54 protein-coding genes (1 of these 54 cut by a window edge) are annotated in these 56,494 nt (G+C 61.3%); 32 read left to right on the plus strand and 22 right to left on the minus strand.

Annotated features, from left to right (window positions below; genetic code table 11):
- Positions 1 to 456: 456 nt before the first annotated feature.
- A complete protein-coding gene (locus tag AC19YY_RS05720) occupies positions 457 to 1,677 on the minus strand; it encodes a CaiB/BaiF CoA transferase family protein (RefSeq protein ID WP_169954147.1) in 1,221 nt (406 codons plus the stop codon).
- Between the two features lie 13 nt (positions 1,678 to 1,690).
- Entirely contained in the window at positions 1,691 to 2,872 is a 1,182-nt protein-coding gene (locus AC19YY_RS05725; protein WP_029290432.1) for an acyl-CoA dehydrogenase, read from the minus strand.
- Between the two features lie 157 nt (positions 2,873 to 3,029).
- Between AC19YY_RS05725 and AC19YY_RS05730 the strand changes: the two genes are divergently transcribed.
- From AC19YY_RS05730 to AC19YY_RS05820, 19 genes are all read left to right on the plus strand, one after another.
- The gene (locus AC19YY_RS05730) at positions 3,030 to 3,929 is read left to right on the plus strand and encodes a LysR family transcriptional regulator (RefSeq protein ID WP_170041963.1); all 900 of its coding nucleotides are present in this window, start codon (positions 3,030 to 3,032) and stop codon (positions 3,927 to 3,929) included.
- Between the two features lie 449 nt (positions 3,930 to 4,378).
- The gene (locus tag AC19YY_RS05735; protein WP_065942441.1) at positions 4,379 to 5,500 is read left to right on the plus strand and encodes a Re/Si-specific NAD(P)(+) transhydrogenase subunit alpha; all 1,122 of its coding nucleotides are present in this window, start codon (positions 4,379 to 4,381) and stop codon (positions 5,498 to 5,500) included.
- A gap of 15 nt (positions 5,501 to 5,515) precedes the next feature.
- On the plus strand, positions 5,516 to 5,836 hold the full coding sequence (locus AC19YY_RS05740) for an NAD(P) transhydrogenase subunit alpha part 2 (protein WP_003233786.1): 321 nt from the start codon (positions 5,516 to 5,518) through the stop codon (positions 5,834 to 5,836).
- Positions 5,836 to 7,272, plus strand: a complete 1,437-nt coding sequence (locus AC19YY_RS05745; protein ID WP_038444899.1) for an NAD(P)(+) transhydrogenase (Re/Si-specific) subunit beta — start codon at positions 5,836 to 5,838, stop codon at positions 7,270 to 7,272. The genes AC19YY_RS05740 and AC19YY_RS05745 overlap by 1 nt, the downstream gene beginning before the upstream one ends.
- Positions 7,273 to 7,452: 180 nt before the next feature.
- Positions 7,453 to 8,946 (plus strand): succinyl-CoA:acetate CoA-transferase ScpC, encoded by a 1,494-nt coding sequence (scpC, locus tag AC19YY_RS05750; protein ID WP_169954143.1) that lies wholly within the window; start codon positions 7,453 to 7,455, stop codon positions 8,944 to 8,946.
- A 318-nt stretch (positions 8,947 to 9,264) separates the two neighbouring features.
- Positions 9,265 to 9,480: a DUF1127 domain-containing protein gene (locus AC19YY_RS05755; RefSeq protein WP_007911656.1), complete on the plus strand. Its 216-nt coding sequence runs from the start codon at positions 9,265 to 9,267 to the stop codon at positions 9,478 to 9,480.
- A 315-nt stretch (positions 9,481 to 9,795) separates the two neighbouring features.
- Positions 9,796 to 10,116 (plus strand): DUF2388 domain-containing protein, encoded by a 321-nt coding sequence (locus tag AC19YY_RS05760; protein ID WP_169954142.1) that lies wholly within the window; start codon positions 9,796 to 9,798, stop codon positions 10,114 to 10,116.
- Between the two features lie 113 nt (positions 10,117 to 10,229).
- Positions 10,230 to 10,538, plus strand: a complete 309-nt coding sequence (locus AC19YY_RS05765) for a DUF2388 domain-containing protein (protein WP_169954141.1) — start codon at positions 10,230 to 10,232, stop codon at positions 10,536 to 10,538.
- A 26-nt stretch (positions 10,539 to 10,564) separates the two neighbouring features.
- Positions 10,565 to 10,885 (plus strand): DUF2388 domain-containing protein, encoded by a 321-nt coding sequence (locus tag AC19YY_RS05770; protein ID WP_029290409.1) that lies wholly within the window; start codon positions 10,565 to 10,567, stop codon positions 10,883 to 10,885.
- Positions 10,882 to 12,843 (plus strand): DUF7844 domain-containing protein, encoded by a 1,962-nt coding sequence (locus AC19YY_RS05775; RefSeq protein WP_169954140.1) that lies wholly within the window; start codon positions 10,882 to 10,884, stop codon positions 12,841 to 12,843. The genes AC19YY_RS05770 and AC19YY_RS05775 overlap by 4 nt, the downstream gene beginning before the upstream one ends.
- Positions 12,844 to 13,302: 459 nt before the next feature.
- Positions 13,303 to 14,610 (plus strand): CitMHS family transporter, encoded by a 1,308-nt coding sequence (locus AC19YY_RS05780; protein ID WP_169954139.1) that lies wholly within the window; start codon positions 13,303 to 13,305, stop codon positions 14,608 to 14,610.
- Between the two features lie 64 nt (positions 14,611 to 14,674).
- On the plus strand, positions 14,675 to 15,442 hold the full coding sequence (locus AC19YY_RS05785; RefSeq protein WP_169954138.1) for a TerC family protein: 768 nt from the start codon (positions 14,675 to 14,677) through the stop codon (positions 15,440 to 15,442).
- A gap of 209 nt (positions 15,443 to 15,651) precedes the next feature.
- Positions 15,652 to 17,310 (plus strand): Na/Pi cotransporter family protein, encoded by a 1,659-nt coding sequence (locus AC19YY_RS05790; protein WP_169954137.1) that lies wholly within the window; start codon positions 15,652 to 15,654, stop codon positions 17,308 to 17,310.
- Between the two features lie 146 nt (positions 17,311 to 17,456).
- Positions 17,457 to 18,839: a M16 family metallopeptidase gene (locus tag AC19YY_RS05795; protein WP_500603950.1), complete on the plus strand. Its 1,383-nt coding sequence runs from the start codon at positions 17,457 to 17,459 to the stop codon at positions 18,837 to 18,839.
- A gap of 72 nt (positions 18,840 to 18,911) precedes the next feature.
- The gene (locus AC19YY_RS05800; RefSeq protein WP_169954135.1) at positions 18,912 to 19,943 is read left to right on the plus strand and encodes a DUF5924 family protein; all 1,032 of its coding nucleotides are present in this window, start codon (positions 18,912 to 18,914) and stop codon (positions 19,941 to 19,943) included.
- A gap of 55 nt (positions 19,944 to 19,998) precedes the next feature.
- Positions 19,999 to 21,147: an ABC transporter permease gene (locus tag AC19YY_RS05805; RefSeq protein WP_169954134.1), complete on the plus strand. Its 1,149-nt coding sequence runs from the start codon at positions 19,999 to 20,001 to the stop codon at positions 21,145 to 21,147.
- The gene (locus AC19YY_RS05810; RefSeq protein ID WP_169954133.1) at positions 21,144 to 21,947 is read left to right on the plus strand and encodes an ATP-binding cassette domain-containing protein; all 804 of its coding nucleotides are present in this window, start codon (positions 21,144 to 21,146) and stop codon (positions 21,945 to 21,947) included. The genes AC19YY_RS05805 and AC19YY_RS05810 overlap by 4 nt, the downstream gene beginning before the upstream one ends.
- A gap of 1 nt (position 21,948) precedes the next feature.
- Positions 21,949 to 22,887: an MlaD family protein gene (locus AC19YY_RS05815; RefSeq protein ID WP_170041969.1), complete on the plus strand. Its 939-nt coding sequence runs from the start codon at positions 21,949 to 21,951 to the stop codon at positions 22,885 to 22,887.
- Positions 22,884 to 23,501 (plus strand): ABC-type transport auxiliary lipoprotein family protein, encoded by a 618-nt coding sequence (locus AC19YY_RS05820; RefSeq protein WP_170041970.1) that lies wholly within the window; start codon positions 22,884 to 22,886, stop codon positions 23,499 to 23,501. The genes AC19YY_RS05815 and AC19YY_RS05820 overlap by 4 nt, the downstream gene beginning before the upstream one ends.
- Before the next feature lie 91 nt (positions 23,502 to 23,592).
- Here AC19YY_RS05820 and AC19YY_RS05825 read toward each other — a convergent pair whose 3' ends face one another.
- From AC19YY_RS05825 to AC19YY_RS05845, 5 genes are all read right to left on the minus strand, one after another.
- Positions 23,593 to 24,822: a nucleoside recognition domain-containing protein gene (locus AC19YY_RS05825; RefSeq protein WP_169954130.1), complete on the minus strand. Its 1,230-nt coding sequence runs from the start codon at positions 24,820 to 24,822 to the stop codon at positions 23,593 to 23,595.
- Between the two features lie 101 nt (positions 24,823 to 24,923).
- Entirely contained in the window at positions 24,924 to 26,249 is a 1,326-nt protein-coding gene (gene gltP, locus AC19YY_RS05830; protein ID WP_500603951.1) for a glutamate/aspartate:proton symporter GltP, read from the minus strand.
- Positions 26,250 to 26,955: 706 nt separating this feature from the next.
- Complete coding sequence (locus AC19YY_RS05835) at positions 26,956 to 27,423, minus strand: inhibitor of vertebrate lysozyme family protein (RefSeq protein WP_169954129.1); 468 nt, start codon at positions 27,421 to 27,423, stop codon at positions 26,956 to 26,958.
- 2 nt (positions 27,424 to 27,425) lie between these two features.
- Entirely contained in the window at positions 27,426 to 27,590 is a 165-nt protein-coding gene (locus AC19YY_RS05840) for a DUF1328 domain-containing protein (RefSeq protein WP_003170804.1), read from the minus strand.
- Positions 27,591 to 27,669: 79 nt separating this feature from the next.
- Entirely contained in the window at positions 27,670 to 27,954 is a 285-nt protein-coding gene (locus AC19YY_RS05845) for a hypothetical protein (protein ID WP_169954128.1), read from the minus strand.
- A gap of 396 nt (positions 27,955 to 28,350) precedes the next feature.
- Between AC19YY_RS05845 and algB the strand changes: the two genes are divergently transcribed.
- A complete protein-coding gene (algB, locus tag AC19YY_RS05850) occupies positions 28,351 to 29,697 on the plus strand; it encodes a sigma-54-dependent response regulator transcription factor AlgB (protein WP_169954127.1) in 1,347 nt (448 codons plus the stop codon).
- Between the two features lie 10 nt (positions 29,698 to 29,707).
- Positions 29,708 to 31,495 (plus strand): KinB sensor domain-containing domain, encoded by a 1,788-nt coding sequence (locus AC19YY_RS05855; protein ID WP_170041972.1) that lies wholly within the window; start codon positions 29,708 to 29,710, stop codon positions 31,493 to 31,495.
- A gap of 101 nt (positions 31,496 to 31,596) precedes the next feature.
- Here the strand turns inward: AC19YY_RS05855 and AC19YY_RS05860 are convergent, their stop codons facing one another.
- The 6 genes from AC19YY_RS05860 to AC19YY_RS05885 all read right to left on the minus strand — a co-directional run bounded on the left by AC19YY_RS05860 (position 31,597) and on the right by AC19YY_RS05885 (position 37,198).
- Positions 31,597 to 32,373 (minus strand): N-acetylmuramoyl-L-alanine amidase, encoded by a 777-nt coding sequence (locus AC19YY_RS05860; RefSeq protein ID WP_500603952.1) that lies wholly within the window; start codon positions 32,371 to 32,373, stop codon positions 31,597 to 31,599.
- Between the two features lie 90 nt (positions 32,374 to 32,463).
- Positions 32,464 to 34,536, minus strand: a complete 2,073-nt coding sequence (locus tag AC19YY_RS05865; RefSeq protein ID WP_500603953.1) for a GGDEF domain-containing protein — start codon at positions 34,534 to 34,536, stop codon at positions 32,464 to 32,466.
- Positions 34,533 to 35,411: an endonuclease/exonuclease/phosphatase family protein gene (locus tag AC19YY_RS05870; RefSeq protein ID WP_169954123.1), complete on the minus strand. Its 879-nt coding sequence runs from the start codon at positions 35,409 to 35,411 to the stop codon at positions 34,533 to 34,535. The genes AC19YY_RS05865 and AC19YY_RS05870 overlap by 4 nt, the downstream gene beginning before the upstream one ends.
- A gap of 10 nt (positions 35,412 to 35,421) precedes the next feature.
- The gene (gene dsbA / locus AC19YY_RS05875) at positions 35,422 to 36,057 is read right to left on the minus strand and encodes a thiol:disulfide interchange protein DsbA (RefSeq protein WP_170041976.1); all 636 of its coding nucleotides are present in this window, start codon (positions 36,055 to 36,057) and stop codon (positions 35,422 to 35,424) included.
- A 189-nt stretch (positions 36,058 to 36,246) separates the two neighbouring features.
- Complete coding sequence (locus tag AC19YY_RS05880) at positions 36,247 to 36,861, minus strand: c-type cytochrome (RefSeq protein ID WP_169954121.1); 615 nt, start codon at positions 36,859 to 36,861, stop codon at positions 36,247 to 36,249.
- Positions 36,862 to 36,907: 46 nt separating this feature from the next.
- Entirely contained in the window at positions 36,908 to 37,198 is a 291-nt protein-coding gene (locus tag AC19YY_RS05885) for a c-type cytochrome (protein ID WP_169954120.1), read from the minus strand.
- Positions 37,199 to 37,390: 192 nt separating this feature from the next.
- Here AC19YY_RS05885 and yihA point away from each other — a divergent pair, with 192 nt between their 5' ends.
- Positions 37,391 to 38,032 (plus strand): ribosome biogenesis GTP-binding protein YihA/YsxC, encoded by a 642-nt coding sequence (gene yihA, locus AC19YY_RS05890; RefSeq protein ID WP_500603954.1) that lies wholly within the window; start codon positions 37,391 to 37,393, stop codon positions 38,030 to 38,032.
- 268 nt (positions 38,033 to 38,300) lie between these two features.
- Here yihA and polA read toward each other — a convergent pair whose 3' ends face one another.
- Entirely contained in the window at positions 38,301 to 41,096 is a 2,796-nt protein-coding gene (polA, locus tag AC19YY_RS05895; RefSeq protein ID WP_500603955.1) for a DNA polymerase I, read from the minus strand.
- A gap of 74 nt (positions 41,097 to 41,170) precedes the next feature.
- Here polA and AC19YY_RS05900 point away from each other — a divergent pair, with 74 nt between their 5' ends.
- Positions 41,171 to 41,461, plus strand: a complete 291-nt coding sequence (locus tag AC19YY_RS05900) for a DUF2782 domain-containing protein (RefSeq protein WP_104911281.1) — start codon at positions 41,171 to 41,173, stop codon at positions 41,459 to 41,461.
- A 56-nt stretch (positions 41,462 to 41,517) separates the two neighbouring features.
- Positions 41,518 to 42,471, plus strand: coding sequence for a homoserine kinase (locus AC19YY_RS05905; RefSeq protein ID WP_169954118.1), 954 nt, complete (start codon positions 41,518 to 41,520; stop codon positions 42,469 to 42,471).
- A gap of 108 nt (positions 42,472 to 42,579) precedes the next feature.
- Here the strand turns inward: AC19YY_RS05905 and AC19YY_RS05910 are convergent, their stop codons facing one another.
- Positions 42,580 to 43,509 (minus strand): zinc ABC transporter substrate-binding protein, encoded by a 930-nt coding sequence (locus AC19YY_RS05910; protein WP_500603956.1) that lies wholly within the window; start codon positions 43,507 to 43,509, stop codon positions 42,580 to 42,582.
- Positions 43,510 to 43,567: 58 nt separating this feature from the next.
- On the opposite strand from AC19YY_RS05910, the gene zur reads away from it, so the two are divergent.
- From zur to AC19YY_RS05930, 4 genes are read left to right on the plus strand one after another with little or no spacing between them, the layout of a single operon-like run.
- The gene (zur, locus tag AC19YY_RS05915) at positions 43,568 to 44,050 is read left to right on the plus strand and encodes a zinc uptake transcriptional repressor Zur (protein ID WP_029290345.1); all 483 of its coding nucleotides are present in this window, start codon (positions 43,568 to 43,570) and stop codon (positions 44,048 to 44,050) included.
- The gene (gene znuC, locus AC19YY_RS05920; RefSeq protein ID WP_500603957.1) at positions 44,050 to 44,835 is read left to right on the plus strand and encodes a zinc ABC transporter ATP-binding protein ZnuC; all 786 of its coding nucleotides are present in this window, start codon (positions 44,050 to 44,052) and stop codon (positions 44,833 to 44,835) included. Before zur ends, znuC begins: the two co-directional genes overlap by 1 nt.
- Positions 44,828 to 45,616, plus strand: a complete 789-nt coding sequence (gene znuB, locus AC19YY_RS05925) for a zinc ABC transporter permease subunit ZnuB (protein WP_029290341.1) — start codon at positions 44,828 to 44,830, stop codon at positions 45,614 to 45,616. The genes znuC and znuB overlap by 8 nt, the downstream gene beginning before the upstream one ends.
- A 37-nt stretch (positions 45,617 to 45,653) precedes the next feature.
- Positions 45,654 to 46,373, plus strand: a complete 720-nt coding sequence (locus AC19YY_RS05930; RefSeq protein WP_169954115.1) for a PA5502 family lipoprotein — start codon at positions 45,654 to 45,656, stop codon at positions 46,371 to 46,373.
- A 94-nt stretch (positions 46,374 to 46,467) separates the two neighbouring features.
- Here AC19YY_RS05930 and katE read toward each other — a convergent pair whose 3' ends face one another.
- Positions 46,468 to 48,639, minus strand: coding sequence for a catalase HPII (gene katE / locus AC19YY_RS05935; RefSeq protein WP_262376969.1), 2,172 nt, complete (start codon positions 48,637 to 48,639; stop codon positions 46,468 to 46,470).
- A gap of 235 nt (positions 48,640 to 48,874) precedes the next feature.
- Here katE and AC19YY_RS05940 point away from each other — a divergent pair, with 235 nt between their 5' ends.
- From AC19YY_RS05940 to AC19YY_RS05950, 3 genes are read left to right on the plus strand one after another with little or no spacing between them, the layout of a single operon-like run.
- The gene (locus tag AC19YY_RS05940; RefSeq protein WP_170041980.1) at positions 48,875 to 49,882 is read left to right on the plus strand and encodes an ATP-binding cassette domain-containing protein; all 1,008 of its coding nucleotides are present in this window, start codon (positions 48,875 to 48,877) and stop codon (positions 49,880 to 49,882) included.
- Complete coding sequence (locus AC19YY_RS05945) at positions 49,882 to 50,556, plus strand: methionine ABC transporter permease (RefSeq protein WP_169954113.1); 675 nt, start codon at positions 49,882 to 49,884, stop codon at positions 50,554 to 50,556. Before AC19YY_RS05940 ends, AC19YY_RS05945 begins: the two co-directional genes overlap by 1 nt.
- Positions 50,557 to 50,604: 48 nt before the next feature.
- Entirely contained in the window at positions 50,605 to 51,396 is a 792-nt protein-coding gene (locus AC19YY_RS05950; protein ID WP_169954112.1) for a MetQ/NlpA family ABC transporter substrate-binding protein, read from the plus strand.
- A 125-nt stretch (positions 51,397 to 51,521) separates the two neighbouring features.
- Here the strand turns inward: AC19YY_RS05950 and AC19YY_RS05955 are convergent, their stop codons facing one another.
- The 5 genes from AC19YY_RS05955 to AC19YY_RS05975 are packed head-to-tail and all read right to left on the minus strand — an operon-like array spanning position 51,522 to position 55,430.
- Complete coding sequence (locus AC19YY_RS05955; protein ID WP_169954111.1) at positions 51,522 to 52,157, minus strand: SCO family protein; 636 nt, start codon at positions 52,155 to 52,157, stop codon at positions 51,522 to 51,524.
- A complete protein-coding gene (cyoE, locus tag AC19YY_RS05960; RefSeq protein WP_169954110.1) occupies positions 52,154 to 53,053 on the minus strand; it encodes a heme o synthase in 900 nt (299 codons plus the stop codon). Before cyoE ends, AC19YY_RS05955 begins: the two co-directional genes overlap by 4 nt.
- Positions 53,041 to 54,120 carry a COX15/CtaA family protein gene (locus tag AC19YY_RS05965; RefSeq protein WP_169954109.1) on the minus strand — a complete coding sequence of 360 codons (1,080 nt, stop codon included), beginning with the start codon at positions 54,118 to 54,120 and terminating at the stop codon, positions 53,041 to 53,043. Before AC19YY_RS05965 ends, cyoE begins: the two co-directional genes overlap by 13 nt.
- Before the next feature lie 10 nt (positions 54,121 to 54,130).
- Positions 54,131 to 54,724, minus strand: a complete 594-nt coding sequence (locus AC19YY_RS05970; RefSeq protein WP_500603958.1) for a PA_0111/PP_0108 family redox-active disulfide protein — start codon at positions 54,722 to 54,724, stop codon at positions 54,131 to 54,133.
- Positions 54,690 to 55,430 (minus strand): SURF1 family protein, encoded by a 741-nt coding sequence (locus tag AC19YY_RS05975; RefSeq protein WP_500603959.1) that lies wholly within the window; start codon positions 55,428 to 55,430, stop codon positions 54,690 to 54,692. Before AC19YY_RS05975 ends, AC19YY_RS05970 begins: the two co-directional genes overlap by 35 nt.
- Before the next feature lie 84 nt (positions 55,431 to 55,514).
- Here AC19YY_RS05975 and AC19YY_RS05980 point away from each other — a divergent pair, with 84 nt between their 5' ends.
- The gene (locus AC19YY_RS05980; RefSeq protein WP_017528731.1) at positions 55,515 to 55,718 is read left to right on the plus strand and encodes a twin transmembrane helix small protein; all 204 of its coding nucleotides are present in this window, start codon (positions 55,515 to 55,517) and stop codon (positions 55,716 to 55,718) included.
- A 4-nt stretch (positions 55,719 to 55,722) separates the two neighbouring features.
- Here AC19YY_RS05980 and AC19YY_RS05985 read toward each other — a convergent pair whose 3' ends face one another.
- On the minus strand, positions 55,723 to 56,494 hold the 3' portion of the coding sequence (locus tag AC19YY_RS05985; RefSeq protein ID WP_169954106.1) for a cytochrome c oxidase subunit 3. It continues 116 nt past the right edge of the window; 772 of the gene's 888 nt are visible here — the last part of the coding sequence; its start codon lies off the right edge, out of view; it ends in the stop codon at positions 55,723 to 55,725.

Here is a 56,494-nt window from a genome sequence, read left to right on the forward strand (position 1 = left end):
CACAAGCACCCACACGAATTGCTTGATTCAGTTGTTAAAGAGCGGTTGGTTAAGATCTTTCGTCTCAACCGAGGCGCGCATTCTACAGCAGCCTCATTTGCTGTCAAGTGATTATTTTCAGAAGCTTTCGAGGTTTTCCTCAACAACTTCAACCACTTGCGCTTTCGATCTCTCGTCAGCGGGAGGCGAATTCTACAGCGTTACACGCTGCTGTCAACACCTCTTTTTCAACTTCCTTTTGGCTTCGATTAACTGAAGCAACCTACTGTCGAAAACTACATAACTCTTTGTTTACCAAGGAATTTTCCGTTTCGACTGCGCCGGAAGTGGGGCGAATTATAGACTTCCAGGATCTGCCGTCAACCCTTGATTTTGCTTTTCTATCAATTAGTTACGATCGATTAAAAAACAACCAACTCCTGCCATGCAGAACCCCTTCTATATAGAAGACACACCTCATATAACTCCCGCCGCCTTTAAAGCCGCCACATGAGCCGCTCCCAACCCCAGCACCTGGCTGAGTACTTGAGCCGTATGCTCGCCCAGGAGCGGTGGCGCACTGCGATACTCCACGGGCGTCTTGGACAGCCTAATAGGGCTCCCCACCTGCGGCACCTTGCCCGCCAACGGGTGCGGCAACTCTATAGCCAACCCACGCGCCTGCACCTGCGGATCGGCAAACACCTGCGCCAGGTCATTGATCGGCCCACACGGCACACCCACCTGCTCCAGCTGGGCCACCCACTCGGCCGTGGTCTTGAACACCGTTGCCTGGCGAATCAATGGAATGAGCACCGCCCGATTGGCCACCCGCAGCTTATTAGTAGCAAACCGTGGATCATCAGCCCACTGCGGCTGCCCGGCGACCTGGGCAAACTTGCGGAACTGGCCGTCATTACCCACGGTCAGGATGAAATCGCCATCTGCCGTGGGAAAGTCCTGATACGGCACGATATTCGGATGCGCATTACCCAGCCGCTTAGGCGCTACCCCCGTCGTCAGGTAATTCATCGCCTGGTTGGCCAGGCAGGCAACCTGGACATCCAGCAACGCCATATCAATATGCTGGCCGCCGCCATCATGGTCGCGGTGCGCCATGGCCGCCAGAATCGCCACGGCTGAGTAAAGTCCGGTCAAAATATCGGTCAGGGCCACACCTACCTTGACCGGGCCTTCGCCCTCATCACCCTCGGGACGCCCCGTCAGACTCATCAGACCGCCCAGGCCCTGAATCATGAAGTCATAGCCAGCGCGCGCCGCATACGGCCCAGTCTGGCCAAACCCCGTGATAGAGCAATAGATCAGCTGCGGATTGAGTTCCTTGAGCGACTCATAGTCCAGGCCATACGCCGCCAAGCCGCCCACCTTGAAGTTCTCGATCAAGATATCCGACTTCGCCGCCAGGTCCCGGACCAGCTTCTGCCCCTCCGGCCGCGTGAAGTCGATAGTCACCGACTCCTTATTACGATTGGCCGATAAGTAGTAGGACGCCTCACTGGTGTTTTCACCATAGGCATCCTTTAGGAAGGGCGGGCCCCAGGCGCGGGTATCGTCACCACTGCCAGGTCGTTCGACCTTGATCACCTCAGCGCCGAGATCAGCAAGAATCTGCCCGGCCCAAGGCCCCGCCAGCACCCGTGACAAATCCAGCACCCGCAGATGCGATAGCGCGCCCATGGTCACACTCCTATTAATAGAACGCCTGGATACCGGTCTGGGCGCGCCCGAGGATGAGCGCATGGACGTCATGCGTGCCTTCGTAGGTATTCACCACTTCCAGGTTGACCAGGTGCCGGGCAATCCCGAACTCATCGGAGATGCCATTGCCACCGAGCATGTCGCGAGCCATCCGGGCGATATCCAGGGACTTGCCGCAGGAGTTGCGCTTCATTATCGAAGTGATCTCCACCGCGGCCGTTCCCTCATCCTTCATCCGCCCCAGGCGCAGACAGCCTTGCAAGGCGAGAGTGATTTCGGTCTGCATATCAGCGAGCTTTTTCTGGATCAACTGCGTGGCGGCCAGTGGGCGCCCGAACTGTTGACGATCCAGGGTGTATTGGCGCGCCGTGTGCCAGCAGAACTCCGCAGCCCCCAAGGCCCCCCATGAAATGCCGTAGCGGGCCGAGTTCAAGCAGGTGAAAGGGCCTTTCAAGCCACGCACATCGGGAAAGATGTTTTCTTCAGGAACGAAGACGTTGTCCATGACGATTTCACCGGTGATAGACGCACGCAGGCCGACCTTGCCGTGAATCGCCGGCGCACTCAGGCCTTTCCAGCCCTTCTCCAGGACAAAACCACGGATGTCGCCGGCGTCGTCCTTGCCCCAGACCACAAACACATCGGCAATCGGGCTGTTGGTGATCCACATCTTGCTGCCGGTAAGGCTGTAGCCGCCATCCACCTTGCGTGCGCGGGTAATCATCGCGCCCGGGTCCGAACCATGGTTGGGCTCGGTCAGGCCAAAGCAACCAATCCACTCACCCGAGGCCAGCTTGGGCAGGTACTTCTGCTTTTGCGCTTCAGTGCCGAACTCATTGATCGGCACCATCACCAGTGAAGACTGCACGCTCATCATCGAGCGATAGCCGGAATCGACACGCTCCACTTCCCGGGCAATCAAGCCGTAGCTGACATAGTTCAAGCCACTGCCACCGTACTGCTCAGGAATCATGGCGCCGAGCAGGCCGGTCTCGCCCATTTCACGGAAAATCGCAGGGTCGGTCTTTTCATGACGGAAGGCTTCAAGCACACGCGGCGCCAGCTTGTCCTGGGCAAATTGCTCGGCGCTGTCGCGCACCATGCGCTCTTCTTCAGTGAGCTGTTGATCCAGCAGCAGTGGATCGATCCAGTTGAAGCTTGCCTTACCGCCCATGAGTGAGTCCTCGCGAAGTAAATCAAAAGTCGTGCATGCAGCCTAGGCCGGGTAGGCGAGGAGGGCAAACGAGGTTTTTGCATAGCCTTGTGCTAATTTCTCACTCCGTAACGATTGAGAAAGGCGCAACAGCCTTTTATTAGTGAGAGTACGGTACATGCGCAGAAAGATCCCCAGCACCACGGCCCTGGTCAGCTTTGAAGCAGCAGCCCGCCACGAAAGCTTCACCAAGGCCGCGCAAGAACTTTCCATCACCCAGGGCGCGATCTGCCGACAGATCGCCAGCCTTGAGGAGTTTTTGAGTGTCGAGCTGTTTCGGCGCTCGCGACGCGGGGTAAAGCTCACCGAAGCCGGGCTTTCCTATAGCCGGCGGGTCGCGACGCAATTGGATGCCGTGGAGCGTGACACCCTGTCAGTGATGGGACAGCAGGGCACCAATGTGATTGAGCTGGCGGTAGTGCCCACGTTCGGCACGCAGTGGCTGATCCCGCGCCTGAAGGATTTCCAGCAGCAACACCCCGAAGTCACAGTGAACCTGACCAACCGCACCCGCCCGTTCCTGTTTGCCGATACCGAGTTCGATGCCGCTGTGTATTTCGGCGATGCCGACTGGTCGGGCACCGAATTTCATCGGCTGATGGGCGAAAATCCAGTCCCCGTCTGCAGCCCGCGCTTGCTGCAAAACCGCACGCACTTTCGCGCAGAGGAAATCGCCGAACTGCCACTGCTGCAACAAACCACGCGACCCTACGCCTGGCGCCAGTGGTTCAACGCCCAACAACTGAATATCCCCCGGGACATGACAGGCCCGCGCTACGAGCTATTCTCCATGCTGTCCCAGGCGGCCATGCATGACATGGGGATTGCCTTGATCCCACCGTTCCTTATTCAGCGGGAACTGAGCGAGAAACAACTGGTGATTGCCAACCCGCAGGCGCTGACCAGCAGCAAAGCCTATTACCTGATGATTCCCGAAAGAAAGGTCGAATCTGCATCACTGCACGCCTTTCGAGACTGGCTAATTGATCAGGCACAGCGCTACAGCCATCAATTCTAGAGGCCCGGGCAAGTTATTGACCTTGTAGTCAGGTAATTTAGAGACCTACAGATATACGTATATGTCGCCTTTTGACAGACTGTACCGTTCGACCGTAAAACCCTCTGCAAGCCAATAGCTGCAAGCCCTACAGCGGGTATTCGGGGGCAATGATCGGTTATTCATGTCGACAATTGGGTAAATCGACTTTTCCCGCGATAACCCTTTAAACACCTGTATTCCAAGAGGTTATTCCGGCACATTGCGACAATCAGTCACAGGGTGACTTGTAGTTAATTTTTCGTCACCCGTCATAATCCCTTGAAGGCCGTAAAGTTCGCCTGCAAAATGCCGCGCCCTGCTGTCATTTCAGCGGGGTCGTGCTGATCGGCCGCCCCAGTTGCGCCACTCGCGGTGCACTGGCCTTTTTACAAAAATCAAAAGCAAAAAGATCATGCAGGAGATTTGACGTGCACATTGGTGTTCCTCTCGAAACCCAGACCGGTGAAACGCGGGTTGCTGCAACCCCGGAAACCATCAAGAAGCTGATCGGCCAGGGCCATAAGGTCACTGTACAAAGCGGTGCAGGTATCAAAGCCAGCGTCGTCGACAGTGCCTATGAAACGGCAGGCGCAACCATTGGCAGTGCCAGCGATGCGTTTGGCGCCGAGCTGATTCTCAAGGTGGTCGCCCCCAGCGACAGCGAACTGACGCTGATTAAAAGCGGCACCGTGTTGGTGGGCATGCTCAATCCGTTCAGCAACGAAACCATCACCCAACTGGCCGAACATGGCATCACTGCCTTCGCCCTGGAGGCCGCGCCGCGTACCTCCCGTGCGCAGAGCCTGGATGTGCTGTCGTCCCAGGCCAACATTGCCGGCTACAAGGCAGTGTTGCTGGCGGCCCATCACTACCCGCGCTTCATGCCAATGCTGATGACCGCCGCCGGTACGGTGAAAGCCGCTCGCGTGCTGATCCTCGGCGCCGGTGTTGCCGGCCTGCAAGCCATCGCTACGGCGAAACGCCTGGGTGCCGTCATCGAAGCGTCCGACGTACGCCCGGCCGTGAAGGAGCAGATCGAGTCCCTCGGTGCCAAGTTCGTCGACGTGCCCTACGAGACCGATGAAGAGCGCGAATGCGCCGTCGGTGTCGGCGGCTACGCCCGCCCAATGCCCACCAGCTGGATGCAGCGCCAGGCCCTGGCCGTGCATGAGCGCGCCAAGCAAGCCGATATCGTCATCACCACCGCCCTGATTCCGGGTCGCAAGGCCCCGACGCTGCTGAGCGCCGAAACCGTCGCCCAGATGAAGCCAGGCTCCGTGGTGATCGACCTGGCCGCCGCCCAGGGTGGCAACTGCCCACTGACCGTCGCCGACCAGGTGGTGGTGGAAAACGGCGTGACCATCTGTGGCCCGACCAACCTTGCCGGCGCGGTCGCTGCCGATGCTTCGGCCCTGTATGCGCGCAACCTGCTGGACTTCCTGAAGCTGGTCTTCACCAAGGAAGGGCAGTTTGAAATCAACCTCGAAGACGACATCGTCGCCGCGTGCCTGATGTGCCGCGACGGCCAAGTCATCCGCAAAAACGCCTAAGCAGGGATTCAGACGATGGAAGAGCTTATCTCCCCCGGTATCTACAACCTGATCATCTTCGTGCTGGCGATTTATGTCGGTTACCACGTGGTCTGGAACGTCACCCCCGCGCTGCACACGCCGCTGATGGCCGTGACCAACGCAATTTCGGCGATTGTGATCGTTGGCGCCATGCTCGCCGCCGCACTCACCGTGACCCCGCTGGGCAAGACCATGGGCACCCTGGCCGTAGCCCTGGCTGCCGTCAACGTGTTCGGCGGTTTCCTGGTTACCCGTAGGATGCTTGAGATGTTCAAGAAGAAAGCGCCCAAGGCTAAAGAAGAGGTGCAGAAGTAATGAGCATGAACCTCGTGACGACGCTCTACCTGATCGCGTCGATCTGCTTCATCCAGGCCCTCAAGGGCCTGTCGCACCCAACCACGTCCCGACGCGGCAACCTGTTCGGCATGCTCGGCATGGCGTTGGCGGTACTCACCACCGTGGGCCTCATCTATAAGCTCGGCGCAGAACTTGCAACTGCCGGTATCGGCTACGTGATTGTCGGCCTGCTGATCGGCGGCACCGCCGGTTCGATCATGGCCAAGCGCGTAGAAATGACCAAGATGCCCGAACTGGTAGCCTTCATGCACAGCATGATCGGCCTGGCGGCGGTGTTTATCGCCATCGCGGCGGTGGTCGAGCCGCAATCCCTGGGGATCGTCAAGCAACTGGGTGACGCGATTCCTGCGGGCAACCGCCTGGAGCTGTTCCTCGGCGCAGCCATTGGTGCCATTACCTTCTCCGGTTCGGTCATTGCCTTCGGCAAGCTGTCGGGCAAGTACAAGTTCCGCCTGTTCCAGGGCGCACCGGTACAGTTTGGCGGCCAGCACAAGTTGAACCTCGTGCTGGGCCTGGCCACCCTGGGCCTGGGCCTGGTGTTTATGTTCACCGGTAACCTCAGTGCCTTCGCCCTGATGCTGGCCCTGGCCTTCGTGCTGGGCGTGCTGATCATCATCCCGATTGGCGGCGCCGACATGCCGGTGGTTGTCTCGATGCTCAACAGCTACTCCGGCTGGGCCGCGGCGGGCATCGGCTTCTCGCTGAACAACTCGATGCTGATCATTGCCGGCTCCCTGGTGGGTTCGAGCGGTGCGATCCTCTCGTACATCATGTGCAAGGCGATGAACCGCTCGTTCTTCAACGTGCTGCTCGGCGGTTTCGGCAATACGCCGGATGCGGCAGGGCCGGCCGGTTCGAAAGAAGCGCGCCCGGTGAAGTCCGGTTCGGCCGACGACGCCACTTTCCTGCTGACCAACGCCGACACCGTGATCATCGTCCCAGGCTATGGCCTGGCGGTCGCGCGGGCGCAACACGCCCTTAAAGAGCTGACCGAGAAGCTGACCCATCGCGGCGTCACCGTGAAATACGCGATCCACCCGGTCGCCGGCCGCATGCCTGGCCACATGAACGTGCTGCTGGCCGAGGCCGAGGTGCCTTACGACCAGGTGTTCGAGATGGAAGACATCAACTCCGAGTTCGGCCAGGCCGACGTGGTGCTGGTGCTGGGAGCCAACGACGTGGTCAACCCGGCCGCCAAGAACGATCCGAAATCGCCGATCGCCGGCATGCCGATTCTCGAAGCCTTCAAGGCCAAGACGATCATCGTCAACAAGCGCTCGATGGCCAGCGGTTACGCCGGCCTGGATAACGAATTGTTCTACCTGGACAAGACCATGATGGTCTTCGGCGACGCGAAGAAGGTCATCGAAGACATGGTCAAGGCCGTCGAATAAACACTGCTCCAGCGCAATACCCAAAACCCCGGCCTCCCGTAGGCTGGGGTTTTTTATTAACGGGAAAAACCCGACCAAAGGCTCTAAATCGCCACCTGGCATTCGACCATGGTAGCGGGACGAACGCCTTTGAAATCACTAGACTGCCCACCTTGCCTCCGTTGCCCGAGATAACAATCCATGTACCGTGATCGTATCCGCTTGCCTTCGCTGTTGAACAAGGTCATGAGCGCCGCCGATGCTGCCGCCCTGATCGAGGACGGCATGACCGTCGGCATGAGCGGCTTTACCCGCGCCGGTGAAGCCAAGGCCGTGCCCCACGCCCTGGCCGAACGTGCCAAGACCTCGCCCCTGAAAATCACCCTGATGACCGGCGCCAGCCTGGGCAACGACCTGGACAAGCAACTGACCGAAGCCGGCGTGTTGTCGCGCCGCATGCCATTTCAGGTCGACAGCACCCTGCGCAAGGCGATCAATGCCGGCGAAGTGATGTTTATCGACCAGCATCTGTCGGAAACCGTCGAACAGCTGCGCAACAACCAGCTCAAGCTGCCGGACATCGCGGTGATTGAAGCTGTGGCCATCACCGAGCAAGGCCACATCGTGCCCACCACCTCCGTGGGCAACTCGGCCAGCTTCGCGATTTTTGCCAAGCAGGTGATCATCGAGATCAACCTGGCGCACAACCCGAATCTGGAAGGCCTGCACGACATCTATATCCCGACCTACCGCCCGACCCGCACCCCGATCCCACTGGTCAAGGTGGATGATCGCATCGGCAGCACCGCGATCCCGATCCCGCCCGAGAAGATCGTCGCCATCGTCATCACCAACCAGGCCGACTCCGCCTCCACCGTGACCCCGCCCGACAGCGACACCCAGGGGATCGCCAATCACCTGATCAACTTCCTCAAGCAGGAAGTGGATGCCGGACGCATGACCAACAAGCTCGGCCCGTTGCAGGCCGGCATCGGCAATATCGCCAACGCGGTGATGTGCGGGTTGATCGAGTCGCCGTTCGAAGACCTGACCATGTACTCCGAAGTCCTCCAGGACTCGACCTTCGACCTCATCGACGCCGGCAAGCTGAGCTTTGCCTCCGGCAGTTCGATCACCTTGTCAGAGCGGCGCAATGCCGACGTGTTCGGCAACCTGGAGCGCTACAAAGACAAGCTGGTGCTGCGCCCGCAGGAAATCTCCAACCACCCGGAAGTGGTGCGCCGCCTGGGCATCATCGGCATCAACACCGCGCTGGAGTTCGATATCTACGGCAACGTCAACTCCACCCACGTGTGTGGTACGCGGATGATGAACGGCATTGGCGGCTCGGGAGATTTCGCCCGCAACGCGCACCTGGCGATCTTTGTCACCAAGTCCATTGCCAAGGGCGGGGCGATTTCCAGCGTGGTGCCGATGGTCAGCCATGTCGACCATACCGAGCATGACGTCGACATCCTCGTGACCGAGATCGGCCTGGCCGACCTGCGCGGCCTGGCGCCACGGGAGCGGGCACGGGTGATCATCGATAACTGCGTGCACCCGGACTACCGTGACGCCCTCAACAACTACTACACCGCCGCCTGTGCCATCGGCGGGCACACCCCGCACATCCTGCGCGAAGCCTTGAGCTGGCACATCAACCTGGAAGAAACCGGGCACATGCTCAAAGACTGATCAATACAGATCCGGGTGGGTGCAAGCACAGTTGCATTCACCCGGAACTGAGCGCGGTACTTTTGAAAAAAACTGTACTGCTGTACCGGTCATTTCCTACCGCAAAACCCTACAAATCCTTTCCAAAACGCCTAAAACGCACCAAATAAGTGCTGACAGGTACAGTTGCCCCATTTCCGTACAGTACAGCCGCTATAAACAGTTAACTGGCCCCTCACAATACAGGTGAACTGTATCTAGAGAGTCTTGCGCCGGAGGAGGATCATTGGCATCAGTTAAACCACTACCTAATCCCGCCACAAGCGGAAGGATGTCATCATGGAACGTACACTCAGTTCCGAACTGTTCTTCGAAGATAAAGCTGTCAACACCCAGGCTTCCCTGCCTCTGCGCGTTATCGCCAACCTGATGTTGTGGCAGCGCCGCATCTCCAGCCGCCATCAACTGGCTCGTCTGGATTCGCGTCTGCTGGCCGATGCCGGGATCAGCGAAGCTCAACGCTACGAAGAGCTGAGCAAGCCGTTCTGGCGCTGATTTAGCGCCCGCTGGCCCTGACCTACCGGGTCCACCGCCAGCACCCCGAATTGTTGTAGCAAAGCCCGCCCCGGGTAACCGGCGGCGGGTTTTGTTGTTTCTGGGAGGACGAAAAAATAGCGTGGAAGCCATCCTCGATGCCTGGACAGGTACAGTTTAAAAAACATAACAATTAACCAGTACAATTACGCATTGGCTGATTTGTACCGGTCAAATAACCTCCGTGAGCCACCACTTCCAACTGCGCACTACCCGAACAGATAGGCGCCAGCTACTATCGCGTCATTAGTTCGTCTCATACACAGGAGTCACCCCATGTCCCGTCTTCGTTTGCTGAGCGCTGCAGCCCTGCTTGCCGTCGCCGCCAATGCCAGCGCCACCAGCCTGATCGTGACCACCGACTCGATTGTGGGCGCTCTCAAAGCCACTTCCGACGCCAGCTCCGATGCCACCTCCTCGCTGCGCGACAACAAAGTCGTGCGCGCTGCCCGTGACGATGCTGCCAGCTTCGTCGCCAGCGAAGGCGTGATCCGTGGCGTGAAGCTGGAAAGCGCCCTGGCGCAGATCCGCCAACAGGCGCCACAACTCAATGCCGCTACTGATGTGCAACTGGCCCAGGCAATCCTGGCCATCTGAGCCAGGCCTGTTTTGCAGGAGCCGACTTGCCGGCTCCTGCATAGAAGTACCCGCGCTGGCTCTCGCCCGGGCATTACGCTAGCCTTGGCGCTCGTTTTCAGTTGTCGAGTCCCATGGCTTTTTCATACCGTTTGTTGATTGTTCCCACAGTGCTTGCAGTGTGCGGGGCCGGGCCGGTCCAGGCCTTTGATCTGTCCACACAAGGCCTCGTCGCCAGCGCCTATGCCACCAGCAAAGTGACCTCGGCGCCGTTCGATCGTAAATTGATACTGGCAGCCCAGGATGACGCTGCTGCGTTTATTGCCACTGACGGCCAATGGCGGGGCGCCCGGCTGGAAAGTGCACTGGATTACCTGCGTCGCACCCAGCCAAAACTTAAGTCCAGTGACCTTGAACTGGCCCAGGCAATTCTCGTCCAATAATCATCTTTACCCTTTGGAGTCATTCCATGCGTCGCCCGTTGATCGCAGCTGCTCTCGGCCTGTTCTTGCTGGCAGATATCGCCCAGGCACAAACCCTCGTGGCCACCAGTAACATCATTGTTCGTGCCTTTGGCCGCACCATTGATTTCACCTCGGACACCACCACCTCTATCCGTGACTCCAAAGTCGTGCGTGCAGCCCACGATGACGCCGCCAGCTTTGTCGCCAGCAATGGCGATATCCGTGGCGCGCAACTGGAAGCCGCCTTCGACACCCTGCGAACTCGCGTGCCCGAAGCCCGCGACGCCAGCGACCAGGTCCTCGCCGAAGCCATCCTCGCATTGTGAGGCGTCTCACCGCCTGGCTATTGGCTGCGACGGTGCTGCTGGCCGGCAACGCCGCCCAGGCCAGCCTGCAACTACGGCTCAAGACCGACGGCTTGAGCCCAGCCCAGCAGCAGGCCAGCCAGGCATTGCTTGATGAAGCGATGCAGGCGCTGCCGCCGCGCTTCATCGAGCAACTGGACCGGCGCATCGACGTTGGCTGGACCGACGACATGCCCGCCAACGCTTATGGCCAGGCGTCGCTGGTGTCCGAACTGGACCTCAACCGCAGGCTACTGGCCAGCCTCACCGACGGTACCGCCGCCACCCAGCAGACCCAGCGACCCCACGGCACCGTGCGCCGGGAGCTGCTCGCCACCGTCTTGCATGAACTGACCCACATCTACGACCGCGCGCGCCTGTGGCCCAAGGACCAGCGCTCGTTGATCCAACGCTGCAGCCGCCAGAACAACATCACCGGCCTGATCGGCCTGCCCGATCAATGCCGTGGCCAGAATGACCGGCGCTTCACCCTCAGCGACGACCCGCGCTTGCTCGACCTGGCCGGCTGGCCGCAATACGTCGGCCGCCGTGGCGAGCGCGAGCAACACAACCGGCAAGTGGCGCGCAGTCCGGACCTGTACGAAATCACCAACCCCAAGGAGTTCGTCGCGGTCAACATGGAGTACTTCCTCCTCGACCCGAGCTACGCCTGCCGCCGGCCCGCGCTGTACCGTTACTACCAGCAACACTTCGGCTGGGCCCCGCCCGCCAAGGACGCGTGCGCCAACACCTTCGCCTTCCTCAACGCCGGCAACGACTTTGCCAAGACGCCCCTGGGCCAGGTCGATCCCGAGCGCGTGTACGCCATCGACTATCTGCTGGCCGAAGCCAACCAGAACCTGGTGAGCCGCTGGGGCCACAGCATGCTGCGCCTGGTGATCTGCGCGCCGGGCCGCCCCCGTGGCCCGGATTGCCGCCTGGACCTGGACCAGCACCTGGTGTTGTCCTACCGCGCATTCGTGGGCGACGTGCAGCTATCGAGCTGGGACGGGCTGGTGGGCAAGTACCCTTCACGCCTGTTTGTCCTGCCCCTGGCCCAGGTCATCGACGAGTACACCAAGACCGAACTGCGTGGCCTGGCGTCCGTGCCCTTGATCCTCACGCGCCAAGAGATCAACGACACCGTCGAACACGCCGCCGAAATGCACTGGAGCTACGACGGCAATTACTACTTCCTCTCCAACAACTGCGCGGTCGAAGGCCTGAAACTGCTGCGCAGCGGCAGCGCCAACCCGCAACTGACCACCCTGGACAACATCACCCCCAACGGTTTGCTCGAAGTGCTCAAGGCCCGCGGGCTGGCCGACACCAGTGTGCTGGATGACCGCCGCGAAGCCTTGCGCCTGGGTTATCACTTCGACTCCTTCCGCGAGCGCTACCAGGCGATGTTCGAGGTGCTGAAAAAACACCTGCCGATCCCCCAGACCCAGGTCGAAGACTGGCTGGCCTTGAGCGCCGAGCAACGCAGGACCTGGTTCGACCAGGCTGACCTGCGCACCAGCGCCGCCTTGCTGCTGCTGGAACAGGCGAGCTTTCGCAAACAACTGATGCTCGCCCAGGACGAGGTCAAGCAACGCTACCTCGGTGCCCGCGAGCTGAAGAACGGCGGCATGGCCAAGGCCGATGCGACGTTGCAGCAGATCCTCGCCAACAGCGGCTTCCTCAGCCGCCCGGCGGAGCTGCTCGGCAGCAGCGGTTATGGATTGCCCCAGCCCAAGGAATGGCAGCGCCTGGAATCAGAAAGCGCATCGCGCCAGAAGCAGCTGCAATCGCTGACCGGCGACCTGGATAAAGAGGTGAGGGCGCTGCTGGAGCCTTCGCGGGCTGCGGAAATTGCCGCCTGCGAGGCCAATCTCAAGCAGGTGGGCGAGCATCTGCGGGCCTTGCACAAGGCGGCCGGCGGCCTGCAACTGCCTTAAGATCAAAAGCATCGCGGGCTTGTCGGATCGCCGCATCGCCGCGAAGACGTCGGCCCAGCAAACATTGAGGTTGACTGACCCACTGCTTTCGCGAGCAAGCCCGCTCCCACAGGGATCTGCGCTTAACTGACTGGCATTAGGGCTTGCCCGCGATAGCGCCCTTACAGACATCAAAACCAGACCAATCCTACGAAACATCTGTTCATCACCTGTTTACCCAGCGAAAGCTGGCTGAAAGCTTTCGCGATTAGGATCGCCCTCACTACCGGCAATAGACCGGTTGGCCAACCTGAGCGTTTTTATGCCCAGGGGCCCAATTAACAACAACAATGGTGATTCTGATGTCCGCTCGTACCCGCCTGTTTTTCCCCACTCCCCCCGTACGCCTCGCGCTTTTCGCTCTGCGCTGACCCCACCCGGTTCGCCATTCCCTAGCCGCGCTACGCCTGGAGTATTCCTATGCTGACTTTCCTTGGCTTTGCCATGGTCATCACGTTCATGTTCCTGATCATGACCAAGCGCCTGTCGGCGCTGATCGCCCTGATCATCGTGCCGATCCTGTTCGCGCTGTTCGGTGGCTTTGCACCGAAGATCGGCCCGATGATGCTCGAAGGCATCACCAAGCTGGCGCCCACCGGCGTGATGCTGATGTTTGCCATCCTCTACTTTGCCTTGATGATCGACTCCGGCCTGTTCGACCCGGCCGTGCGCAAAATCCTCAAGCTGGTCAAGGGCGACCCGCTGAAAGTCTCGGTCGGTACGGCCGTGCTGGCGCTGGTGGTGTCCCTGGACGGTGACGGCGCCACTACCTATATGATCTGCGTGGCCGCCATGCTGCCTTTGTACAATCGCATTGGCATGAGCCCACGGATCATGGCCGGCCTGATCATCCTCGCCGGCGGCGTGATGAACATGACGCCCTGGGGCGGCCCGACCGCCCGCGCCGCCAGTGCGCTGCACGTGGATCCCTCGGACATCTTCGTACCGATGATCCCGGCCATGGCCGCCGGCGTAGTGGCCATCCTGGTGATTGCCTATATGTACGGCCTGCGTGAACGCGCTCGCCTGGGCGTGTTGCACCTGCAAGGCGATGAAATCGACCATAGCGAAATCAGCGTCTCGCAGTTCCCGGATGCCCGTCGCCCGAAACTGATCTGGTTCAACGGCGCCCTGACCCTGGTCCTGATGTGCACCCTGATTGCAGGCCTGCTCCCGCTGCCGGTGCTGTTCATGGTGGCCTTCAGTATCGCGATGATCGTCAACTACCCGTGCCTGCAACAGCAGAAAGACCGCGTTGCCGCCCACTCGGGCAGCGTGCTGGCAGTGGTTGGCCTGATTTTCGCCGCCGGTATCTTCACCGGGATCCTGTCGGGCACCGGCATGGTCGATGCCATGTCCAAGAGCCTGCTGGCGGTCATCCCGGAAGCGCTGGGCCCGTACCTGGCGGTGATCACCGCGCTGGTGAGCATGCCGTTCACGTTCTTCATGTCCAACGATGCGTTCTACTACGGCGTGCTGCCAGTATTGGCCGAAGCCGCCAGCCACTACGGCATCACCGCCGCAGAAATGGGCCGCGCCTCGATTGTTGGCCAACCGGTACACTTGCTCAGCCCGCTGGTACCTTCGACTTACCTGCTGGTAGCCCTGGCCGGTATCGAATTTGGCGACCACCAGCGCTTCACCCTGAAGTGGGCAGTATTGGTATGCCTGTGCATAATGATCGCCGCATTGTTGTTGGGCACATTCCCGCTGTTCAGCACTCTATAATCGTAACAACCCACTGCGCCGGCCTTACCCCGGCGCGGTCTAACACTCGCACAAAGGAACACATATGGAATGGCTGACCAATCCGGAGATCTGGATTGCCTTCTTCACCTTGACGGCACTCGAGATCGTCCTGGGCATCGATAACATCATCATGATTTCGATCCTGGTCAGCCGCATGCCCAAGCATATGCAGGCGCGCACCCGGATCTTCGGCCTGGCCCTGGCCATGGTCACGCGGATCCTGCTGCTGCTGTCGATCACCTGGGTGATGCAACTGACCGCCGACCTGTTCGTGGTATTGGGCCAGGGTATTTCCGGTCGTGACCTGATCCTGTTCTTCGGTGGCCTGTTCCTGCTATGGAAAAGCTCCCAGGAGATGTACCACGCCCTGGAAGGTGAAGACGAAACCCACGAAGAGCCGAAAGGCAAGGGTGGCAAGTTCATCTACACCATCATCCAGATCGCGATCATCGATATCGTGTTCTCCCTGGACTCGGTGATTACCGCCGTGGGCATGGTTTCCCACGTACCGGTCATGGTCGCCGCGATCGTCGTTGCCGTACTGGTGATGATGCTGGCCGCCGGCACCATCAGCGAGTTCATCGACAAGCACCCGTCGCTGAAAATGCTCGCGCTGTCGTTCCTGTTGATCGTGGGTACCGTGTTGATCGCCGAATCCTTCGATGTGCATGTGCCAAAAGGCTACGTGTACTTCGCCATGGCGTTCTCCCTCGCGGTCGAGGCCATCAACATCAAGATGCGTACCGCCATCGCGAAGAAGAAAAAGCAGCAGGATCCAGTGAAACTGCGCAAGGACATTCCGGGTCAATAACCCGAGATGACCAAAACGGGGGCCCTTGCGGGCCCCTTTTTTTTCGCCCGCAAAAAGCTGATTTCATGACAGTTTTGTTTCAATGCCGACTTTAGCTATGCGATGCTGGCGCACAGGCCGTTCGCCAACTACAGCTTAAGTACACACTACAAAACGGCACGCGGCACTTTTTGCTCCATTGGAGCACGACTCAATACAGGGGGCCGAGCATGCTGACCCTGCTCAATCTTCTTTCTGCGGTGACCCTGTTGATCTGGGGCACGCATATCGTCCGTACCGGCATCCTGCGGGTCTACGGTTCCAACCTGCGCCAGGTCATCGGGCAGAACATGGCCAGGCGCTGGCTCGCGTTCATTGCCGGGATCCTGGTGACTGCCATGGTGCAGAGCAGCAACGCCACGGCGATGCTGGTGACCTCGTTTGTCGGCCAGGGCCTGATGGGCCTAACGCCCGCCCTGGCGACCATGCTCGGCGCCGACGTCGGTACGGCGCTGATGGCGCGGGTGCTGACCCTGGATCTGTCATGGCTGTCGCCGCTGTTGATCTTTCTCGGGGTGATCTTCTTCCTGTCGCGCAAACAGACGCGCGCCGGGCAGATGGGCCGGGTGGGGATCGGCCTGGGCCTGATCATTCTCGCCCTGCAACTGATCGTCGAAGCCGCCGGGCCGATTACCCATGCCCAGGGCGTCAAGGTGCTGTTCGCCTCGCTGACCGGCGACATCCTGCTCGATGCCCTGGTGGGCGCGTTGTTTGCGATGATTTCCTACTCCAGCCTGGCCGCCGTGCTGCTGACCGCAACCCTGGCCGGCGCTGGGGTGATTGGCCTGCATGTGGCCATTGGCCTGGTGATCGGCGCCAATATCGGCAGCGGCGTACTGGCCTTCCTCAGCACCAGCATGCAAAACGCCGCCGGGCGCCAGGTGGCCCTGGGCAGCCTGCTGTACAAGCTGATTGGCCTGCTGCTGATCATCCCCGTCCTTGACCCGCTGGTGCTGTGGATGGACACCCTGGACTACAGCGCCCAGGGCATGGTCATCACCTTTCACCTGCTCTACAACGTCACCCGCTGCCTGATCCTGCTGCCCACCATCGGCCCCATGGCGCGCCTGTGTGCCTGGCTGCTGCCGGAGCGCCCGGAGGCCAATGGCCTGGCCAAACCCCGCCATCTTGACCCCACGGCGCTGACCACCCCAAGCCTGGCCCTGGCCAACGCGGCGCGGGAGACCCTGCGCCTGGGCGACCTGATCGACAACATGCTGACCGCCATGCTGGAAGTGCTGCGCGGCAAACAAACCGCCATCACCCAGGAAATGCGCAGCCTCAGCGATGATGTCGAAGCGCTCTACAGCGCGATCAAACTGTACCTGGCGCAAATGCCCCGGGAAGACCTGAGTGAGCACGACAGCCGGCGCTGGGCCGAGATCATCGAGCTGTCGATCAACCTGAAGCTGGCCGGCGACTTGATCGAGCGCATGCTGCGCAAGGTCCAGCAGCAGAAAACCTCCCAGCGCCGCTCGTTTTCCGAAGTCGGGCTGGAAGAACTGGCCGGCCTGCACAGCCAGTTGATCGCCAACCTGCGCCTGGGCCTGTCGGTGTTCCTCAGCGCCGACCCGGAAAGCGCCCGCCAATTGCTGCGCGAGAAGCGCCGCTTCCGCGCCCAGGAACGGCGCCTGGCCCACGCCCATGTCAGCCGCCTGCAACGCAAGATCGTGCAGAGCATCGAGACCAGTTCCCTGCACCTGGAGCTGATTGCCGACATGAAACGCCTGAACTCGTTGTTTTGCAGCAGTGCTTATGTAGTGTTGGAAACCTCCGAGACCGGCGCGCTGGCCACGGACAATATTGCCGACATCACCCATTCGCCCTGAACGAACCGCACGCCCGGGGAGTCAGTTAAAAACACCGCCCAACCAATGTGGGAGCGGGCTTGCCCGCGATAGCGGTGTGTCAGCAGACGAATACGTGCCTGACACACTGGCTGCTCACAAAGTCATCACCCGCCAGGAACCCCGTTATGCGTCGCCTGTTATTCGCCTGCCTGCTCATAGGCTCGGCCCACGCCTTTGCCTTTGATCGCTTGCAGGTCGAAGGCTATATGCTGCCCAACGGCCTGCAATTGCTGCTCAAGCCGGGCACCGAGCGCGGGCACGTGGCGATCCGCCTGGTGGTCGGCGTAGGCCTGGACGACTTCAGCTGCGCCGACAAGGAACTGCCGCACCTGCTCGAACACCTGCTGTTCAGCGGCATCGATGGCGGCGGCGAAGGTGTGCTGGAAGAACAGATGCAGGCCCTGGGCGGGGAGTGGAACGCCTACACCAGCAATGCCGACACCACCTTCGTCATCGAGGCCCCGGCACGTAACCAGCGCAAGGTGCTGGACCTGCTGAAGGCGATCCTGACCCGTACCGAACTGAGCGACGCGGCGATCAACGCCGCCAAGCAAGTGGTCGAGCGCGAAGACGGTGGCCACTATTCGCACCTGCAACGCCTGCTGGATCGCCAGGATTTGGGGCACAACGCCAGCAATCAACTGGCGGTGGAGCTGGGCCTCAAATGCGCCGAGCGCGCCGAGGTCGAGCACCTGACCCGCGCCCAGTTGGAAAAGGTACGCCAGGACTGGTACGCCCCCAACAACATGACCCTGATCATCGTCGGCGACCTCGATAAACTGCTACCGGCCTACCTGGAACGCACCTATGGCCAGCTCGAACCGGTGGACCCCAGCGAACACCGGGCCTTGCCGCAAACCCTTGGCGCCGCAGCGATCCATCGTGACCTGATCCGGGGCTGGGTCGGCGATGGCGCCAAGCTGCACTGGCTGTTCCCCGAGCCGATGCTGGACGACCAGCACGATGCCACCTACGACCTGCTCAAGGATTACCTGGATTGGGCGTTGTATCGCCAGTTGCGCCTGCAACATGGCCTGTCCTACGGCCCCTGGAGCGAGCGCGAAGTGCTGGGCGGCGTGGGTTTCATGAGCCTGAATGCCGACCTCGACCGCGAGAGCCTGCCCGAGGCCAAACACGTCCTAGAGAACCTCAAGGCCAGGCTGCTTGAGGATGGCCTCGACCCGGCCACCTTTCGCCGCCTGCAACAAGCCGCCATCGACCGCCAGGCCTGGGCCGTGCAAGGCAATAGCGCGCTGGCCGACTACTATTGGAGCGCCTTGGCCGACTACGCCGACGGGCGCTTCAGCGACCCGGCCAAGCGCATCAAGGCCGTGAGCCTGGCGCAAACCAACCAGGCCATGCGCCAGCTGTTCAACCAACAAGGCTACTGGCGCATTGAAAAGCCGCTGCTCAGTTACGACGCCCTGGGCTGGGGCGCCGCAGGCATGCTGGGGCTGATCGCCATTGGGCTGATCGGGCTGCGCCGTTATCGCAAAGCAATTGTGTAATGACACGCCTATCAACGGGCTAAGACGTTATTCTGTCTGGGATTTTTTCCTACAAAGACTGCGAACCGCCGAATGCCATACCTGACCCATTTCATACAGCGCATCCTCGAACTGATGAAGCGCTACCCAGGGGTGATCGCACTCGGCGGTTTTATCTCGGGGGTGGGCAGCTTTATCCTGGTGGACCGCCAGCAAGGCATGGCCAGCTGGATCGCAATCATCATGCTGGTGAGCTGGCTGTGGCTGATGCTCGAAAACAGCTTCACCCAGCTGTTCAGCAAGGTCTTCAAGCGGGAAATCCCCGAACCGCTGCTGCGCTACGCCACACAGATGATCCACCAGGAAAGCCTGTTCTTTGTCCTGCCGTTCTTTTTCGTCACCACCACCTGGAACAGCAGCCAGGCGATTTTCACCGGTTTGCTGGGCGCCGCCGCGCTCGTCTCGATCACCGACCCGCTGTACTACAAATGGCTGGCGCCCAAGCGCTCGCTGTTTCTGGCGCTGCACACCCTGACCCTGTTTGCCGCCTTGCTCACCGCGCTGCCGATCATCCTGCACCTGACCACCGCCGAGAGTTACAAACTGGCGCTGGGGGTGGCGATGGCCCTGTCGATCCCCAGCTTGGCCGTGAGCCTGCCGCTGCGCAGCGTGAAGGGTTGGCTGATGCTGCTGGGCGTGACGGCGGCGATTGGTTGCGCAGGCTGGTTCCTACGCAGTTGGGTACCGCCGGCCACGCTGTGGATGACCGAAGTGGCGATCAGTACCCAATTGCAGGACCGCACCCCCGGCGATGACCTCAAGGAAGTCAGCGCCAGCCAACTGCGCAGCAGCGGCCTGTACGCCTACACCGCCATCAACGCACCGCGCGGGCTGGACGAGCGCATCTACCATGTATGGCAGTTCAACGGCAAAGAAGTCGACCGCATCGCCCTGGATATCCACGGCGGGCGCAAGGAAGGCTACCGGGCCTGGACCCACAAGCAGAACTTCCCGGCGAATGCCGTGGGCCGCTGGCAAGTACGGGTGCTGACCGAAGACGGCCAGGTGATCGGCGTGTTGCGCTTTAAAGTCACTGACACAGCGCAAACGGACACGCCAAAGTAGGACGGATCGTGCTATTACATAGCAATTGTGGAATAGCCAAACAAGCTCGGAGCTTATGACCAGTAGCACAACGGCAGGCAATGCCCACCTGGACGCATCCACCCAGCCGCCCCAACTGCGGGTCACCGGGGACTGGACGCTGGCCCATTACAGCGCCCTGAAGAAGTTGTCGACAAGCCTCGACGGCCAGTACGACGCCAGCACCCGCGTCGACCTCAACGGCCTGGGTGCGCTCGACACCGCCGGCGCCTCGCTGCTGGTAGAGCTGCTGGGCCCGGAGCGCATCGAACACTCCGCCGAACAAACCGACTGCCGTCTGCCCGCCGCCGACCGCGCACTGCTCAAGACCGTCTACCGCTCCCTGAATGACTTCTGTGTGCCGGTCAAGGAGCCGCAGGAAAGCGCCGGCATCCAGCTGTTGGCCCGCATCGGCCGCGCGGTGGATACGGTCTGGCAAGACGCCATGACCCTGCTGGGCTTTATCGGCCTGATCCTCGCAACCTTTGCCCGCGGCGTGTTCCGGCCCAAGCGCTGGCGCCTGACGCCGATGGTGGCGCATATCGAACAGACCGGGCTCGATGCCGCACCCATCGTCGCCTTGCTGACCTTTTTGGTGGGCGCCGTGGTCGCGTTTCTCGGCGCCACGGTGCTGGAAAGTTTCGGCGCGAGTATTTTTACCGTCGACCTCGTGGCGTTTTCCTTCCTGCGGGAGTTCGGTGTCCTACTCACCGCGATCCTGATGGCCGGCCGCACCGCCAGCGCCTTCACCGCACAGATCGGCTCGATGAAGGCCAACGAAGAAATCGACGCCATCCGCACCATGGGCCTCGACCCCATGGAGTTGCTGGTACTGCCGCGCGTCCTCGCGCTGCTGGTAGCGCTGCCGATGCTGACCTTTCTCGCCATGATTTCGGGGATTATCGGCGGCGGCGTAGTGTGCGCCGTGGCCCTGGATATCTCGCCGGCGATGTTCCTCTCGCTGTTGCAATCGGACATTGGCGTCCAGCATTTGCTGGTGGGCCTGGTCAAAGCGCCGTTCTTTGCCTTCCTGATCGCCGCCATTGGCTGCCTGGAAGGCTTCAAGGTCAGCGGCAGCGCCGAGTCGGTCGGCGCCCACACCACCTCTGCGGTGGTGCAGTCGATTTTCGTGGTGATCGTGCTCGACGCAGTCGCCGCACTGTTCTTTATGGAGATGGGCTGGTGAGCCGTTTACAGCGAGCGCCCAGCGAGGCGGTGATCGAAGTCCGTGGCCTGTGCAACCGCTTTGGCCCGCAGAGCGTGCATGAAAACCTCGACCTGGACCTGTACAAAGGCGAGATCCTCGCCGTGGTCGGCGGCTCGGGCAGCGGCAAGTCGGTGCTGCTGCGCAGCATCATCGGCCTGCGTCAGCCCAGCGAAGGGCAGGTGCGGGTGTTCGGGCAGAACCTGCCGAGCCTGTCGGAGCAGGAGCGCTCCCTGGTGGAACGACGTTTCGGCGTGCTGTTCCAGAAGGGCGCGCTGTTTTCCTCGCTGACGGTCACGGAGAACGTCGCCCTGCCATTGATCGAACACGCCGGCCTCAGCCGCGCCGATGCCGAGCACCTGGCGGCGGTGAAGCTGGCCCTGGCCGGGCTGCCGTTGTCGGCGGCCGACAAATACCCGTCGTCGCTCTCCGGCGGGATGATCAAGCGTGCGGCCCTGGCCCGCGCCCTGGCCCTGGACCCGGACATTCTGTTTCTCGATGAACCCACCGCCGGCCTCGACCCCATCGGTGCAGCGGCATTCGACCAACTGATCCTGACCCTGCGCGATGCCTTGGGCCTGAGTGTACTGCTGATCACCCATGACCTGGACACGCTCTACACCATCACCGACCGTGTGGCGGTGCTGGCGCAGAAAAAGGTATTGGTGGCCGGAGCCATAGATGTTGTTTCGCAAACGAACGACGCCTGGATTCACGAATACTTTCATGGCCCCCGGGGCCGCGCGGCATTGGATGCCGCTCAACAGCTCAACGAGGTATGACATGGAAACCCGAGCCCATCATGTGATGATCGGTCTGTTCAGCGTGATAGTCGTGGTCGGCGCCATGCTCTTCGGCCTGTGGCTGGCCAAGTCCAGCGTCGACAGCGCGTTCCAGGATTACGAAGTGATCTTCAACGAAGCGGTCAGCGGCCTGTCCCAGGGCAGCGCGGTGCAGTACAGCGGGATCAAGGTCGGTGATGTCACCAGCCTGCGCCTGGATCCCAAGGACCCGCGCCGCGTACTGGCGCGCATCCGCCTGGCCGGGCAGACACCGATCAAGGAAGACACCCAGGCCAAGCTGGCGCTGACCGGCATCACCGGCACCTCGATCATCCAGCTCAGCGGCGGCACCCCACAAAGCGCCGAGCTCAAGGGCAAGAACGGCGAGCTGCCGCAGATCATCGCCTCGCCATCGCCCATTGCCCGGCTGCTGAACAACAGCAACGACCTGATGACCAGCATCAACCTGTTGCTGCATAACGCCAACCGCATGTTCTCGCCCGCTAACGTCGACCGCCTGAGCGGCACCCTGGCGCACCTGGAGCAGACCACCGGGGCCATCGCCGAGCAACGGGGCGATATCAAGGTGGTGATGCAGCAATTGGCCCAGGTCAGCAAACAGGCCGGCGGCGCCCTGGAGCAGACCACCGCGCTGATGCGCAACGCCAACGGGCTGCTCAACGACCAGGGCAAACAGATGTTCGGCAGCGCCGAAGGGGCCATGCGCTCCCTGGAGCAAAGCACCGCCACCATCAACAGTTTGTTGGACAGCAACAAGGACTCCCTGAACAGCGGCATGCAGGGCCTCAACGAACTGGCGCCCGCCGTGCGCGAGCTGCGCGATACCCTCGGCTCCCTGCGCGCCATCACCCGTCGCCTGGAAGCCAACCCCAGCGGGTATCTGCTGGGCAGTGACAAGAACAAGGAGTTCACGCCATGAAGCGTGCTTACCAAATGATCCTCCCGGTAGCCCTGGCCCTGGTCAGCGCCTGCTCGATCCTGCCCAAGGCCGATCCGTCCAATGTCTACCGGCTGCCGGCGGCCCAGGCGCCAGCACCTGCCCATGGCAGCGCGGGCACCTGGTCATTGCGCCTGGCCAAGCCGCAGGCCAGTGAATTCCTCGACAGCCCGCGCATTGCCGTGGTGCCCCAGGGCGACTTGATCAGCAGCTACGCCCAGTCGCGCTGGAGCGATCCGGCGCCGGTGCTGCTGCGCAACCGTCTGCTGGACGGTTTCCAGCGTGATGGCCGGGTGGCGTTCCTGAGCACCGATGACACCAACCTGCAGGCGGATTTCGAGCTGGGCGGGCAGTTGCAGGCCTTCCAGAGCGAGTACCGGGGCGCGGCGGTGGAGGTGGTGATCCGGCTGGATGCGCGATTGGTGCGCGGCAGCGACCAGCGAATCGTAGCGGCCAAGCGCTTTGAAGTGCGCCAGCCGGTGAGTGATACCCAGGTGCCGGCGGTAGTGGCCGGGTTTGGGTTGGCGGGGGATCAGTTGAACAAGCAGGTGGTGGATTGGGTGGTGCAGCAGGGCAACTCAGCACCTAAACGCTGAGGGCCTCATCGCAGGCAAGCCAGCTCCCACATTTGACGGTGTTCACACATCAAAATGTGGGAGCTGGCTTGCCTGCGATAGCGATCTAAGCTCAGCCAAAGAACCAGTAGCAAACCGCAATCGCCGCCACCACACCGGCCAATTCCGCCAGCAGCGCACACCCCACCGCATGCCGCGCCCGCTGGATACCCACCGAGCCAAAGTACACCGCCAGCACGTAGAAGGTGGTCTCGGTACTGCCCTGGATCGTCGCCGCCACCAGCGCCGGGAAGCTGTCCACGCCCTGGGTCTGCATGGTCTCGATCAGCATCGCCCGCGCCGCGCTGCCGGAGAAGGGCTTGACCATCGCCGTGGGCAAGGCATCGACAAAACGCGTGTCCAGGCCGGTCCAGGCCACCAGATGGCGAATCCCTTCGAGGCCAAACTCCAGCGCCCCGGAAGCGCGCAGTACGCCAACCGCACACAGCATCGCCACCAGGTACGGCAGCAGGTTCTTCGCGACGTCAAAGCCCTCTTTGGCGCCTTCGACAAACGCTTCATAGACCTTGACCTTGCGCAGCGCACCGATCAGCAAAAACAGCATGATCAGGCCAAACAACGTGAGGTTGCCGAGGATCGAAGACAAGCCCGCCAGGGCCGTGGCCGACATCGTCGCCAGCAAGGCCATGAAGCCGCCCAGCACCAGCGCACCGGGGATCAGGTACGCCAGCACCACTGGGTCCCACAGGCGCAGGCGCTGCATCAGCGCCACCGACAGCAGGCCCACCAGGGTCGAGGCGCTGGTGGCCAGCAGGATCGGCAGGAACACCAGGGTCGGGTCGGGCGCGCCTTGCTGGGCGCGGTACATGAAGATCGTCACCGGCAGCAAGGTCAGGGAAGACGCGTTGAGCACCAGGAACAGGATCTGCGCGTTGGTCGCGGTGTTGGGGAGCGGGTTGAGCTCTTGCAGCGCCTTCATGGCCTTGAGGCCGATCGGCGTCGCCGCGTTATCCAGGCCCAGGCCGTTGGCGGCAAAGTTGAGGGTGATCAAGCCGATGGCCGGGTGACCGGCCGGTACTTCCGGCATCAGCCGCAAGAACAGCGGGCCCAGGGCCTTGGCCAGCCACTCGACGATCCCGGCCTTCTCGGCGATGCGCAAAAAGCCCAGCCACAGGGTCAAGGTGCCGAACAGCAGCACCATCACTTCCACAGACAGCTTGGCCATGGCGAAGATACTCTCCACCATCGCCGCAAAGATCCCGGCGTTACCGCCCACCAGCCATTGCACCAGCGCCGATACCATCGCCACGACAAAGAAGCCAAGCCACAGGCCATTGAGCATCAGTCACACCCCTTTAAATATGTGGCGAATGATAGCGGGGCTGACAGAAACGACAAACCCCGGATTTACCGGGGTTTGTGCGTATCAAGCAGGGATCAGCCCTAGCTGGTCTCGCCAGCCGGCAGCGCGGTCTTGGTCCGCCAGTGTGGCAGGGAGTTCCAGTAGCGCTCGCCCTTGGCATCGTCGTACATGCCTTCCCAACGCGCGATGACCAGCACGGCCAGGGCGTTGCCGATCACGTTCAGGGCGGTACGCGCCATGTCCATGATGCGGTCGACACCGGCGATGAACGCCAGGCCTTCCAATGGGATACCCACGCTGCCCAGGGTGGCCAGCAGCACCACGAAGGACACGCCCGGCACGCCGGCGATACCTTTGGAGGTGACCATCAGGGTCAGTACCAGCATCAGTTGCTGGCCAACCGACAGGTCGATGCCATACAGCTGGGCAATGAAGATCGCCGCGATGCTCTGGTACAGGGTCGAACCGTCGAGGTTGAACGAGTAACCGGTCGGCACCACGAAGCTGCAAATGGCTTTCGGCGCACCGTAGGCTTCCATCTTCTCGATCACGCGCGGCAGCACGGTCTCGGAGCTGGCGGTGGAGTAGGCCAGTACCAGCTCATCCTTGAAGATGCGCATCAACTTGATCACCGAGAAGCCAAACAGGCGGGCGATCAGGCCAAGAATCACAAAGGCGAAGAACAGGATGGCAACGTAGACCAGGATTACCAGCTTGGCCAATGGCAGCAGCGAGGCGAAGCCGAAGTTGGCCACGGTCACGGCGATCAGGGCGAATACACCGATAGGGGCGTATTTCATGATCATGTGGGTGACTTTGAACATGCTCTCGGACACGCCCTGGAACATGGTGACCAGGGGTTCGCGCAGGTCTGGCTTGAGGCTCGACAAGCCCAGGCCGAACAACACGGAGAAGAAGATGATCGGCAGCATCTCGCCACGGGCCACGGCGGCAAAGATGTTCGATGGGATCAGGTTGAGGATGGTCTCGATGAACGCATGTTCATGCTGCACCTCGGCGGCGGTCGCCTGGTACTTGGAGATATCCACGGTACCCAGGGTACTCATGTCGATCCCGGCACCGGGGTGGAACAGGTTGGCCAACAGCAGACCGACCACAATCGCAATGGTAGTGACCACTTCGAAGTAAACGATGGTCTTCACGCCGATCCGACCGAGTTTTTTCGCATCCCCCACACCGGCGATTCCGACAATCAGCGACGAAATCACGATCGGGATCACGATCATCTTGATCAGGCGGATAAAGATATCGCCCGCCGGTTGCAACACGTTGCTGATCCACCAGGCTTTTTCGGCACTGAAGTGGTTGAGTACAGCACCGATTGCAATCCCTAGCACCAGACCGATGAGGATCTGCCAGGCGAGGCTTAGTTTTGCCTTCTTCATGTCATTACCCTTGTTTCAAGTGGACTCAGGCAGATGCGCCAGCTGGAACGCCCGGGAGCGAAAAAGTGTGAGCATCAACCTCCGTAGAAGGTCACCGCAGATGGCCGATATGGCTTACTGGCAAGCGAAAAAAGGCGCAACTATTCCGATGCGCGGGGGCAGAGTCTAATGCCGTAAACGCCTACCCTATGCCGAATCGGCATGGGTTTTTGCAAATAAATCTGTCTGTTTGGTCAGTTCGAATGCGACATTTTGTCAGGCATACCTGCCGTGAACCGGTCATTTCAGGCTTGCCCAGGGATTTTCGGTTTTTTTGCGGGGAGGGAAAAACTCTTGAAATTTCCTACGCATACCGTCAAGAAACAGGTCTGGCCGTAGACAAACTTTCTCGATAGATGGTCACGTAGCAACACCGTGAAACGGTTGTGATGATGCAGAAAGGAAATTTGCAGCTAAGTACAGCATAAGTGCCACGGGATGCTGAGCAAGCCCGTCGCAAGTCCGTCAGGCCATAACTGCCTGCGGACCTGCGTCGCAGCTTTTCTCCTGACCCGGCCCTTGCGCAGGCACTCCCTGTACCCGTAGGTCACGCCGATCCACTTTGATCAGAGCAACCCGGCCCCCTGGTCATGCACCGCCGCCAGGCAGGTGCAAACGGAAACAGGCAGTTGGCCGGTTTCCATGTGGGTAAGGCCCGCAGACGGGCCTAGTACCAATTCGGATCTTTCTTCAGTTGCTCCATGAGCAACTTCTGCATGCCTTCATCAGGCTTGCCGATGAAGCGGTAGTCCGCATGCCTAGTTGGCGACTTGTCCGCCGGAAGCCCGGCTGGGACTTCGACCAGCATCGCGTAGGCATCTTCCTTATCAAGGCTGAAGGCAACGATCAGGCGTTTATTCAGGCAGGTGTCAGCCGTTTCACACAGCGGCCCTACCAGATACCCATCACCGTCCTCCGTCACGGCATTCATCTGCTCAGAGGTGCCCGACAGGTTGATCACCCATTCCGGCAGGCGCTCTTCCTTCTTGACCACGCCCTGCCAGGTTTCCCGATACTGCGGGTCGGCATTGAGCAGTTCATTGGCCCGCGCCTGGCCGTCATTGGCGGCCATGGCCAAGCCACTGCCGCCCAACAGCAGGGCGGCAGCCAGGGTTTTGAAAGACAAGTTGGCCATGTTCAACCTCGACCGCGACGGCCAAAGAAGAAGGAAGCGATGAACATCACCAGGAAGACGACAAAGAGAATCTTGGCGATACCCGTAGCGGTGCCCGCGATACCACCGAAGCCCAGGACTGCAGCCACAATGGCAATGATCAGGAATGTGATTGCCCAACTCAACATGGTGATTCTCCTTTTGCGTCTATAGAAGTGACTGCTGTGTAGCCATCCTGTCGCACCCAACGGGGCGGCAGGTTCGTGCCTAGAACACCCAGCGTTCCTGGACGGGTTCGTCGTACAGGGCAATGTCCTGTTCAACCGCCATCATGCGTGGGGCTGTCACGTCAGCGCTGGTGCTGCCAACGGAACGGAAATGGGTCTGTGTCATCGGTGCGCGCTCGAACTGCGGGGCGGACTGCTGGCTCTGCTGCCAATGTTGCAATTGCTGGCCACCGATCAAGGTCACCATCAAGGCGAGGCTGGCAAACAGCCCCTGTTGAAGGCGCAGTGGCGATACACGCAATGGCTTGAGGCTTTGGCGAGTCATCCTGAATCTCTCCCGCATGTTGTTTTGTTCGTTGATCACGCTTGTAGGAGAGGTATTGCAGAGTGCATGCCAGTTTTTAACCCAAATAAAAACCAATAAAATCAGCAACTTAAAAGATAGGTGCGTTTCTTATCAGCAGCATCCTGCACGATGCGCCTATCCTCACCGTGCGAAATGCACGATGGCCAATGGTCGGATCAAGGGATCAGAGAGGGCTGTAGGACTGCCGAAGGGTCAACAAGGGTTAAAAACCCGCTACCCAGGCATATAAGTAGGAATGGTCTCAGATAGCTGCGCGATAGGGCTTTGAATCAATCAGAATAAACCATGCAACTTGCCCGATTATTCCGGGACTAACCAAGATCAATCATTCTTATTTTAAGGAGCGCGGGACAGATGGAATCCGCCAAGGAACTTCAAGGCCGCATTCTTTTAGTGGACGACGAGTCAGCAATCCTGCGCACCTTCCGCTACTGCCTGGAAGATGAAGGCTATACCGTAGCCACCGCCAACAGCGCGGCCCAGGCCGATGCCCTGTTGCAACGCCAGGTGTTCGACCTGTGTTTCCTGGACCTACGCCTGGGCGAAGACAATGGCCTGGACGTGCTCGCGCAGATGCGCATCCAGGCACCGTGGATGCGTGTGGTGATCGTCACCGCTCATTCGGCCGTCGATACGGCAGTGGATGCGATCCAGGCAGGCGCGGCCGATTACCTGGTAAAACCATGCAGCCCCGACCAACTGCGCCTGGCCACCGCCAAGCAACTGGAAGTGCGCCAGCTGTCGGCGCGCCTGGAAGCACTGGAAGGCGAGGTGCGCCAACCCAAGGATGGCCTCGACTCCCATAGCCCGGCGATGATGGTGGTGCTGGAGACCGCCCGACAAGTGGCCGGCACCGATGCCAATATCCTGATCCTCGGCGAATCCGGCACAGGTAAAGGTGAGTTGGCCCGGGCGATTCACGGCTGGAGCAAAAGGGCGAAAAAATCCTGCGTCACCATCAACTGCCCGTCCCTGACCGCCGAACTGATGGAAAGCGAACTGTTCGGCCACAGCCGCGGGGCCTTTACCGGCGCCAGCGAAAGCACCTTGGGCCGAGTCAACCAAGCGGATGGTGGCACGCTGTTTCTTGACGAGATCGGCGATTTTCCCCTGACACTGCAACCCAAGTTGCTGCGTTTTATTCAGGACAAGGAATATGAGCGGGTCGGTGACCCAGTCACCCGGCGCGCCGATGTGCGCATCCTGGCGGCGACCAACCTGAACCTGGAAGACATGGTGCGCGACGGACGCTTTCGCGAGGACTTGTTGTATCGCCTGAATGTCATCACCTTGCACCTGCCGCCCCTGCGCGAACGCAGCGAAGATATCCTGGCCCTTGCCGACCGCTTCCTCGCGCGCTTCGTCAAAGAGTACGCACGACCGGCTCGCGGCTTCAGCGATGACGCCCGGGAAGCGCTGCTCAACTACCGTTGGCCGGGCAATATCCGTGAGCTACGCAACGTCGTGGAACGCGCGAGCATCATCTGCGCCCAGGAGAAAGTCGAAATCAGCCATCTGGGGATGGCCGAGCAACCGACCAACAACTCGCCGCGTATCGGCGCGGCGTTGAGCCTGGATGAACTGGAAAAGGCCCATATCGGCGCCGTCCTGGCCACCAGCGACACCCTGGACCAGGCGGCCAAGACCCTGGGCATCGATGCGTCGACCCTGTATCGCAAACGCAAGCAATACAACCTGTGAGCTGCACCTTATGAAGCTGGCGATGAAACTGCGCACGCGGCTGTTCCTGAGCATTTCTGCGCTGATCACCGTGGCGCTGCTCGGGTTGCTGCTGGGGCTGGTGAGCGTCATGCAAATGGCCAAGACCCAGGAAGCCCTGATCCGCAGCAACTTCATTACCCTGGACCTGGGGCTCAAGCTGCGCCAGACCCTGGGTGACCAGCTGATTTTGATGCTCAACGACACTCCGGACCCGGTCGCGCTGAACACGTCCAAGCAACAGTATTTCAAGCTGCTGGACGAGGGCATCGCCCACGAAATGAGTGTCGCCAGGGTGGGAGGTTTCTCTCAGGCCAAGGCCGATTACCTGACATTCCTCGAAGCGTTCGAAGAAAATGAAAATAGGCCTCCGCCCCTGCGCAATAACGAACAACTCACCACCAGCTTCAACGTCTTGCGCAATGGGCTGATCAGCGAACACAAAAGAGCGCTGGAAAACATCAATGCCACCGAAAGCCAGTCTCGCGAACGCGCCCTGTGGATCGCCGGCCTGCTCGGGCTGGTGGGCCTGGCGGTGCTGATCATCGGCTTCATCACCGCCCACGGCATCGCCCGACGCTTTGGCGGGCCGATCGAAGCCCTGGCCAAGGCAGCCGACAAAATCGGCCAAGGCAACTTTGATGTCACCCTGCCGATTTCTTCGGCGGCGGAAATGAACCAACTGACCCGGCGCTTTGGCATCATGGCCGAAGCGCTGCGCCAGCATCAGGCGACCAATGTCGACGAATTGCTCGCCGGCCAGCAACGCTTGCAGGCGGTGCTCGACAGCATCGACGACGGCTTGCTGATGATCGACCGCCAAGGGCACCTGGAACACCTCAACCCGGTCGCCCAGCGCCAACTGGGCTGGGACGAGAGCCGTCTGGGGCAGGGCCTGGGCGACGCGCTGCAACGCCCCGAACTGGATGAGCAACTGCACCTGGTGCTGCGCGGCGGCAACCTGGAGCGCGCACCCGACGACCTGGAAGTGGAAGTCGAAGGCGAATCGCGCCTGCTGACCTACAGCATGACGCCGGTCAGCCACCACCAGGGGCATATTCTCGGCGCGGTGATGGTGTTGCATGACGTTACCGAGCAGCGCGCCTTCGAGCGCGTGCGTAGCGAATTCGTGCTGCGTGCCTCCCATGAACTGCGTACGCCGGTCACCGGCATGCACATGGCATTCGGCCTGTTCCAGGAGCGGGCGAAATTCCCTCCTGAATCCCGCGAAGCCGACCTGCTGAACACGGTCAACGAAGAAATGCAGCGCTTGATGCAACTGATCAACGACCTGCTCAACTTTTCCCGCTACCAGAACGGCCTGCAAAAACTCACCCTGGCGCCGTGCGACATCAACGATCTGCTTGAACATGCCCGCGCACGTTTTGCCGAGCTGGCGAATGCGCAACACATCGACCTGCTGGTAGAGGCGCAGGCGCAACTGCCCAGGTTGCATGCCGACCAGGCGCAATTGGAGCGGGTCCTGGACAATCTGCTCGGCAATGCCCTGCGCCACACCAGCGAGGGCGGGCAGATTCGCCTGCAGGCGCGGCGCCATGGCGAACGGCTGATCATCAGCGTCGAGGACAATGGCGAAGGCATCGCCTACGGCCAGCAGGGCAGGATTTTCGAGCCATTTGTCCAGGTAGGCCGCAAGAAAGGCGGCGCCGGCCTGGGGCTGGCGCTGTGCAAGGAGATCGTGCAATTGCACGGTGGCCGCATGGGGGTCTATTCCCGGCCGGGGCAGGGCACGCAGTTCTATATGGCGTTGCCGCTGTAACTACACACGGTGACCACTCAAGGGGTGCAAGATCAAAGGTGGGGGCTGTCGAGTCCCCACAGGTATTGCTCGCAGCCCTTTACTTGCCTGAATCAAAGACCTTAGCGGTGATTCAATACCCGCAGGATCGCGGCGCTTTGCGCATCGGGCGTACCGTCGAACAACGCCGGCCTAAAGCGCATCTGGAACGCAGCCAGCACCCGCCGCGTCGCCACATCCAGCTCGCCGGTCTGCGGCGTGGAATAGCCCACGCGGGCTAACTCTTCCTGGAACCAGGTAATGCTCGGCAACTGCCCGGCGTACTCGGCCTGATACCGCGCGACCGCCTGGGCCTCGGGCCAGATCCCCAGGCCTTGATCCGCCAGGCGCTTCCACGGGAACAACGGGCCCGGATCGAGTTTGCGCCCGGGAGCGATATCACTGTGGCCGATAATGAACTTAGGGTTGATCCGATTGCGCTGGCTGATGTGCTTGAGCAAGGTCACCAGGGACTGGACCTGCGCTTCGGAGTACGGATACCAGACACGCCCGGTGGGTGTGTCGCGGTAGCCAGGATTGACGATCTCGATACCAATGGAGCTGGAATTGAGCCAGGTACGGCCCATCCACTCACTTTCCCCGGCGTGCCAGGAGCGCTTGTCTTCGTCCACCAGCTTATAGATGGTTGCACGGGCATCATCGCCAATCAGGTAGTGGCTGCTGACTTGGCCTTTGGTCAATAGCGCCAGCGAGCCTTGCAGGTTGGTCGCGGTGTAGTGCAGGACGACGAACTGGATACGATTATCGAAGTTCACCGACGGGTGGCTGGTATCCAGGCGCGGGCCACTCGCACAGCCGGCGAGTGTGAAGGATAGAAGAGCAGCAACGAGAAATTTCATGGCAACAGACGGTACGCTAAAGACGATAATGCAACAGTGTAACGTACCGTTTGCCGGTCAGCGGCCCGCTATACAAAATGGAACAACTTTTCAGCCCGCCTGTACCTGATTGCGCCCCGCCGCCTTGGCCCGATACAAGGCTTCGTCTGCGCGCTTGAGTGTGAGGTCGCTGCGCTCGCCGGGCTGGAACTGCGCCATGCCGATGGACATGGTGATGGTCACGCGCTCGCCCTTGAAGTGAAACGGGCACGCCTCGATGGCTGCCCGCAGGCGCTCACCGAGTTGCAGCGCATCGCCCAGCGCCGAATCCGGCATCAGCAAGACAAACTCCTCACCGCCAAACCGCGCGATAAAGTCCGTCGGCCGCAGGCGTTTGCCCAACACATTGGCGATGATCTTCAGCACCTTGTCGCCCGCCAGGTGGCCGTAGCTGTCATTGATGCGCTTGAAGTGATCGAGGTCCAGCATCGCCAGCGACAGGCTGTTGCCCTGCTGATGCCAGATGTTGACCTCGGACTCCAGGCGCTCGCTCCAGGCGGCACGGTTGGGCAAGCCGGTGAGCGGATCGATCAGGGCTTTCTGGCGCTGGACCTCAAGGTGCTCACGATAGCCCTGGGCCTCCTGCTCCATGCTTGCTACCCGCTCCGCCAGCCCCTGCAACCGTGCGGCGACTTCATGTTCACGCTGGTCGCGCTGCTTTTGATGCTCGTCCATGGCCCCCAACAGCCCCTCAAGATGGCTTTCCAGCACTTGCTTGAGGTCATCGAGGTCGGCCGCTTCCTGGACGCTGCTTTGCAAGCCGTCCATCTGTTCACGGATCTGCGTATCCATCTCGCGCGCAGCGCTGCGGCTGTCGGCATGCCCGTCGCTGGCCGCCTGCAAGTTAGCCTGGAAGGCTTCCAGTCGCTCGTTGAGGCGCTTGAGGTAGGCTTCGAACTCATGCTGGCCGCTATCAGTGATGGCCAGCATCAATACCGCCAGGTCATCAAGGATCGGCAGCAACTCGTACCAATTGAGCCCGTGGGCCAGGCGCTCGCGCATGGCTTCGGCCTGGGGCCGGTGATGCTCGGGCAGGTCGAGGTCGCCCAGCAGGCCGAGCAGGGTGTCTTCGATGTGCTTGGCGACTGAGCTGTAGGAAGGCTCGGGCGAGTCGGGCAGGGCGTACAACGCCTCGGAATCGGTTTCAGCCGATTCGTCATCCAGCACCGGCGGCAATGACAGGCTGCCGATTGCCGTCGGCTGCGGCGCCTCTGGCAGGAGCTGCGGCGCTGCGACCGTACTTTCACGCTGCGGCACAACGCTCACGTCGGCAGGCTGGACAGATTCCGGGGCCTGGACCACGGCAGCAGGCATTTCGACCGGCGTTATACGGGCAACCTGCGGCTGCGGCTGCGGCTGCGGCTGCGGCTGCGGGGCCACAAGCTCATCCACTTCGACCCTGGGCGCAACAGGCACCGGCGCAGGTGCGCTCTCAGTGACCTGCGGCTGCGGGGCCTGGGCTTGTGGCGCAAAAGCCCGCAGGGCCTGGGCCAGCTCGGGCGCATCCTCAACCGCCGGGGCGGCCGGGCTTGCCTGAGCAGCAGGGCTTTGCCGGGAGGCCGTGGCAGCGGGCTCAACCGGCGCAACCTCGGTACCCGCCTCCTTGCCCCCGAACAGACGTTGCAACAAACCCGGGCGAGCCGGTTCGTCATCCGACTCGAGGTTGCTCAGGGCCTGCCCTTGAAGGCCGCTCAATTCACTGAGCAGCAGAGGGATTTCCCGCGCCTGGCCGACGCGGCTGTCCAACTGCTTGGCAAAACTCTTGAGCGGGCGACTGACTTCCCGGGGCAAGGGCAGCGCCTGCAATTGCGTGACCAGGGAGGTCATAGCGGTGCTGATCTGATCAACCCGCGTTTCACGGCGTTGCTCGGAATCCAGCACGGCCTTTTCCAGGCGCGGCAGCAGGGCGGCGAGGGCGGCGTCCATGTCATCGCTGCGCACCACATCGCGCATCTCTTTCATGCACTGGTCGACGGCCCGGTCCGTGCCCTCGGCGGCCAGGGTGCTGCGCACCAGGCCACGGCGCAGCAAGTCGAGGCGCGCGGCCCAACGGCGTTCGAGCTTTTCTTGTTGCTCGATGCTTAACAGGTATTTTTCTTTCCAGCGCTGGGCTTCATCGCTCATGCAAGGGGTCCGCGAGGGCCGGGGCTCAACGCGGGTAATGCATCAACCGTGAGCGAACCCGGCAGACGAATCTCTACCGCGACCGGCAGGTGATCGGAAATGGGTTGCGCCAGCACCTGCACGCTTTCCAGCGTCAGGGTCGGGCTTAACAGGATGTGATCAAGACAGCGTTGCGGGCGCCAGCTGGGGAAAGTGGCTTCGACCTGGGGCGCCAGCAGCCCGAGGTCGCGCAACGGGGAATTCTCCAACAGGTCACTGGCGTGGGTGTTCATGTCCCCCATCAGCACCTGGTGTTTGTAATCGCCAATCAGCTCACGGATGTAGGCCAACTGCATGGTGCGGGTACGCGCGCCCAGCGCCAGGTGCATCATGACGACCACCAGCGCCTCGGGCCCCTCGCCAAACCGCACGAGAATCGCCCCGCGCCCTTTCGGACCTGGCAGTGGATGGTCTTCGATCGCCCAGGGCTTAAGGCGGCTGAGTACACCATTGCTGTGCTGGCCGAGTTTGCCGAGGTTGCGATTGAGTTGTTGATACCAGTAGGGAAACGCACCGAGCTGGGCCAGGTGTTCGACCTGGTTGACGTAGCCCGAACGCAGGCTGCCACCATCGGCCTCCTGCAGGGCCACCAGGTCGAAGTCTCCCAGCAGGTCGCCAATCTTCTGCAGATTGCCGGCCCGGCCATTGTGGGGCAACAGATGCTGCCAGCCACGGGTCAGGTAGTGCCGGTACTTCTCGGTACTGATGCCGACCTGGATATTGAAGCTCAGCAAGCGCAGCCGGCTGTCCGCCGGCAGGCCGGTGGACGCGAGATGATGCTCGTTGACCTGCGGATCATGCAGGCCAACCACTCGTTCTGTACCCCAGCGGCGCATGGCGGGCCCCTTACTTGGCTGCGCGCTCTTTGGCGATCAGCTGGTCGGCAACGTTCAGGGTCGCTTCAGGGCCGCCGGTGGAGCCGAGGTCAAAGCGGTACTTGCCGTTGACGATCAGGGTTGGAACGCCTTGCACGCCGTATTTCTGTGCCAGCTCCTTGGCCTGCTTGATCTGGCCCTGGATGGCGAAGGAGTTGAAGGTTGCGAGGAACTTGTCCTTGTCCACGCCTTGGGTGGCGAGGAAGTCAGCCATTTGATCAGGCTTGGTCAGCGGCTTGCGATCCTTCTGGATAGCTTCGAACACGGCATTGTGGACCTTATGCTCCACACCCATGGCTTCCAGGGTCAGGAACATCTGGCCGTGGGCATCCCAAGGGCCGCCGAACATGGCCGGGATGCGCTTGAAGTTCACGTCCGAAGGCAGCTTTTCGGCCCAAGGGTTGATGGTCGGTTCAAAAGAGTAGCAATGCGGGCAGCCATACCAGAACAGCTCTACGACTTCGATCTTGCCCGGCACGGAAACCGGTACAGGATTGGCCAGTTCAACATAGGTCTTACCCGCTTCAAGTGGCACATCGGCGGCTTGGGCGGTCATGCCGAACAGGCTGGCAGTGACGAGAGCGGCGCTGAGGATCAATTTACGCATGCTTTACTCCTGGACAAATAAAGTCGCCTCGCGCGACCTTTTTTATGACAGGCCTGCACGGGCATGAGTTCGTTAGTGTAACGGTAGCGGCCACAAAAAAGGGCGGCCCGCGCCACCCTTTTTATGCTTGCATCGACGGATTAATCGAGCGTTAACGTTACCACTGGTGTACGCCCGGCCTTGCGCGCCTTACTTGTGCAGGCCCTGGATATAGCTGGCCACCGCTGCAATGTCTTCATCGCTCAATTTGCGCGCGATGGTGCGCATGGTCATGGCGTCGCCATCGTTGGCGCGACCGGCTTCTTCCTTGCGGAAATCGGTCAGTTGCTTGGCGATGTACTGGGCGTGCTGGCCGCCCAGGTGCGGGAAACCTGCTGCGGCGTTACCCGAGCCATCCGGGGAGTGGCAGCCGGTACAGGCCGGCAGGCCTTTGTCGAGGTCGCCGCCACGGAACAGCTTTTCACCACGCTCGACCAGTTTTGGATCCGCCGCCCCCACGCTGCCTGCCTGGCTGGCGAAATACGCCGCGATATCCGCCAGGTCCTGATCGTTAAGATTGGTCAGCATGCCGGTCATTTCCAGGACCGTTCGCTTGCCGTCCTTGATGTCGTGCATCTGCTTGGTCAGGTATTTCTCGCCCTGGCCCGCCAGTTTTGGAAAGTTGGGTGCCGGGCTGTTGCCGTCCGGTCCATGGCAGGCGCCACATACAGCGGCCTTTGTCTGGCCAGCAGTAGCGTCACCTGCAGCATGGGCAACACCAGTGATGCCCAAGGTCAACAGCAGACTCACGATCAATTTGTTCATCAGCTAATCCAATTACGGCTAAAGGTTATAGAGTTATGAACCGGGTCTACTCGCTCATCAAAAGGATGATGGCCTGGTAATCCTCGGCACGGCATTCCATGCACAAACCACGCGGCGGCATCGCCTTGAAACCCTGGGTCACGTGCTGCACCAGCGTATCCATGCCTTGCGCCAGTCTCGGCGCCCAGGCTGCCTGGTCACCCCGCTTGGGGGCCGTTGGCAACTGCCCGGCATGGCAAGCCGCGCAAACGCGGTTGTACACAGCTTCCGGATCCTGTGTAGCCTGCGCACTGTAAAGTGGTATCAGGACACCGACAGCTAGCAGCCACTTGGTCATACGTCGACCTTTTCAGGGTTTGGAAGCGTTTTGCGTTCTAATGCGCAATAAAGGTCTATCGCTCCCGTGAACTTCATCCTTCGCTGGGACAAAGCACACACAAAATCTGCGGCATTATATACTGGCGCTACTGAAACGGGAACGACACTACTTGCCGCACCCATTCCCGGCACCGCCCACATCGGAAATCCCATGCAACTCAAGAACCCCATCCTCGGTCTGTGCCAACAGTCCACGTTCATGCTCAGCGCCGCCAAAGTCGACCAATGCCCCGACGACGAAGGCTTTGAAGTGGCCTTCGCCGGGCGCTCCAACGCCGGCAAGTCCAGCGCGCTCAACACCCTGACCCATGCCAGCCTGGCTCGCACCTCGAAAACCCCAGGCCGCACGCAACTGCTCAACTTCTTCAAGCTAGACGATGATCGGCGTCTGGTCGACCTGCCGGGCTACGGTTACGCAAAAGTACCTATCCCATTGAAGCTGCACTGGCAGCGTCACCTGGAAGCGTATCTGGGTGGCCGCGAGAGTTTGAAAGGGCTGATCCTGATGATGGATATCCGTCATCCAATGACCGATTTCGACCTGCTGATGCTCGATTGGGCAGTCGCCAGCGGCATGCCAATGCACATCCTGCTGACCAAGGCCGACAAGCTGACCTACGGCGCCGCCAAGGGCACTTTGCTCAAAGTGCAGGCACAAATCCGTAAAGGTTGGGGTGATGCCATCACCATCCAGCTGTTCTCGGCGCCCAAGCGCATGGGCCTGGAAGATGCCTATACCGTGCTGGCAGGCTGGATGGAACTGGCGGACAAGGGCGCAGAACTGACCGAATAACTTTTCTGCGGGCAAAAAAAACCCCGGACTTCGTATGGGGAGGGGAAGTTCGGGGTCCAAGTTCCGGACCGCTAGGGCGGGGTCCAGATATCTGCCAACACTTAACACAACATAGGAGCATTGAAGGGCTTCACCACCCATTCAGTAACTCTGAGTGACTTTTCATGGGTTAAGTTCCGGCGCCCCGGAAAAACTATTGGAAATAACCCTCGGATATTTCCGATCTATAGGCAACGCTGCGACCTCATGCCGCAGCGCTGCCGGATAATCAGTGCGCCTGGTCCCAGTTATCGCCCACGCCGACCTCCACCAGCAGCGGCACATCCAGTTGCGCGGCACTGCTCATGTGCTCGCGAATCTTCTCGCTGACTTCAGCCACCAGGTCCTCACGGACCTCGACCACCAATTCATCGTGCACCTGCAGGATGACCTTGGCGTCGAGCCCCGACTCCGTCAGCCAGTTGTCGACCTTGACCATGGCCTTCTTGATGATATCGGCGGCAGTCCCCTGCATCGGCGCGTTGATCGCGGTGCGTTCTGCGCCTGCGCGCTCCTGCGGCTTGTTGGAGTGAATATCCGGCAAGTACAGGCGACGCCCGAACAGGGTTTCCACATAGCCCTGGTCGGAAGCCTGGGCGCGGGTGCGCTCCATGTACTCGCGCACCCCTGGGTAGCGAGCGAAGTACACATCTATATAGGCCTTGGCCGTCTTGGTATCGACGCCAATGTCCTTGCCCAGCTTCTGCGCGCCCATGCCGTAGATCAGGCCGAAGTTGATCGCCTTGGCGCTGCGGCGCTGATCGGACGTGACCTCGTCCAGTTCGACCTTGAACACCTCAGCCGCCGTGGCCGTGTGCACATCCAGGTTGTCGCGAAAGGCGTTGAGCAAGCCTTCGTCCTTGGACAGGTGCGCCATGATCCGCAGCTCGATTTGCGAGTAGTCCGCCGCCAGCAGCTTGTAGCCCTTGGGTGCGACGAACGCCTGGCGGATCCGCCGGCCTTCGGCCGTGCGCACCGGGATGTTCTGCAGGTTCGGATCACTGGACGACAAGCGCCCGGTGGCCGCCACCGCCTGGTGATAAGAGGTATGGATACGCCCGGTACGGGGGTTGATCTGCTCGGGCAAACGATCGGTGTAGGTGCTTTTGAGCTTGCTCATGCTGCGGTACTGCATCAGCACCTTGGGCAATGGATAGTCATCTTCGGCCAGTTTGGCCAGTACTTCCTCGGCGGTAGAGGCCTGGCCCTTGCCAGTCTTCTTCAATACCGGCAGCCCGAGCTTTTCGTAGAGGATAGCCCCCAACTGCTTGGGCGAACCCAGGTTGAACTCCTCGCCGGCGATCTCGTACGCCTGGCGCTCCAGCTCCACCATCTTGTTGCCCAGCTCGATGCTCTGCACGCCAAGCAACGCGGCATCCACCAGGGCACCTTGGCGCTCGATCCGTGCCAGCACCGGCACCAATGGCATCTCGATATCCGTCAGCACGCTGGCCAGGCTCGGCAGGGCGCAGAGCTGCTCATACAGCGCCAGGTGCAGGCGCAGGGTCACATCGGCGTCTTCGGCGGCGTAGGGGCCGGCCTGCTCCAGGGCAATCTGGTCGAAGGTCAGTTGCTTGGCGCCTTTGCCGGCGATGTCCTGGAAGCTGACGGTGTCATGTTCCAGGTACTTCTTCGCCAGGCTGTCCATGTCGTGACGGGTCGCGGTGGAGTTCAGCACGTAGGATTCGAGCATGGTGTCGAAGGCGATGCCGCGCACGGTGATGCCGTGCGCCGGGTCGCCGCCGATGGCGCAATTGGCCAGGATATTCATGTCGAACTTGGCGTGCTGGCCGACCTTGAGCTTGTTCGGGTCCTCCAGCAGCGGCTTGAGGGCCAACAACACCGTATCGCGATCCAATTGCTCGGGCACGCCGATGTAGGAATGGGTCAGCGGGATGTAGGCCGCTTCGTTGGCCTGCACGGCAAACGAAACCCCCACCAGTTGCGCCTGCTGGGCGTCGACACCGGTGGTTTCGGTATCGAAGGCAAACAACTTGGCGTCATTGAGTTTTTTCAGCCAGACGTCAAAGCGGGCCTGGTCGAGGATGGTCTCGTACTGCGCCTGGACCGGGGCCACAGGCGCCTGGGCCTCAACTGCAACCTGAGCCGGTGCAACGTCCGCGGCGGCCTTGAGCTCGACGCGCTTGGCATCGCGCTGAATCTCGTCGATCCAGCTCTTGAACTCCAGCAGGGTGTACAGCTCCAGCAGCTTCTCGCGATCCGGCTCGATCAGGTGCAAGTCTTCCAGGCCCACCTCCAGCGGCACGTCGACCTTGATGGTCGCCAACTGGTAGGACAGGAATGCCATCTCTTTATGCTCTTCCAGCTTGGCCGGCAGGGTCTTGGCCCCGCGGATCGGCAAAGTCGGGACAATATCCAGTTGCTCGTACAGCTCTTTCAGGCCGCCGTTCACACCGACCAATAGCCCCGAAGCGGTCTTAGGACCGATACCAGGAACGCCTGGGATGTTGTCGGAGGAATCGCCCATCAATGCCAGATAGTCGATGATCTGCTCGGGAGCGACCCCAAATTTCTCCTTAACGCCGTCGATGTCCATGGCGCTACCGGTCATAGTGTTGACCAAGGTAATGTGCCCATCGACCAGCTGTGCCATGTCCTTGTCACCCGTGGAGATCACCACCGGGCGGTTGGCGGCAGCACTGCTGCGGGCCAGGGTGCCGATCACGTCATCCGCTTCGACGCCTTCGACGCACAGCAGTGGGAAGCCCAGGGCGATCACGCTCTGGTGCAGCGGCTCGATCTGCACGCGCATGTCATCGGGCATGCTCGGGCGGTTGGCCTTGTATTCGGCGTACATGTCATCGCGAAATGTCCCGCCCTTGGCGTCGAACACGACCGCGAACGGGCTGTCCGGGTACTGCTTGCGCAGGCTTTTGAGCATGTTCAACACGCCCTTGACCGCACCGGTCGGCAGGCCTTTGGACGTGGTCAACGGCGGCAGCGCGTGGAAGGCGCGGTACAGATATGAAGAACCGTCCACCAGGACGAGGGGGGCTTGGCTCATGAGCAGGATCAACCTTTTCGGCGGGTCTGGCGCTAGAATAGCCGGACCAATGACAACAAAGGGACAAGGTTATCATGCGTACATTCAATCGCCTGCTGTTGACCGGCTTGATTGCACTCGCTCCGATGGCTGCCATGGCGGCAGACGACGCTCCCTCGGGAGACCCGCAAGTCACCATTCGCACGGAAGGCGACAAGACCATCCAGGAATACCGCCAAAACGGTTTCCTGTATGCCATCAAGGTAACGCCCAAGGGCGCACCCCCGTACTTTTTGGTGCGCGCGGACGGAACCGATGCGAACTTCATCCGCTCGGACCAGCCGGATATGCTGATCCCGTCATGGAAGATCTTCGAATGGAAATGATTTCTTAACTTTAATCGGCGCCGCAGCCTGCGGCGCCCGTACTGGCAGTTTTAACCATGTCTGTGTTCACCCCCCTGGCTCGGCCCGAGCTGGAAACCTTTCTCGCCCCTTATGGGCTCGGCCGCCTGCTCGATTTCCAGGGGATTGCCGCTGGTAGCGAAAACACCAACTTCTTTATCAGCCTGGAACAGGGCGAATTTGTCCTGACCCTGGTTGAACGCGGCCCCGTGGACGAAATGCCGTTCTTCATCGAACTGCTGGACGTACTCCACGACGCCGACCTGCCCGTGCCTTACGCCCTGCGCACCACCGACGGCGTGGCCCTGCGCGAATTGGCAGGCAAGCCGGCGCTGCTGCAACCGCGCCTGGCGGGCAAGCACATCAAGGAGGCCAATGCTCAGCATTGCGTGCAAGTGGGTGAATTACTCGCTCACCTGCACCTGGCCACCCAGGGCGACAAGGTGCTGGAGCGCAAGACCGATCGCGGGCTGGATTGGATGCTCGACGAGGGCACGCAGCTGATCTCGCACCTCGACGCCCACCAACAGCAACTGTTGCAAATGGCGCTGGATGAAATCCAGCAGCTCAAAGGGCAGATCCTCACGCTGCCACGGGCCAATATCCACGCCGACCTGTTTCGCGACAACGCGATGTTCGAAGGCACCCACCTGACCGGGTTGATCGACTTCTATAACGCATGCTCCGGGCCAATGCTGTACGACGTGGCGATTGCCCTCAATGACTGGTGCTCGGACGCCGCCGGGGTGATCGACGGCCACCGCGCCCGCGCACTGCTGGGCGCCTATGCGGCACTGCGGCCGTTCAGCACCAGGGAAGCCGAGCTGTGGCCGACGATGCTGCGCGTGGCGTGTGTGCGGTTCTGGCTGTCCCGCCTGATTGCAGCAGAGACGTTTGCGGGGCAGGACGTGCTGATTCACGATCCGGTGGAGCTTCAACAGCTGCTGGAACAACGCCAGCAGGTCACCCTCCAGCTGCCGCTCGCCCTCTAACGCTGTGGGAGCGGGCTTGCCCGCGATGAGGCGTGTCAGTCACCTAATGAGCGCCTGATACACCGCCATCGCGGGCAAGCCCGCTCCCACATTGGTTTGGCGGTGTGCCTACAGTGACTCCAGGCACCCTGCCAAATCATTGCCCAACTTCTCCAGCAACTGCTCATACCCCTGGCCCGTGGCCGGGGTGTAGCCGCCCAGGGCATCCAATTCCGCCAGCTTCACCGGCAGGCCAGCCACCAGGGTCTCGGCCAGACGCGGGCGCAAGGGTGGCTCGCTGAACACACAGGTCTTACCCACTTCCTGCAAGCGCGTGCGCATCGCCGCCACATGCTGGGCGCCAGGCTGCACTTCGGCGGCCACGCTGAACACACCGGTGTGCTTGAGGCCGTAGGCATCTTCAAAGTAGTCGAAGGCTTCGTGGAACACGAAGTAAGGCTTGCCGGCGATACCCGCCAGACGCGCTTTCAAACGCAGGTCCAAGGCATCCAGGCGCCCGTTGAACGCTTGCAGGTTGCTCTGGTAGCGCTCTGCATTGGCGGGGTCAGCCGCGCTCAAGTCCGCCGCCATCCTGGCCGCAATCACCCGCGCATTCACCGGCGACAACCACAAGTGGGCATCCAGGCTGCCAGGGCGATGATCGTGGTCATGGTCGTCGGCTTCTTCGCCATGGGAGTGATTATCTTCGGCGAAATGCCGCAGCTTCAGGCCCGGCAGTTCCTGCACGGCCACCGTGGGCAAGTTGCGACCCTTGAGGACCCGTGGCAGGAAGCCTTCCATGTCCGGACCGATCCAATACAGCAGATCCACCGATTGCACACGCCGTACGTCGGATGGGCGCAATGCATAGTTATGCGGCGAGGCTCCGGGTGGCAATAACACCTCTGGAACCGCCACGCCGTCCTGCACAGCGGTGGCAATCAGCTGTAAGGGTTTGATGCTGGTGAGCACCCGAACCTCGGCCTGGGCAGCCCCGGCAATCAATAAACTGGTGACAAATACGACAAAAACGGCAAAAAGTCGGGACACGATGAGCACTCAAGTCAGCAGGAACGGGTAACATAATAACGTCTCTCACAAATATCTGTCGCCGCTCATGCCTAAAACACCGCTTGCCAGCCGTCCCCACGACCACTCTCACTGCGTGCACAACGCACTGTCGGAGGCCGACGCCCTGTGCGCACGCCAAGGCCTGCGCCTGACCGCCCTGCGCCGGCGAGTGCTGGAACTGGTGTGGCAGAGCCACAAACCGCTGGGTGCCTACGACATTCTCGGCGTGCTCAGCGAGCAAGACGGGCGCCGCGCCGCGCCGCCCACGGTGTACCGTGCGCTGGACTTCCTGCTGGAAAACGGCCTGGTGCACCGCATCGCCTCGTTGAACGCCTTTGTCGGTTGCAACCACCCGGAGCACGCGCACCAGGGCCAGTTCCTGATCTGCCGCGAGTGCCACGCCGCCATCGAGCTTGAACAAAAAAGCATCAGCGACGCGATTATCAAGAGTGCCGGCGATGTCGGCTTCCGAGTCGAAGGGCAGACCGTCGAAGTGGTTGGCATCTGCTCGGGCTGCCAGGGGGCTTGATGAGCACTGCGCTAATCCGCCTGGAACAGGTCGGCGTCACGTTCGCCGACCAGAACGTGCTGGACAAAATTGACCTGAGCGTCGAGCCGGGGCAGATCGTCACCCTGATCGGCCCCAACGGCGCCGGCAAGACCACCCTGGTGCGCGCAGTGCTAGGCCTGCTCAAGCCCGACAGCGGCAGTGTCTGGCGCAAGCCCAAGCTGCGCATCGGCTATATGCCGCAGAAACTGCACGTCGACCCAACCCTGCCGCTGTCGGTGCTGCGCTTCCTGCGCCTGGTGCCCGGCGTGGACCGCACCCGCGCCCTGGCCGCGCTCAAGGAAGTGGGGGCCGAGCAGGTCATCGACAGCCCGGTGCAAAGCATCTCCGGTGGCGAGATGCAGCGCGTGCTGCTAGCCCGGGCCCTGCTGCGCGAGCCCGAATTGCTGGTGCTCGATGAACCGGTGCAAGGCGTCGACGTTGCCGGCCAGGCCGAGCTCTACAGCCTGATCACCCGCCTGCGCGACCGGCATGGCTGCGGCGTGCTGATGGTGTCCCACGATCTGCACCTGGTGATGAGCACTACCGACCAAGTGGTGTGCCTCAACCGCCACGTCTGCTGCTCCGGCCACCCGGAACAGGTCAGCGGCGACCCGGCCTTCGTCGAGCTGTTCGGCAAGAATGCGCAGAGCCTGGCGATTTACCACCACCGTCACGATCATGCCCATGACCTGCATGGCGCGGTGGTTGCCGATCCGATCGCCCCTCATACCCACATCCACGGAGATGGCTGCAAGCATGGCTGATTTTCTGCTCTACGCCCTGCTTGCAGGCTTGGCTTTGGCGCTGGTGGCGGGCCCGTTGGGCTCGTTCGTGGTCTGGCGGCGCATGGCCTACTTTGGCGACACCTTGTCCCACGCGGCCCTGCTCGGCGTGGCCCTGGGCTTTTTGCTGGACGTCAGCCCGACCATCGCGGTAACCGTCGGCTGCCTGCTGCTGGCAGTGCTGCTGGTGACCCTGCAACAGCGCCAGCCCCTGGCCTCGGACACGCTACTGGGGATCCTCGCGCCGAGCACCCTGTCCCTGGGCCTGGTAGTGCTGAGTTTTATGCATGAAGTACGTATCGACCTGATGGCCTACCTGTTCGGCGACCTGCTGGCGATCAGCCCCACGGACCTGGCCTGGATTCTCGGCGGCAGCGCGGCAGTATTGATCCTGCTCGTGGCCCTGTGGCGCCCGCTGCTGGCAATTACCGTCCACGAACAACTGGCCACCGTCGAAGGCTTGCCAGTACCCGCACTGCGCATGACCCTGATGTTGCTGATCGCCGTGGTGATCGCTGTCGCAATGAAGATTGTCGGCGTATTGTTGATCACGTCGCTGTTGATCATCCCCGCCGCAGCCGCCCAGCGTCATGCCCGTTCGCCGGAACAGATGGCGGTCGGCGCCAGTTTGCTGGGGATGCTTGCCGTGTGTGGTGGCCTGGCGCTGTCCTGGTTCAAGGACACCCCGGCCGGGCCGTCGATTGTGGTCACGGCCGCCGCACTGTTTCTGCTGAGTTTTGTCCTGCCCCGCCGAGGGGTGTAGACTTGCTCGCTTTTTGCGCAATTAGAGAGTCGCAGGAATGAAGCCGTTCACCTCCCGTTATCTGCTCCTTGCCGCATTTTCCCTGCTGCTGGGCGCCTGCCAAAGCTCCCCGCCCGTCGCCCCCGAGGCACCGGACGCGCGCGCTGCGGCCATTGCACAGCTGGAACAAAACCTGGCCAGCAGTGAGCTGGCTACCGCCGAAGACCAACTGGCGGCCTTGCAGGCCCAATCGCCTGACGATCCGGCGCTGGAGCCTTATCAGCGCCAACTGGCCGAAGCCTATTTGCAGCGCAGCCAGATCGTCCTGCAAAAAGGTGATGTCAACGCCGCCGCTACGGCCTTGAGCCGCGCCCGGGCCTTGATGCCCAAGGCTCCGGCGCTGACTGGCGGGGTCAACAGCGCCATCGCCCACGCCCGCAAAGCCGAGCTGGATAAAGCCGAAGCCGCCCTGAAAGCTGCCGAAGCCAAGCCACCGGCCAAGGTCATCGACCCCTCCGCCGAGAGCACCACGGTTGCGCTGAACCTCACGGATATCCAGCAATTGCGCCATCAACTGGATGCCATCGCCACCGATGTGGTGAATTACCAGTGTGACGTGAGCATCCAGGTGCCGCGCACCGAGGATTACCCGTGGCTGAACACGCTGTTGACTAAACGAGTGAAGCGGATTGACTCAGGGTATGACCTGAAGATCCACCGGCAGATTCTCAAACACATACCGGCCCAGGTGGTGCTGATTCCGCGTAAGGCGGACTGACGCCCATCGCCGGCAAGCCGGCCCCCACAGTGCAATACATTTCAACGTGGGAGCCGGCTTGCCGGCGATGAGGCCCTGTCAAACAACCAGAAACTTAAGCCGGAACCGCCTTGGCCCTAGGCTCGCGCTCCCACACCCGATGCTGGGCAATCGCCGCAATAAACGCCTTCAACGCCTTGGCATCACCGCCCACAATCAACCCCGCATCCACCTCCAGCTTCAACACTTCCAGCAACTGCTTCGCCTCACCGGCCAAGGCAATCGCCTTCAAGTGCTTGTAGGCCTCCAGCAGGTAATGCAACGCCACGCCATCGCCGCTCAATGCCTGGATCGACTTCGCCCCGCCCGGCACAAACACCGCATCGAATGCCACCGACGGCAAGCCTTCCATCGACGCGTCCACCGCCAGGCTCTTGCCATCGGCCGTAGTGACCGGCGCCGAGGTCGGCCCGAGCAACTTGGCATGGGCACCTTCTGCGGCCAGCGCCTTCTTCAGCGCGGCAATCGCGGCACCATCCACACCATTGGCGGCCAGGATCGCCACCTTGCGCGTCTTGATATTGCCCGCCAGCAAGTTGGCCTGGCTCAAGGCCGGCGAGCGCTCTGGCGCGGTCTTGCGCACCGGCACGGTGCCTTTTTTCGGTGCCGGCAGGCCCAGGTTCTGCGCCACACGCTTGGCCAGCCCGAGGTCGATATTGGCCAGGATTTCATTGACCTGGCGCGCCCGGATAAACTCACGCTCGACCTTGCCCAGCTCAAAGCTATAGGCCGCGATGATGTGTTCCTGCTCGTGCTTGCTCATGCTGTTGAAAAACAGGCGCGCCTGGGAAAAGTGATCGCCAAAGGACTCACTGCGCTCGCGGATCTTGTGCGCGTCGATACGCTCCGGGTAGGACTCAAAACCACCGTCCTGCGCTGCCGGCGCAGTTTCTTTCGGCCAGCCGCCGTCGATGGAGTTCGGCTCGTACGCGGCACGGCCTTTGTCGATGGTGCTGCGGTGCATGGCATCGCGCTGGTTGTTATGCAGCGGCGTCAGCGGCTGATTGATCGGCAACTGGTGAAAGTTCGGGCCACCTAGTCGGCTGATCTGCGTATCGGTGTAGGAAAACAGGCGACCTTGCAGCAGCGGGTCATTGGAGAAATCGATACCCGGCACGATATGCCCCGGGCAGAACGCGACCTGTTCGACTTCGGCGAAGAAGTTGTCCGGGTTGCGATTGAGCACCATCTTGCCCAGCGGGGTGATGGGCACCAACTCTTCGGGAATCAGCTTGGTCGGGTCGAGAATATCGAAGTCGAACGCGTGCTCCTTATCTTCCGGAATCACCTGTACGCCCAATTCCCACTCCGGGTAATCGCCCATCTCGATCGCATCCCACAGGTCGCGACGATGGTAATCGGTATCTTTACCGGCCAGCTTTTGCGCCTCATCCCACACCAGGGAGCAGGTGCCCGCCGTCGGACGCCAGTGGAATTTGACGAAGTTGGATTGACCCTCGGCATTCACCAGGCGGAACGTGTGCACCCCAAAACCCTGCATGCTGCGTAGGCTTTTTGGAATGGCGCGGTCGGACATCGCCCAGATCACCATGTGCGCCGATTCCGGCTGCAGCGAGACAAAATCCCAGAAAGTATCGTGGGCCGAGCCGCCGGTAGGAATTTCGTTGTGCGGCTCAGGTTTTACCGCATGCACGAAATCAGGAAACTTGATCGCGTCCTGAATGAAAAATACCGGCATGTTGTTGCCCACCAGGTCGAAGTTGCCTTCGTCGGTGAAGAACTTCACGGCAAAGCCGCGCACGTCACGCACCGTATCGCCTGAACCACGTGGGCCCTGCACCGTGGAAAAGCGCGTGAACACCGGGGTTTTACGGCCAGGGTCACGCAAAAAACCCGCCTTGGTCAGCGCCGAATGGTTTTCATAGGTCTGGAAGTAGCCATGGGCGCCAGTGCCGCGGGCGTGCACGATGCGCTCCGGGATACGCTCGTGGTCAAAGTGCGTGATTTTTTCACGCATGATGAAATCTTCCAGCAGCGAAGGCCCGCGCGCGCCGACTTTCAACGTGTTCTGGTTATCGGAGATTTTCACCCCCTGATTAGTGCGCAGCGCCTGGCCGGTGGCGTCGGAGCGAGACTTCTCCAGGCTTTGCAGCTTGGCATTGGTGTTGCCACGGTCCAGGGTATCGGTGCCTGCAAGCTCGCTCTTGGGCGGCGTAGCGGGTTTTTTGGTACTCATCAGACAAAACTCCTCGTTTGCGTAGGCCAGAGCGGTCCCTGGCTCGTTTGAGCAAAACCCCGGGCACGGCACCCGGGAAATCGAGTTGCTTAAGTAGTGACTGACGGGATTTTTTACCGTTCCTTTTTTATGACCTTTGATCGCGTTATTGCCAAATCGCTGGTTGAATACGAAATAAATGCTAAGAAACGCTATACGGACAGGCTAAAATGCGCGCCCGGCTAACCGCTGATCCCTTTTCAATGCGCCCCACAAGGTTCGCTACGTGATCGAGTTTCATAACGTCCATAAAACCTACCGGGTCGCCGGCAAGGATATCCCCGCACTGCATCCCACCAGCCTGCGCGTCGAGAACGGCCAGGTGTTTGGCCTGATCGGCCATTCCGGCGCGGGAAAAAGTACTCTGCTGCGCCTGATCAATCGCCTCGAAGAGCCTTCGGGCGGCCAGATCCAGGTGGATGGCGAAGAAGTCACCGCCCTGGATGCCAACGGCCTGCGCCGTTTCCGGCAGCAGGTCGGGATGATCTTCCAGCACTTCAACCTGCTGGCCTCCAAGACCGTTGCCGACAACGTCGCGCTGCCGCTGACCCTGGCGGGCGAACTGTCGCGCCGCGAGATCGATGCGCGCGTGGCCGAACTGCTGGACCGGGTCGGCCTCGCCGACCACGCCAGGAAGTACCCGGCGCAACTGTCCGGCGGCCAGAAGCAGCGCGTCGGCATTGCCCGTGCCCTGGCCACCAAACCGAAAATCCTGCTGTGCGACGAAGCCACCAGCGCCCTCGACCCACAGACCACCGCCTCGGTCCTGCAATTGCTGGCCGAGATCAACCGCGAGCTGAAGCTGACCATCGTGCTGATCACCCATGAAATGGACGTGATCCGCCGTGTCTGCGACCAGGTCGCGGTGATGGATGCCGGGGTGATTGTCGAGCAAGGCCCGGTGGCCCAGGTGTTCCTGCACCCCACGCACCCGACCACCAAGCGCTTTGTGCAAGAAGCCGAGCAGGTCGATGAAGGTGAGCAGCGCGATGTGTTCGCCCATGTGCCGGGCCGCATCGTGCGCCTGACGTTCCAGGGCGAAGCGACCTACGCGCCACTGCTGGGTACCGTCGCCCGCGAAACGGGTGTGGACTACAGCATCCTTGCTGGTCGCATCGACCACATCAAAGATACCCCTTACGGGCAACTGACCCTGGCCATCACCGGCGGTGACATGGAAGCGGCGTTCGCGCGCTTTACCGCCGCCGATGTGCACATGGAGGTCCTGCGTTAATGGACGTGCTACTGCATTACTTCGACAACGTCGACTGGGCTGATATCTGGGTGGCCACCAACGACACCCTGCTGATGCTCGGCACCTCGCTGTTTTTCACCGTGCTGGTGGGCCTGCCGCTGGGCATCCTGCTGTTTCTCTTCAGCCCACGGCAGTTGCTGGAGCAGAAAACCACCTATGCCGCCCTGGCCTTCGTGGTCAACGCCATACGTTCGCTGCCGTTTATCATTCTGCTGATCGTGATGATCCCGACGACCGTGTTCCTCACCGGCACTTCGCTGGGCGTGGCCGGCGCGATTCCACCGCTGGTGGTAGGCGCTTCGACGTTCTTCGCGCGGCTGGTGGAAACCGCCCTGCGCGAGGTCGATCGCGGCATCATCGAGGCGACCCAGGCCATGGGCGCGACCACCCGGCAGATCATCACCAAGGCGCTGCTGCCCGAGGCAAAGCCGGGCATCATTGCTGCAATCACCGTTACCGCCATTGCCCTGGTGGGCTACACCGCCATGGCGGGTGTGGTGGGTGCCGGTGGCCTGGGCGACCTGGCGATCCGCTATGGCTACCAGCGTTTCCAGGATGACGTCATGGTCGTGACCGTGGTGATGTTGATTGTGCTCGTGCAGATTCTGCAAACCATCGGCGATAAGCTGGTGACCCACTATTCTCGAAAATAACGGCCATTGCCGGCCCCCGCCGGCATGCCCGAACAAGGAGCTTGTTGGATGAAAAAACTACTGGTTGCTTTCGCCGCGGTTGCCGCATTTTCCGCCCACGCCGCCGAGACCCTGACGGTCGCCGCGACCCCGGTGCCGCACGCTGAGATCCTTGAGTTCGTGAAGCCGGCCCTGGCCGCGCAAGGCGTGGACCTGAAGGTCAAGGTGTTCACCGACTACGTGCAGCCGAACGTACAAGTGGCCGAAAAACGCCTGGACGCCAACTTCTTCCAGCACCAGCCGTACCTGGATGAGTTCAACAAGGCCAAGGGCACCCACCTGGTGAGCGTCGCCGGCGTGCACCTGGAGCCGCTGGGCGCGTACTCCAGCAAGTACAAGAGCCTGGCCGAGCTGCCGAACGGCGCCAACGTGGTGATCCCCAACGACGCCACCAACGGCGGCCGCGCGCTGTTGCTGCTGGCCAGCAAGGGCCTGATCACCTTGAAGAACCCGACCGATATCCTGTCGACCATCAAGGACATCACCGGCAACGAAAAAGGCCTGAAATTCCGCGAACTGGAAGCCGCCACCCTGCCGCGCGTGCTGACCCAGGTCGACCTGGCCCTGATCAACACCAACTACGCCCTGGAAGCCAAGCTGGACCCGTCCAAGGATGCCCTGGCGATCGAAGGCAACGACTCGCCTTACGTCAATATCCTGGTGACCCGCGAGGACAACAAGGATTCGGACGCGGTGCAAAAACTGGTCAAAGCCCTGCACACTCCGGAAGTGAAGAAATTCATCAACGAGAAGTACAAAGGCGCGATCCTGCCGGCGTTTGATCTGAAAGACGATCTCTGAAGCCGAGCAAAGCAAAATGTGGGAGCTGGCTTGCCTGCGATCGCGGTGGGTCAGCAACCAAGAGGCTGGCTGACCTGGCGCTATCGCAGGCAAGCCAGGTCCCACACTTGATCTGTGTTGTCAGCTCAGTTGCGCTGCAACAACCCCGGCAACTGCGCCACCAGCTTCTGGTTGTTCAACGGCGCACGGATAAACCCGCGCTGGCTGCCATCCGGGCCGATCAATGCCAGGTTGCCGCTGTGGTCGACGGTGTAGTTCGGCTTGCTGGTGTCGGCCGGAATGAACGGAATGCTCACCGCATTCGAGACCTTCTGCACATCCTCCACATTCGCCCCGGTCAACCCTGCAAATTGCGGATCGAAGTAGCTCAGGTATTGCTTGAGCTGGGTCGGGGTATCGCGATGCGGGTCAACGCTGACCAGGATCACCTGCAGCTTATCCACCACGTCCTTGGGCAGCTCGCTCTTGATCTGCCGCAGTTGGGCCAGGGTGGTCGGGCAGATATCCGGGCAGAAGGTGTAGCCAAAGAACAGCACGCTCCACTTGCCCTTCAACTCATTGACCAGCACCGGCTGGCCGTCCTGGTTGGTCATGGTCACGGGCGGCAGCTGGCGGCTTTGCGGCAGCAGGATAATGCCCGCGTCGATCAATGCCGTAGGGTCGCCCTGGCCCTTGCCAGACAGCACTTTGTTGACGGTCAGGCCCATGATCAACGCCACGACGGCCACCAGGATAAAGACAGTTTTTTGAGTTCGAGTCATAGGTTCAACAATAAGTAGTGGTCTACGAGCAGGGCGATAAATAGCAAAAACAGGTACCAGATAGAGTACTTGAAGGTATTGATCGCCGCGTGCGGCCGACTGCCACGGTACAGCACCCAGGCCCATTGCAGAAAGCGCGCACCCAGAACCAGCGCACAACCGAGGTACAACAGCCCGCTCATGTGGATCACATAGGGCATCAGGCTCACCGCCAGCAGCGCGAAGGTGTACAGCAGGATATGCACCTTGGTGTAGTGCTCGCCGTGGGTCACCGGCAGCATCGGGATATCGGCCTTGGCGTACTCCTCCTTGCGATGGATGGCCAGGGCCCAGAAGTGCGGCGGGGTCCAGGCGAAGATGATCAGCACCAGCAGCAACGGCTCGGCGCTCACATGGCCGGTGACCGCCACCCAGCCGAGCAACGGTGGCGCCGCGCCGGCCAGGCCGCCGATCACGATGTTCTGCGGTGTCGCGCGCTTGAGAAAGCCGGTGTAGATCACCGCATAGCCCAGCAGCGAGGCCAGGGTCAGCCAGGCCGCCAACGGGTTGGTAAACGCCAGCAGCAACGCCAGCCCGGCCACCGCCAGCGCCAGGGCAAACGTCAGCGCGGCAGCCGGGGAAACCCGGCCTTCAGCCAACGGCCGCTTGTGGGTGCGCGCCATCAGCGCGTCGATGCGCCGGTCCACCACATGGTTGACCGCTGCGGCGCCACCGGCACACAGGGCAATCCCCAGGTTGCCGAAGATCAGCACCGGCCACGGCACCCCGGCGCGGGTGGCGAGAAACATGCCCACCAGCGACGTAATCAGCATCAGCACCACCACCTTGGGCTTGGTCAGCTCCAGGTAGTCACGCCAGATAGCCTGGCCGGGACGCTCGCCAATCAAGGTCGCCATGGCATCTCTCCTTTAAGGGTGATCAGGCCCGCAACCTGTTTGCGCGGGCTGAAGCGCCAACCGAACGGCACTTGGTGGCGGACCCGCACCAGGCTGGTACGGGCGTGGTAATTGACCAGCACCAGGGTCAGCAACAACGCTGCGCCGCCGGCGTTATGGGCGACCGCCACCGGCAGCGGCAAATGAAAGTACACATTGCTCAGGCCCAGGCCGATCTGCACGGCCAGGGCAACCAGCAGCAGGCCCGCCAGGCGGGTCATGCCCACCGCCTTGAGCTGCCAGGCCAGGCCCAGCAGCGCCACAGTCACCACCAGCGCGCCCAGGCGATGGGTCAGGTGAATCGCCGTGCGTGCATCACTGTCCAGTTGCCCGCCCAGGTAGTTGGGCCCGATATGCTGGGTCAGGTGAAAGCCATTGGCAAAGTCCGCTGCCGGCCACCACTCACCATGACAGGTCGGCAAATCGATACAGGCCACCGCCGCATAGTTGGAGCTGACCCAGCCACCGAGGGCGATCTGCCCGATCACCAGCACCAGGCCGGCCGTGGCCCAATACTGCAGGCGCCGGGGCACGATCAGCGCCGGCAACACCCCGGACAAACGCAGGGTCAGCAGAAACAACAGGCTCAAGGTCGCGAAGCCACCCAGTAAATGCCCGGTGACGACCTGCGGCCACAGCTTGAGCGTCACCGTCCACATGCCAAAGGCCGCCTGGGCGAGCACCACCGCCAGCAGAAACAACGGCAGCTTCAAGGGCTGCCCCGGATGCCGGCGATGAGTCCAGGCGCGGGTGGCCAACAGCGCGATCAGCAGCCCCAGGGTGCCTGCTGCATAGCGATGGATCATCTCGTTCCAGCCCTTGTCGGCCTCCACCGGCGTGTCCGGGAAGTGCAACTCGGCATGGGCCAACTGGGCCTCGCTTTTCGGCACGCTGATAAAGCCGTAGCAACCCGGCCAGTCCGGGCAACCGAGGCCGGCATGGGTCAGGCGCGTGTAGGCGCCCAAAAGCACCACAATCAGAGCCAGCAGGGTGGCAAACAGCGCGAGGCGAAATCCAGGTTTGGCCATGACGATGCCCTTATCCGATATTCGACAGTTTCAGCAGGTGGCGCAGGTCGTTGAGCAGATCCTTGCCCTTGACCCGCGCGTCATAGCGCAGCACCAGGTTGCCGTGGGGGTCGACGATCCACAGTTGCGCATCGCCCGGCGCGGCAGCGTTTTGCTTGAAGGTCGGCAGGTCCAGGGGCAAACGCTGCAACTGCGGATACTCGGCCTTCAACTTGGCCTCATACTCGGCGCCGACCGGCTGCGCACTGGCCAGGGCATGGCTGGCACGGGACGCATCGCGCCCCAGGCCGATCTGCAACTGGCGCGCGAGGTAGACCAGTTGCTGGCAATCGGTGGCGCAGGCCGCGGGCGCGGTGACCAGCAATTGCCAGCGGTCCTCGTCGGCCTGCACGCCGATATCGCTGCGGGTCTGGCCATTGCCGATCATTTCGCCATGATCGCTGCGGTTGTCCGGCACCCAGAACTGCCACTTGTACATCAGGGTCGCCAGCACCATCGGGCCGATCACCATCAGCAGGATCAGGATCAGTTGCCAGCGCCCCTTGCTGCGGTTGGGCGCCGCTGGCGTGTCAGACATGTTGAGTGGATTCATGGCCGCTCCCATGGTGCTTCTCCCTTGCGTTGTGCCAGCCGAGGTAGAGGTAAAGGCCCAGCAGCGCCAGTGCCATGGCGAACCACTGCACGACATACCCCAGGTGTTTTTCCGGGCCCATGGCCACAACTGGCCACTGGGTTTCATAGGTCGCCGGGCCCGCTTCGGCCCGTAGCTCAAAGGCAAAGCCGCTGCGCTCCAACTCGGCCCACAGCGCCTGCGGGTGCAGCGCCGTCAGCAGGCGTGGCCATTTGGCGGCGGCTGGGTCGGCGTGTAGCTGGAACGTCTCGCCGGGGGCGACATACACCCAGGCGTTGATATTCAAAGGCTGGTCGGGGGTGGTGAAAGCTGGCGGCGTGCGCCGGTCCGGCCAAGGCAGCCAGCCGCGATTGAGCAACAGCCACTGGCCGCTGGTCTGGTCATGAAAGGGTTGCAGCAACTCGACGCCGGCCTTGCCGTCGCGCATGCGGTTATCCAGCAGCACGCTGTGCGCGGCGTCGAACTGCCCGCGCAACTGCACGCGGCGAAAGGCCGGATCCGCCACCGTCTCCAGTTGCGCAACGCTGATGGGCTGCGCCGCCCGGCGTTCGGCATAACTCTGGAGCAGTGCCTGTTTTTCCTGACCACGGGATAACTGCCAAAAGCCCAGGAACACCATCAGCGGTAGCAGCACCAGCACCACCAGGGTCGGGGCAATCCCGGGGCGAAAGCGTTTCATGGCGTTACCGCGAAGGTCGATGTTGTGCTGGCTATACTGAATCTCATTGCCCGCCCCTCAAAATAAGAGCCCTGGAGCCTGACCATGCTCAAAGCCGCTATCGCCCTGATGCTGATCGCTACCGTTGTGAGCCTGTTCAGTGGCTTGTTCTTCCTGGTCAAGGACGAGGGCCACTCCAATCGCCTCGTCACCGCCTTGACCGTGCGTGTAGTACTGGCCGTGATCACCCTGGCGCTGATCACCTGGGGGTTCTTCAGCGGCCAGCTGGTTTCCCACGCCCCCTGGTAAATCGCTACAGCACGTAGACGAAGAAAAACAGACCGATCCACACCACGTCGACAAAGTGCCAATACCAACTGGCCGCCTCGAAACCGAACTGGTGCTCGGCATTGAAATGCCCCTTGAGGATGCGCATCAGCATCACGAACAAAATGATCGTGCCGATGGTCACGTGGGCGCCGTGAAAGCCGGTCAGCATGAAGAACGTCGCGCCATACACCCCCGAGCCCAGCGTCAGGCCCAGTTCTTTATAGGCGTGGATATATTCCTCGGCCTGGAACCCGAGGAACGCCAACCCCAGCAACACGGTGATCGCCAGCCAGATCTTCAGCGCACCGCGATGCCCCTTGCGCAGGGCATGGTGGGCGATGGTGATGGTCACGCTGGAACTCACCAGCAAGATGGTGTTGACCAATGGCAGGCCCCACGGGCTGATGGTGCCTTCCGGCGCCGGGAACAGCTTGGGGTCCGGGTTGTTGAGCAGCGGCCAGGCAAACTCGAAATTGGGCCACAGCATATGGGCAATGCCCTTGGAGCCTTCACCGGCCAGCCACGGCGCCGACATATGCCGCACATAGAACAGCGCGCCAAAGAACGCGATAAAAAACATCACCTCGGAAAAGATGAACCAGGTCATGCCCCAGCGGAATGAGCGGTCCATCTGCGCGCTGTACAACCCGGCGCGGCTTTCTTTGATCACCGCGCCAAACCAGCCAAACATCATGTAGGCCAGCAGCAGGCTGCCGACGAAAAAGATCAGCGGGCCGTGGGATTCCGGGCGAGCC

Source organism: Pseudomonas sp. MF09156 (assembly GCF_059862305.1).

What these genes read in the sequence shown, in the direction of transcription:
- AC19YY_RS05965 (WP_169954109.1), bottom strand. Translation starts at nt 54,120, where the DNA reads ATGGCCAAACCTGGATTTCGCCTCGCGCTGTTTGCCACCCTGCTGGCT.
- AC19YY_RS05950 (WP_169954112.1), top strand. Translation starts at nt 50,605, where the DNA reads ATGAAAAAACTACTGGTTGCTTTCGCCGCGGTTGCCGCATTTTCCGCC.
- AC19YY_RS05945 (WP_169954113.1), top strand. Translation starts at nt 49,882, where the DNA reads ATGGACGTGCTACTGCATTACTTCGACAACGTCGACTGGGCTGATATC.
- AC19YY_RS05745 (WP_038444899.1), top strand. Translation starts at nt 5,836, where the DNA reads ATGAGCATGAACCTCGTGACGACGCTCTACCTGATCGCGTCGATCTGC.
- AC19YY_RS05730 (WP_170041963.1), top strand. Translation starts at nt 3,030, where the DNA reads ATGCGCAGAAAGATCCCCAGCACCACGGCCCTGGTCAGCTTTGAAGCA.
- AC19YY_RS05825 (WP_169954130.1), bottom strand. Translation starts at nt 24,822, where the DNA reads ATGCTCAATGGCCTGTGGCTTGGCTTCTTTGTCGTGGCGATGGTATCG.
- AC19YY_RS05840 (WP_003170804.1), bottom strand. Translation starts at nt 27,590, where the DNA reads ATGTTGAGTTGGGCAATCACATTCCTGATCATTGCCATTGTGGCTGCA.
- AC19YY_RS05905 (WP_169954118.1), top strand. Translation starts at nt 41,518, where the DNA reads ATGTCTGTGTTCACCCCCCTGGCTCGGCCCGAGCTGGAAACCTTTCTC.
- AC19YY_RS05870 (WP_169954123.1), bottom strand. Translation starts at nt 35,411, where the DNA reads ATGCGCCGCTGGGGTACAGAACGAGTGGTTGGCCTGCATGATCCGCAG.
- yihA (WP_500603954.1), top strand. Translation starts at nt 37,391, where the DNA reads ATGCAACTCAAGAACCCCATCCTCGGTCTGTGCCAACAGTCCACGTTC.
- AC19YY_RS05975 (WP_500603959.1), bottom strand. Translation starts at nt 55,430, where the DNA reads ATGAAACGCTTTCGCCCCGGGATTGCCCCGACCCTGGTGGTGCTGGTG.
- AC19YY_RS05930 (WP_169954115.1), top strand. Translation starts at nt 45,654, where the DNA reads ATGAAGCCGTTCACCTCCCGTTATCTGCTCCTTGCCGCATTTTCCCTG.
- AC19YY_RS05900 (WP_104911281.1), top strand. Translation starts at nt 41,171, where the DNA reads ATGCGTACATTCAATCGCCTGCTGTTGACCGGCTTGATTGCACTCGCT.
- scpC (WP_169954143.1), top strand. Translation starts at nt 7,453, where the DNA reads ATGTACCGTGATCGTATCCGCTTGCCTTCGCTGTTGAACAAGGTCATG.
- AC19YY_RS05790 (WP_169954137.1), top strand. Translation starts at nt 15,652, where the DNA reads ATGCTGACCCTGCTCAATCTTCTTTCTGCGGTGACCCTGTTGATCTGG.
- AC19YY_RS05805 (WP_169954134.1), top strand. Translation starts at nt 19,999, where the DNA reads ATGACCAGTAGCACAACGGCAGGCAATGCCCACCTGGACGCATCCACC.
- znuC (WP_500603957.1), top strand. Translation starts at nt 44,050, where the DNA reads ATGAGCACTGCGCTAATCCGCCTGGAACAGGTCGGCGTCACGTTCGCC.
- cyoE (WP_169954110.1), bottom strand. Translation starts at nt 53,053, where the DNA reads ATGGCGACCTTGATTGGCGAGCGTCCCGGCCAGGCTATCTGGCGTGAC.
- AC19YY_RS05885 (WP_169954120.1), bottom strand. Translation starts at nt 37,198, where the DNA reads ATGACCAAGTGGCTGCTAGCTGTCGGTGTCCTGATACCACTTTACAGT.
- gltP (WP_500603951.1), bottom strand. Translation starts at nt 26,249, where the DNA reads ATGAAGAAGGCAAAACTAAGCCTCGCCTGGCAGATCCTCATCGGTCTG.
- AC19YY_RS05780 (WP_169954139.1), top strand. Translation starts at nt 13,303, where the DNA reads ATGCTGACTTTCCTTGGCTTTGCCATGGTCATCACGTTCATGTTCCTG.
- AC19YY_RS05770 (WP_029290409.1), top strand. Translation starts at nt 10,565, where the DNA reads ATGCGTCGCCCGTTGATCGCAGCTGCTCTCGGCCTGTTCTTGCTGGCA.
- AC19YY_RS05815 (WP_170041969.1), top strand. Translation starts at nt 21,949, where the DNA reads ATGGAAACCCGAGCCCATCATGTGATGATCGGTCTGTTCAGCGTGATA.
- znuB (WP_029290341.1), top strand. Translation starts at nt 44,828, where the DNA reads ATGGCTGATTTTCTGCTCTACGCCCTGCTTGCAGGCTTGGCTTTGGCG.
- AC19YY_RS05800 (WP_169954135.1), top strand. Translation starts at nt 18,912, where the DNA reads ATGCCATACCTGACCCATTTCATACAGCGCATCCTCGAACTGATGAAG.
- AC19YY_RS05785 (WP_169954138.1), top strand. Translation starts at nt 14,675, where the DNA reads ATGGAATGGCTGACCAATCCGGAGATCTGGATTGCCTTCTTCACCTTG.
- dsbA (WP_170041976.1), bottom strand. Translation starts at nt 36,057, where the DNA reads ATGCGTAAATTGATCCTCAGCGCCGCTCTCGTCACTGCCAGCCTGTTC.
- AC19YY_RS05855 (WP_170041972.1), top strand. Translation starts at nt 29,708, where the DNA reads ATGAAGCTGGCGATGAAACTGCGCACGCGGCTGTTCCTGAGCATTTCT.
- AC19YY_RS05955 (WP_169954111.1), bottom strand. Translation starts at nt 52,157, where the DNA reads ATGACTCGAACTCAAAAAACTGTCTTTATCCTGGTGGCCGTCGTGGCG.
- AC19YY_RS05860 (WP_500603952.1), bottom strand. Translation starts at nt 32,373, where the DNA reads ATGAAATTTCTCGTTGCTGCTCTTCTATCCTTCACACTCGCCGGCTGT.
- AC19YY_RS05740 (WP_003233786.1), top strand. Translation starts at nt 5,516, where the DNA reads ATGGAAGAGCTTATCTCCCCCGGTATCTACAACCTGATCATCTTCGTG.
- algB (WP_169954127.1), top strand. Translation starts at nt 28,351, where the DNA reads ATGGAATCCGCCAAGGAACTTCAAGGCCGCATTCTTTTAGTGGACGAC.
- AC19YY_RS05865 (WP_500603953.1), bottom strand. Translation starts at nt 34,536, where the DNA reads ATGAGCGATGAAGCCCAGCGCTGGAAAGAAAAATACCTGTTAAGCATC.
- AC19YY_RS05725 (WP_029290432.1), bottom strand. Translation starts at nt 2,872, where the DNA reads ATGGGCGGTAAGGCAAGCTTCAACTGGATCGATCCACTGCTGCTGGAT.
- AC19YY_RS05765 (WP_169954141.1), top strand. Translation starts at nt 10,230, where the DNA reads ATGGCTTTTTCATACCGTTTGTTGATTGTTCCCACAGTGCTTGCAGTG.
- AC19YY_RS05795 (WP_500603950.1), top strand. Translation starts at nt 17,457, where the DNA reads ATGCGTCGCCTGTTATTCGCCTGCCTGCTCATAGGCTCGGCCCACGCC.
- AC19YY_RS05820 (WP_170041970.1), top strand. Translation starts at nt 22,884, where the DNA reads ATGAAGCGTGCTTACCAAATGATCCTCCCGGTAGCCCTGGCCCTGGTC.
- AC19YY_RS05720 (WP_169954147.1), bottom strand. Translation starts at nt 1,677, where the DNA reads ATGGGCGCGCTATCGCATCTGCGGGTGCTGGATTTGTCACGGGTGCTG.
- zur (WP_029290345.1), top strand. Translation starts at nt 43,568, where the DNA reads ATGCCTAAAACACCGCTTGCCAGCCGTCCCCACGACCACTCTCACTGC.
- AC19YY_RS05970 (WP_500603958.1), bottom strand. Translation starts at nt 54,724, where the DNA reads ATGGGAGCGGCCATGAATCCACTCAACATGTCTGACACGCCAGCGGCG.
- AC19YY_RS05880 (WP_169954121.1), bottom strand. Translation starts at nt 36,861, where the DNA reads ATGAACAAATTGATCGTGAGTCTGCTGTTGACCTTGGGCATCACTGGT.
- polA (WP_500603955.1), bottom strand. Translation starts at nt 41,096, where the DNA reads ATGAGCCAAGCCCCCCTCGTCCTGGTGGACGGTTCTTCATATCTGTAC.
- AC19YY_RS05835 (WP_169954129.1), bottom strand. Translation starts at nt 27,423, where the DNA reads ATGGCCAACTTGTCTTTCAAAACCCTGGCTGCCGCCCTGCTGTTGGGC.
- AC19YY_RS05845 (WP_169954128.1), bottom strand. Translation starts at nt 27,954, where the DNA reads ATGACTCGCCAAAGCCTCAAGCCATTGCGTGTATCGCCACTGCGCCTT.
- AC19YY_RS05760 (WP_169954142.1), top strand. Translation starts at nt 9,796, where the DNA reads ATGTCCCGTCTTCGTTTGCTGAGCGCTGCAGCCCTGCTTGCCGTCGCC.
- AC19YY_RS05980 (WP_017528731.1), top strand. Translation starts at nt 55,515, where the DNA reads ATGCTCAAAGCCGCTATCGCCCTGATGCTGATCGCTACCGTTGTGAGC.
- AC19YY_RS05755 (WP_007911656.1), top strand. Translation starts at nt 9,265, where the DNA reads ATGGAACGTACACTCAGTTCCGAACTGTTCTTCGAAGATAAAGCTGTC.